The sequence below is a fragment of the Herbaspirillum robiniae genome (genome assembly GCF_002213415.1).
Taxonomy (GTDB): domain Bacteria; phylum Pseudomonadota; class Gammaproteobacteria; order Burkholderiales; family Burkholderiaceae_D; genus Herbaspirillum; species Herbaspirillum robiniae.
Map to the genome: position 1 here is coordinate 346,030 of NZ_NJGU01000006.1, position 54,578 is coordinate 400,607.

Annotated in this window: 56 protein-coding genes and 1 tRNA gene (2 of these 57 only partly in view); 28 read left to right on the forward strand and 29 right to left on the reverse strand. The window is 64.0% G+C overall.

Features of this window, described 5'->3' with window-relative positions:
* From argA to CEJ42_RS13010, 3 genes are all read left to right on the forward strand, one after another.
* A protein-coding gene (gene argA / locus CEJ42_RS13000) for an amino-acid N-acetyltransferase (protein WP_079219356.1) crosses the window boundary here: on the forward strand, nt 1-1,014 show its 3' portion. It extends 300 nt beyond the left edge of the window; the window shows 1,014 of its 1,314 coding nt (coding positions 301-1,314); its start codon lies beyond the left edge, outside the window; the stop codon is at nt 1,012-1,014.
* A gap of 101 nt (nt 1,015-1,115) precedes the next feature.
* A complete protein-coding gene (locus CEJ42_RS13005) occupies nt 1,116-1,388 on the forward strand; it encodes an oxidative damage protection protein (RefSeq protein WP_079218691.1) in 273 nt (90 codons plus the stop codon).
* A gap of 129 nt (nt 1,389-1,517) precedes the next feature.
* On the forward strand, nt 1,518-4,343 hold the full coding sequence (locus tag CEJ42_RS13010; protein WP_243397859.1) for a M16 family metallopeptidase: 2,826 nt from the start codon (nt 1,518-1,520) through the stop codon (nt 4,341-4,343).
* A gap of 997 nt (nt 4,344-5,340) precedes the next feature.
* Here CEJ42_RS13010 and rpiA read toward each other — a convergent pair.
* From rpiA to CEJ42_RS13030, 3 genes are all read right to left on the reverse strand, one after another.
* Nucleotides 5,341-6,021, reverse strand: a complete 681-nt coding sequence (gene rpiA / locus CEJ42_RS13020) for a ribose-5-phosphate isomerase RpiA (protein WP_088751350.1) — start codon at nt 6,019-6,021, stop codon at nt 5,341-5,343.
* Nucleotides 6,022-6,068: 47 nt separating this feature from the next.
* On the reverse strand, nt 6,069-7,832 hold the full coding sequence (locus CEJ42_RS13025; protein WP_079218688.1) for a cation:proton antiporter: 1,764 nt from the start codon (nt 7,830-7,832) through the stop codon (nt 6,069-6,071).
* 495 nt (nt 7,833-8,327) lie between these two features.
* On the reverse strand, nt 8,328-8,840 hold the full coding sequence (locus tag CEJ42_RS13030; RefSeq protein WP_079218687.1) for an Lrp/AsnC family transcriptional regulator: 513 nt from the start codon (nt 8,838-8,840) through the stop codon (nt 8,328-8,330).
* A gap of 206 nt (nt 8,841-9,046) precedes the next feature.
* Here CEJ42_RS13030 and CEJ42_RS13035 point away from each other — a divergent pair, with 206 nt between their 5' ends.
* Nucleotides 9,047-10,189 (forward strand): branched-chain amino acid ABC transporter substrate-binding protein, encoded by a 1,143-nt coding sequence (locus CEJ42_RS13035; protein WP_079218685.1) that lies wholly within the window; start codon nt 9,047-9,049, stop codon nt 10,187-10,189.
* 241 nt (nt 10,190-10,430) lie between these two features.
* Here the strand turns inward: CEJ42_RS13035 and CEJ42_RS13040 are convergent, their stop codons facing one another.
* The 3 genes from CEJ42_RS13040 to CEJ42_RS13050 form a co-directional block, all read right to left on the reverse strand.
* Nucleotides 10,431-10,763 (reverse strand): plasmid stabilization protein, encoded by a 333-nt coding sequence (locus CEJ42_RS13040; RefSeq protein WP_079218683.1) that lies wholly within the window; start codon nt 10,761-10,763, stop codon nt 10,431-10,433.
* A 141-nt stretch (nt 10,764-10,904) separates the two neighbouring features.
* Entirely contained in the window at nt 10,905-11,138 is a 234-nt protein-coding gene (locus CEJ42_RS13045; RefSeq protein ID WP_079218680.1) for a hypothetical protein, read from the reverse strand.
* Between the two features lie 22 nt (nt 11,139-11,160).
* Nucleotides 11,161-11,427 carry a hypothetical protein gene (locus tag CEJ42_RS13050; RefSeq protein WP_079218678.1) on the reverse strand — a complete coding sequence of 89 codons (267 nt, stop codon included), beginning with the start codon at nt 11,425-11,427 and terminating at the stop codon, nt 11,161-11,163.
* A 203-nt stretch (nt 11,428-11,630) separates the two neighbouring features.
* Here CEJ42_RS13050 and CEJ42_RS13055 point away from each other — a divergent pair, with 203 nt between their 5' ends.
* Nucleotides 11,631-12,137, forward strand: coding sequence for a hypothetical protein (locus CEJ42_RS13055; RefSeq protein WP_079218669.1), 507 nt, complete (start codon nt 11,631-11,633; stop codon nt 12,135-12,137).
* Between the two features lie 11 nt (nt 12,138-12,148).
* Here the strand turns inward: CEJ42_RS13055 and CEJ42_RS13060 are convergent, their stop codons facing one another.
* Nucleotides 12,149-13,600, reverse strand: coding sequence for a GAF domain-containing sensor histidine kinase (locus CEJ42_RS13060; RefSeq protein ID WP_129587726.1), 1,452 nt, complete (start codon nt 13,598-13,600; stop codon nt 12,149-12,151).
* Between CEJ42_RS13060 and CEJ42_RS13065 the strand changes: the two genes are divergently transcribed.
* Nucleotides 13,574-13,649: transfer RNA gene (locus CEJ42_RS13065), tRNA-Thr, on the forward strand. The genes CEJ42_RS13060 and CEJ42_RS13065 overlap by 27 nt on opposite strands.
* A 101-nt stretch (nt 13,650-13,750) precedes the next feature.
* Here the strand turns inward: CEJ42_RS13065 and CEJ42_RS13070 are convergent.
* From CEJ42_RS13070 to CEJ42_RS13090, 5 genes are read right to left on the reverse strand one after another with little or no spacing between them, the layout of a single operon-like run.
* The gene (locus CEJ42_RS13070) at nt 13,751-14,479 is read right to left on the reverse strand and encodes an Imm52 family immunity protein (protein ID WP_088751352.1); all 729 of its coding nucleotides are present in this window, start codon (nt 14,477-14,479) and stop codon (nt 13,751-13,753) included.
* Nucleotides 14,476-15,072 carry a Tox-REase-5 domain-containing protein gene (locus CEJ42_RS13075; protein ID WP_088751353.1) on the reverse strand — a complete coding sequence of 199 codons (597 nt, stop codon included), beginning with the start codon at nt 15,070-15,072 and terminating at the stop codon, nt 14,476-14,478. Before CEJ42_RS13075 ends, CEJ42_RS13070 begins: the two co-directional genes overlap by 4 nt.
* Nucleotides 15,072-15,416, reverse strand: a complete 345-nt coding sequence (locus CEJ42_RS13080; protein WP_088751354.1) for a hypothetical protein — start codon at nt 15,414-15,416, stop codon at nt 15,072-15,074. The genes CEJ42_RS13075 and CEJ42_RS13080 overlap by 1 nt, the downstream gene beginning before the upstream one ends.
* On the reverse strand, nt 15,400-15,903 hold the full coding sequence (locus CEJ42_RS13085) for a DUF4123 domain-containing protein (RefSeq protein WP_088751355.1): 504 nt from the start codon (nt 15,901-15,903) through the stop codon (nt 15,400-15,402). Before CEJ42_RS13085 ends, CEJ42_RS13080 begins: the two co-directional genes overlap by 17 nt.
* Complete coding sequence (locus CEJ42_RS13090) at nt 15,900-16,295, reverse strand: PAAR domain-containing protein (protein WP_088751356.1); 396 nt, start codon at nt 16,293-16,295, stop codon at nt 15,900-15,902. The genes CEJ42_RS13085 and CEJ42_RS13090 overlap by 4 nt, the downstream gene beginning before the upstream one ends.
* Before the next feature lie 406 nt (nt 16,296-16,701).
* Between CEJ42_RS13090 and CEJ42_RS13095 the strand changes: the two genes are divergently transcribed.
* A complete protein-coding gene (locus CEJ42_RS13095; protein WP_088751357.1) occupies nt 16,702-17,868 on the forward strand; it encodes an ATP-binding protein in 1,167 nt (388 codons plus the stop codon).
* A gap of 129 nt (nt 17,869-17,997) precedes the next feature.
* On the opposite strand, the gene CEJ42_RS13100 is transcribed toward CEJ42_RS13095, so the two are convergent.
* The 3 genes from CEJ42_RS13100 to CEJ42_RS24575 all read right to left on the reverse strand — a co-directional run bounded on the left by CEJ42_RS13100 (nt 17,998) and on the right by CEJ42_RS24575 (nt 19,637).
* Nucleotides 17,998-18,381: a hypothetical protein gene (locus CEJ42_RS13100; RefSeq protein ID WP_420840764.1), complete on the reverse strand. Its 384-nt coding sequence runs from the start codon at nt 18,379-18,381 to the stop codon at nt 17,998-18,000.
* A gap of 87 nt (nt 18,382-18,468) precedes the next feature.
* Nucleotides 18,469-18,846 (reverse strand): DUF7674 family protein, encoded by a 378-nt coding sequence (locus tag CEJ42_RS24570; protein ID WP_129587727.1) that lies wholly within the window; start codon nt 18,844-18,846, stop codon nt 18,469-18,471.
* 95 nt (nt 18,847-18,941) lie between these two features.
* Nucleotides 18,942-19,637 (reverse strand): hypothetical protein, encoded by a 696-nt coding sequence (locus CEJ42_RS24575; RefSeq protein ID WP_129587728.1) that lies wholly within the window; start codon nt 19,635-19,637, stop codon nt 18,942-18,944.
* Nucleotides 19,638-20,196: 559 nt separating this feature from the next.
* On the opposite strand from CEJ42_RS24575, the gene CEJ42_RS13105 reads away from it, so the two are divergent.
* The gene (locus CEJ42_RS13105) at nt 20,197-21,177 is read left to right on the forward strand and encodes an AraC family transcriptional regulator (protein WP_088751359.1); all 981 of its coding nucleotides are present in this window, start codon (nt 20,197-20,199) and stop codon (nt 21,175-21,177) included.
* Between the two features lie 179 nt (nt 21,178-21,356).
* Here CEJ42_RS13105 and CEJ42_RS13110 read toward each other — a convergent pair whose 3' ends face one another.
* The 3 genes from CEJ42_RS13110 to CEJ42_RS13120 form a co-directional block, all read right to left on the reverse strand.
* A complete protein-coding gene (locus tag CEJ42_RS13110; protein WP_079218663.1) occupies nt 21,357-21,806 on the reverse strand; it encodes a hypothetical protein in 450 nt (149 codons plus the stop codon).
* Between the two features lie 69 nt (nt 21,807-21,875).
* Nucleotides 21,876-22,304: a hypothetical protein gene (locus tag CEJ42_RS13115; protein ID WP_079218661.1), complete on the reverse strand. Its 429-nt coding sequence runs from the start codon at nt 22,302-22,304 to the stop codon at nt 21,876-21,878.
* Between the two features lie 205 nt (nt 22,305-22,509).
* Nucleotides 22,510-23,412 (reverse strand): LysR family transcriptional regulator, encoded by a 903-nt coding sequence (locus tag CEJ42_RS13120; protein ID WP_088751361.1) that lies wholly within the window; start codon nt 23,410-23,412, stop codon nt 22,510-22,512.
* A gap of 124 nt (nt 23,413-23,536) precedes the next feature.
* Between CEJ42_RS13120 and CEJ42_RS13125 the strand changes: the two genes are divergently transcribed.
* From CEJ42_RS13125 to CEJ42_RS13135, 3 genes are all read left to right on the forward strand, one after another.
* A complete protein-coding gene (locus tag CEJ42_RS13125; RefSeq protein WP_088751362.1) occupies nt 23,537-24,217 on the forward strand; it encodes a type 1 glutamine amidotransferase domain-containing protein in 681 nt (226 codons plus the stop codon).
* The gene (locus CEJ42_RS13130; protein WP_088751363.1) at nt 24,214-24,519 is read left to right on the forward strand and encodes a putative quinol monooxygenase; all 306 of its coding nucleotides are present in this window, start codon (nt 24,214-24,216) and stop codon (nt 24,517-24,519) included. Before CEJ42_RS13125 ends, CEJ42_RS13130 begins: the two co-directional genes overlap by 4 nt.
* Nucleotides 24,520-24,683: 164 nt before the next feature.
* Entirely contained in the window at nt 24,684-25,442 is a 759-nt protein-coding gene (locus CEJ42_RS13135) for a substrate-binding domain-containing protein (protein ID WP_088751453.1), read from the forward strand.
* Between the two features lie 19 nt (nt 25,443-25,461).
* Here the strand turns inward: CEJ42_RS13135 and CEJ42_RS13140 are convergent, their stop codons facing one another.
* Complete coding sequence (locus CEJ42_RS13140) at nt 25,462-26,253, reverse strand: substrate-binding periplasmic protein (protein ID WP_088751364.1); 792 nt, start codon at nt 26,251-26,253, stop codon at nt 25,462-25,464.
* Between the two features lie 251 nt (nt 26,254-26,504).
* Here CEJ42_RS13140 and CEJ42_RS13145 point away from each other — a divergent pair, with 251 nt between their 5' ends.
* Nucleotides 26,505-27,440, forward strand: a complete 936-nt coding sequence (locus tag CEJ42_RS13145) for a dihydrodipicolinate synthase family protein (protein WP_088751365.1) — start codon at nt 26,505-26,507, stop codon at nt 27,438-27,440.
* A 43-nt stretch (nt 27,441-27,483) separates the two neighbouring features.
* On the forward strand, nt 27,484-29,241 hold the full coding sequence (locus CEJ42_RS13150; protein ID WP_088751366.1) for an IlvD/Edd family dehydratase: 1,758 nt from the start codon (nt 27,484-27,486) through the stop codon (nt 29,239-29,241).
* Here the strand turns inward: CEJ42_RS13150 and CEJ42_RS13155 are convergent.
* Nucleotides 29,238-30,134, reverse strand: coding sequence for a LysR family transcriptional regulator (locus CEJ42_RS13155; RefSeq protein ID WP_088751367.1), 897 nt, complete (start codon nt 30,132-30,134; stop codon nt 29,238-29,240). The two genes, CEJ42_RS13150 and CEJ42_RS13155, sit on opposite strands and share 4 nt — an antisense overlap.
* 411 nt (nt 30,135-30,545) lie before the next feature.
* Between CEJ42_RS13155 and CEJ42_RS13160 the strand changes: the two genes are divergently transcribed.
* Together CEJ42_RS13160 and CEJ42_RS13165 are read left to right on the forward strand one after the other, a co-directional pair.
* Entirely contained in the window at nt 30,546-30,854 is a 309-nt protein-coding gene (locus CEJ42_RS13160; RefSeq protein ID WP_079218644.1) for a hypothetical protein, read from the forward strand.
* 167 nt (nt 30,855-31,021) lie between these two features.
* On the forward strand, nt 31,022-31,282 hold the full coding sequence (locus tag CEJ42_RS13165; protein WP_088751368.1) for a hypothetical protein: 261 nt from the start codon (nt 31,022-31,024) through the stop codon (nt 31,280-31,282).
* Nucleotides 31,283-31,349: 67 nt separating this feature from the next.
* Here the strand turns inward: CEJ42_RS13165 and CEJ42_RS13170 are convergent, their stop codons facing one another.
* Together CEJ42_RS13170 and CEJ42_RS13175 are read right to left on the reverse strand one after the other, a co-directional pair.
* A complete protein-coding gene (locus CEJ42_RS13170; protein ID WP_079218640.1) occupies nt 31,350-31,607 on the reverse strand; it encodes a hypothetical protein in 258 nt (85 codons plus the stop codon).
* A 115-nt stretch (nt 31,608-31,722) separates the two neighbouring features.
* On the reverse strand, nt 31,723-32,025 hold the full coding sequence (locus CEJ42_RS13175) for a hypothetical protein (protein WP_088751369.1): 303 nt from the start codon (nt 32,023-32,025) through the stop codon (nt 31,723-31,725).
* Between the two features lie 220 nt (nt 32,026-32,245).
* Here CEJ42_RS13175 and CEJ42_RS13180 point away from each other — a divergent pair, with 220 nt between their 5' ends.
* The 3 genes from CEJ42_RS13180 (at nt 32,246) to CEJ42_RS13190 (ending at nt 36,503) form a co-directional block, all read left to right on the forward strand.
* Entirely contained in the window at nt 32,246-33,835 is a 1,590-nt protein-coding gene (locus tag CEJ42_RS13180) for a sensor domain-containing diguanylate cyclase (RefSeq protein ID WP_088751370.1), read from the forward strand.
* Nucleotides 33,836-33,930: 95 nt separating this feature from the next.
* Nucleotides 33,931-34,824 (forward strand): EamA family transporter RarD, encoded by an 894-nt coding sequence (rarD, locus tag CEJ42_RS13185; RefSeq protein ID WP_088751371.1) that lies wholly within the window; start codon nt 33,931-33,933, stop codon nt 34,822-34,824.
* A 116-nt stretch (nt 34,825-34,940) separates the two neighbouring features.
* Nucleotides 34,941-36,503, forward strand: coding sequence for a sensor domain-containing diguanylate cyclase (locus CEJ42_RS13190; RefSeq protein ID WP_088751372.1), 1,563 nt, complete (start codon nt 34,941-34,943; stop codon nt 36,501-36,503).
* A 90-nt stretch (nt 36,504-36,593) separates the two neighbouring features.
* Here CEJ42_RS13190 and CEJ42_RS13195 read toward each other — a convergent pair whose 3' ends face one another.
* Nucleotides 36,594-37,595 carry a class 1 fructose-bisphosphatase gene (locus CEJ42_RS13195; RefSeq protein WP_079218630.1) on the reverse strand — a complete coding sequence of 334 codons (1,002 nt, stop codon included), beginning with the start codon at nt 37,593-37,595 and terminating at the stop codon, nt 36,594-36,596.
* Between the two features lie 41 nt (nt 37,596-37,636).
* A complete protein-coding gene (gene pepN, locus CEJ42_RS13200) occupies nt 37,637-40,330 on the reverse strand; it encodes an aminopeptidase N (protein WP_088751373.1) in 2,694 nt (897 codons plus the stop codon).
* Nucleotides 40,331-40,721: 391 nt separating this feature from the next.
* Between pepN and CEJ42_RS13205 the strand changes: the two genes are divergently transcribed.
* The gene (locus CEJ42_RS13205) at nt 40,722-41,408 is read left to right on the forward strand and encodes a DUF4136 domain-containing protein (RefSeq protein WP_088751374.1); all 687 of its coding nucleotides are present in this window, start codon (nt 40,722-40,724) and stop codon (nt 41,406-41,408) included.
* 17 nt (nt 41,409-41,425) lie between these two features.
* Here CEJ42_RS13205 and CEJ42_RS13210 read toward each other — a convergent pair whose 3' ends face one another.
* The 5 genes from CEJ42_RS13210 to CEJ42_RS13225 all read right to left on the reverse strand — a co-directional run bounded on the left by CEJ42_RS13210 (nt 41,426) and on the right by CEJ42_RS13225 (nt 46,590).
* The gene (locus tag CEJ42_RS13210; RefSeq protein ID WP_088751375.1) at nt 41,426-42,568 is read right to left on the reverse strand and encodes an ABC transporter substrate-binding protein; all 1,143 of its coding nucleotides are present in this window, start codon (nt 42,566-42,568) and stop codon (nt 41,426-41,428) included.
* A gap of 169 nt (nt 42,569-42,737) precedes the next feature.
* Nucleotides 42,738-42,911: a hypothetical protein gene (locus CEJ42_RS25035; protein WP_165774431.1), complete on the reverse strand. Its 174-nt coding sequence runs from the start codon at nt 42,909-42,911 to the stop codon at nt 42,738-42,740.
* A 23-nt stretch (nt 42,912-42,934) separates the two neighbouring features.
* Complete coding sequence (locus CEJ42_RS13215) at nt 42,935-43,909, reverse strand: quinone oxidoreductase family protein (RefSeq protein ID WP_088751376.1); 975 nt, start codon at nt 43,907-43,909, stop codon at nt 42,935-42,937.
* A gap of 57 nt (nt 43,910-43,966) precedes the next feature.
* Nucleotides 43,967-44,881: a DMT family transporter gene (locus CEJ42_RS13220; RefSeq protein WP_088751377.1), complete on the reverse strand. Its 915-nt coding sequence runs from the start codon at nt 44,879-44,881 to the stop codon at nt 43,967-43,969.
* A gap of 59 nt (nt 44,882-44,940) precedes the next feature.
* Complete coding sequence (locus tag CEJ42_RS13225) at nt 44,941-46,590, reverse strand: helicase HerA-like C-terminal domain-containing protein (RefSeq protein ID WP_088751378.1); 1,650 nt, start codon at nt 46,588-46,590, stop codon at nt 44,941-44,943.
* Nucleotides 46,591-46,741: 151 nt separating this feature from the next.
* Here CEJ42_RS13225 and CEJ42_RS13230 point away from each other — a divergent pair, with 151 nt between their 5' ends.
* From CEJ42_RS13230 to rng, 9 genes are all read left to right on the forward strand, one after another.
* Complete coding sequence (locus CEJ42_RS13230) at nt 46,742-47,467, forward strand: YebC/PmpR family DNA-binding transcriptional regulator (protein ID WP_079218617.1); 726 nt, start codon at nt 46,742-46,744, stop codon at nt 47,465-47,467.
* A 26-nt stretch (nt 47,468-47,493) separates the two neighbouring features.
* Complete coding sequence (gene purD, locus CEJ42_RS13235) at nt 47,494-48,762, forward strand: phosphoribosylamine--glycine ligase (protein ID WP_088751379.1); 1,269 nt, start codon at nt 47,494-47,496, stop codon at nt 48,760-48,762.
* Between the two features lie 258 nt (nt 48,763-49,020).
* On the forward strand, nt 49,021-49,851 hold the full coding sequence (locus tag CEJ42_RS13240) for a mechanosensitive ion channel family protein (RefSeq protein WP_079218611.1): 831 nt from the start codon (nt 49,021-49,023) through the stop codon (nt 49,849-49,851).
* A 123-nt stretch (nt 49,852-49,974) separates the two neighbouring features.
* A complete protein-coding gene (hemF, locus tag CEJ42_RS13245) occupies nt 49,975-50,895 on the forward strand; it encodes an oxygen-dependent coproporphyrinogen oxidase (protein WP_088751380.1) in 921 nt (306 codons plus the stop codon).
* The gene (locus CEJ42_RS13250; RefSeq protein WP_079218607.1) at nt 50,895-51,566 is read left to right on the forward strand and encodes a nicotinate-nucleotide adenylyltransferase; all 672 of its coding nucleotides are present in this window, start codon (nt 50,895-50,897) and stop codon (nt 51,564-51,566) included. Before hemF ends, CEJ42_RS13250 begins: the two co-directional genes overlap by 1 nt.
* The gene (gene rsfS, locus CEJ42_RS13255; protein ID WP_088751381.1) at nt 51,566-52,342 is read left to right on the forward strand and encodes a ribosome silencing factor; all 777 of its coding nucleotides are present in this window, start codon (nt 51,566-51,568) and stop codon (nt 52,340-52,342) included. The genes CEJ42_RS13250 and rsfS overlap by 1 nt, the downstream gene beginning before the upstream one ends.
* Entirely contained in the window at nt 52,342-52,812 is a 471-nt protein-coding gene (gene rlmH / locus CEJ42_RS13260; RefSeq protein ID WP_079218602.1) for a 23S rRNA (pseudouridine(1915)-N(3))-methyltransferase RlmH, read from the forward strand. Before rsfS ends, rlmH begins: the two co-directional genes overlap by 1 nt.
* Before the next feature lie 53 nt (nt 52,813-52,865).
* Nucleotides 52,866-53,480: a Maf family protein gene (locus tag CEJ42_RS13265; RefSeq protein WP_079218599.1), complete on the forward strand. Its 615-nt coding sequence runs from the start codon at nt 52,866-52,868 to the stop codon at nt 53,478-53,480.
* A protein-coding gene (rng, locus tag CEJ42_RS13270; RefSeq protein ID WP_079218597.1) for a ribonuclease G crosses the window boundary here: on the forward strand, nt 53,477-54,578 show its 5' portion. It continues 362 nt past the right edge of the window; 1,102 of the gene's 1,464 nt are visible here — the first part of the coding sequence; the start codon lies at nt 53,477-53,479; its stop codon lies off the right edge, out of view. The genes CEJ42_RS13265 and rng overlap by 4 nt, the downstream gene beginning before the upstream one ends.

Sequence of the window (54,578 nt, forward strand, 5' to 3'; positions counted from 1 at the left end):
GAGCTGCGCCTGGATATCGAGGCCGCGTTCAGCCAGGGCCTGCCCAATACGCCGATGGCGCATGCGGCGATCCGCGTCATCTCCGGCAACTTCGTCACCGCGCGCCCGATGGGCGTGATCGACGGCGTCGACCTGCAGCTGACCGGCGTGGTGCGCAAGATCGCAGCCGACGTCATCGCTCCCATCATGAACGCCGGCGGCATCGTGCTGCTCTCGCCGCTGGGCTTCTCGCCCACCGGCGAAGCCTTCAACCTGACCATGGAAGACGTGGCGGTCTCGGCGGCCATCGCGCTGCGCGCCGAAAAGCTGATCTTCCTGTCGGAAACGCCGATGATGAAGGACGCCGCCGGCGCCGAGATCCGCGAACTGTCCTCGCACCAGGCCGAGGCCGTGCTGTCGGCGGGCTTCCTGCCGGCCGACTCGGCCTTCTACCTCTCCAGCGTGGTCAAGGCCTGCAATGCCGGCGTCTCGCGCGCGCACATCGTGCCGTTCGCCACCGACGGCTCGGCGCTGCTGGAACTGTTCACCCACGACGGCGTGGGCACCATGGTCACCTACGAGAACCTGGAGAGCCTGCGCCAGGCCACCATCGAGGACGTGGGCGGCATCCTGAAGCTGATCGAGCCGCTGGAAGCCGACGGCACGCTGGTCAAGCGCGGCCGCGAACTGATCGAACGCGAGATCCATTACTTCTCGGTGATCGAGCACGACAATGTGATCTTCGGCTGCGCGGCGCTCTACCCTTTCCCCAAGGAAAGGATGGGCGAGATGGCCTGCCTGACCGTGAACCCGGAAGTCCAGGGCCAGGGCGACGGCGACCGTATCCTCAAGCACATCGAGACGCGCGCGCGCGAAGCCGGACTGACCAAGCTGTTCGTGCTCACCACGCGCACCTCGCACTGGTTCTTGAAGCGCGGCTTCGTGCTGGCGGGCGTCAACGACCTGCCGCAGGATCGCCAGCAGATCTACAACTGGCAGCGCAAGTCGCAGGTGCTGATCAAGAACCTGTATTGAATAATTGAATTTTTGCCGCAACGCGGGCCGGCTCGACGAAAAGAGACACACGCAGAGCCTCCGCTTGCGGCGCAACACCCCTAACCGAACAAGGAATCGACATGGCACGCATGGTCCACTGCATCAAACTGAACAAGGAAGCCGAAGGCCTGGACTTCCCTCCGTACCCGGGCGAACTGGGCAAGCGCATCTATGAGAGCGTCTCCAAGGAAGCCTGGGCCGCCTGGCTCAAGCACCAGACCATGCTGGTCAACGAGAACCGCCTGATGCTGGCCGACGCGCGCGCGCGCAAGTACCTGGCGGTGCAGATGGAAAAGCACTTCTTCGGCGAAGGCGCCGATGCCGCGGCCGGCTACGTGCCGCCCAGCGACTGATCTCGCTTGCCCCGAACAACGCCGCCGCGGACATCCCCGGCGGCGTTTTTGTTTGCGCGGCGTCCTGCGCGCCGTGCCGCGCCAGGTACTACAATGCCCGATCCAAGTTCATTCCCGCAGGAGAACAAGTTGCCCTTCCGTGCCCCGCGCATTTCCGTATTCGCCGTCAGCCTCTCCGTCACGCTGCTGAGCCTGCCCGCTCTGCCTGTTCTGTCCGCCCATGCGGCCGACACCGCCGAGACGGTCGCCCGCCCCGCGCGCGCCAAGCCGGCGCCCGCAACGGCCAAGGCCCAGCCCGCCGCCCTGCCCCCGGGCGTCACGCAAGGCCCCTCGGCCGAAGGCATCACGGAATACCGCTTCGCCAACGGCTTCAAGCTGCTGATGTTTCCGGACGACTCCAAGCCCACTGTCACCGTCAACATCACCTACCTGGTCGGCTCGCGCCACGAGAACTACGGCGAGACCGGCATGGCCCACCTGCTGGAACACCTGATGTTCAAGGGCTCGCCGAACTACCCGGCAATCCCCCAGGAATTCAGCAAGCGCGGCATGAACTTCAACGGCACCACCTGGCTGGACCGCACCAACTATTACGAGACCTTCCAGGCCGGCGAAGACAACCTGCGCTGGGCGATCTCGATGGAAGCCGACCGCATGCTGCGCTCGAAGATCGCGCGCAAGGATCTCGACAGCGAAATGACGGTGGTACGCAACGAATTCGAAAGCGGCGAGACCCAGCCCAACAGCGTGATGCTCAAGCGCATGCAGAGCGTGGCCTACGACTGGCACAGCTACGGCCGCGCCACCATCGGCAACCGCAGCGACATCGAGAACGTGAAGATCGAGAACCTGCAGGCCTTCTACCGCACCTACTACCAGCCCGACAACGCGGTGCTGCTCATCGCCGGCAAGTTCGACCCGGCGCAGACGCTGCAGTGGGTGAACCAGACCTTCGGCCGCATGCCCAAACCCACCCGCAAGCTGCCCGAGTTCTGGACGGTGGAGCCGGCCCAGGACGGCGAGCGCCAGTTCGTGATCCGCCGCAAGGGCGACATCCAGCTGGTCGCGGTGGCCTACAAGATGCCCTCCTCGCTGCATCCGGACGCCAATGCGCTGTCGTTCGCCGGCGCCATCCTGGCCGACACGCCCAACGGACGCCTGCACAAGTCGCTGGTGGAAACCGGCCGCGCCAGCGGCATCTACCAGATGCAACTGAACGGCTATGCGCCGGGGCTGCAGATGATCGTCGCGGTGGTCAAGCCGGGCGTGGATATCGAGCCGGTCAAGCAGGAGCTGGTCGCCTCCATCGAGTCCTTCGCGGCGACGCCGCCGACCGATGAAGAGATCGCCCGCCTGCGCCGCGAGAGCGCCAACATCTTCGAGAAGCTGCAGAACAATCCGCAGCAGTTGGCGGTGTCGATGTCATCGGCCATCGCCCTGGGCGACTGGCGCCTGCTGTTTGCCGATCGCGACGACGAGCAGCGCGTAAGCTCGGCGCAGGTGGCGGCCGCGGCGGCCAAGTATTTCCGCCGCGACAACCGCACCGTCGGCCTCTACCTGCCCGAGGACCAGCCGCAGCGCACCGACGTCCCCGCCGCACCCAGCGTCGAGTCGCTGGTGGCGCAGTACAAGCCGCGCCCGCCGGTGGCCGCCGGCGAAGCCTTCGAACCCGCGCCCGGCAACATCCAGCAGCGCAGCACGCTGGTGCCCGCCGGACAGGCCCCGCACACGATGCTGAAACTGGCGCTGCTGCCCAAGAAGTCGCGCGGCGAGACGGTGTCGGTGCGGCTGAACCTGGAGTTCGGCGACGAGCAGACCCTGTTCGGCCAGCGCGCCGTGGCCCAGCTGGCGGCGGCGATGCTCATGCGCGGCAACCAGCAGTTCAATCGCCAGCAGCTGGCCGATGAATTCGCGCGCCTGAAGATCAGCGGCAACGTCTACACCTTCCAGACCACGCGCGAGAACCTGGCGCCGGCCATCAGGCTGGTGGCTGATGTATTGCGCCGGCCGCGCTTCGACGCCTCCGAGTTCGAGCAGCTGAAGAACGAAACCCTGGTGTCGCTGGAAGCCTCGCGCAACGAGCCCGAGGCGCGCGCGGCAGAAGCCCTGTCGCTGCACTTCAACCACTACCCGGCCGGCGACTGGCGCGCCGCGCAGACGCTGGACGAGCGCGTCGCCGCCATCCGCGCCGTCACGCTGGAACAGGTGAAGGACTTCCACCGCCGCTTCTACGGCGCCTCCAACGGCGAGCTGGCGGTGGTCGGCGACTTCGACCCGGCCGTGGCGCGCAAGGCCATCGACGACGGCTTCGGCGGCTGGGCCAGCGCCGCGCCTTATGCGCGCGTGCTGCCGACCTGGGCCGACATCGCCGCCACGCGCCAGGTGATCAATACGCCGGACAAGGAGAACGGCGTCTACTACGCGCGCCAGAACGTACGCCTGCTGGACACCGCGCCGGACTACGCCGCGCTGGCCGTGGCCAACTACCTGCTCGGCGGCGCCAGCCTGAAGTCGCGCCTGGCCGACCGCGTGCGCCAGCAGGATGGCCTGTCCTACGGCATCGCCTCCGGGCTGAACGTGGGCGCCATCAGCGACGCCGGCAGCTTCGTGGTGCGCGCCATCGCGGCGCCGCAGAACCTGGACCGGGTCGACGCCGCCGTGCGCGAAGAGATCGCGCGCGTGCTCAAGGACGGCTTCACCCAGGACGAACTGCTGCGCGCCAAGTCGGGCATCCTGCAGCAGCGCAACCAGCAGCGCGCCACCGACGGCGGCATCGCCACCGGCTGGACCTCGCTGATGAACCTGGACCGCGACTTCCTGTGGCAGCAGCAGCTGGACCTGAAGATCGCCGACCTGACGCTGGAGCAGATCAACGCGGCGGCGCGCAAGTACTTCGATCCGGCCAGGATGAGCGTGGTGATTGCGCGCGATGAGGCGAAGGCAGCGCAGAAGTAAATCCGGGCGAACGAGGCGGAGCTCCTGTCCTCCCCACCCCGTCGTCCCCGCGAACGCGGGGACGCAGCGACTTTCAGCCCACTGTCGAGGCATAACCAACGTCACTGGATCGCCGCCTGCGCGGGGATGACGGATCAAGTGGAGATGCGCCTGGTGACACCGCGCGATGAGGCGAAGGCAGTGCAGAAGTAAGTGCGGGCGAACGAAGCGGAGCTCCTGTCCTCCCCACCCCGTCGTCCCCGCGAACGCGGGGACGCAGCGACTTTCAGCACACTGTCGAGGCATAACCAACGTCACCGGATCCCCGCCTTCGCGGGGATGACGGATCAAGTGGAGATGCGCCTGTTGACTACGCGCGATGAGGCGAAGGCAGTGCAGAAGTAAGTGCGGGCGAACGAAGCGGAGCTCCTGTCCTCCCCACCCCGTCGTCCCCGCGAACGCGGGGACCCAGCGGCTTTCAGTCCACCGTCGAGGCATAACCAACGTCACTGGATCCCCGCCTTCGCGGGGATGACGGATCAAGTGGAGATGCGCCTGGTGACACCGCGCGATGAGGCGAAGGCAGTGCAGAAGTAAGTGCGGGCGAACGAAGCGGAGCTCCTGTCCTCCCCACCCCGTCGTCCCCGCGAACGCGGGGACCCAGCGGCTTTCAGTCCACCGTCGAGGCATAACCAACGTCACTGGATCGCCGCCTGCGCGGGGATGACGGATCAAGTGGAGATGCGCCTGGTGACTACGCGCGATGAGGCGAAGGCGGTGCGGAAGTAAGTGCGGGCGAATGAGGCGGAGCTCCCGTCCTCCCCACCCCGTCGTCCCCGCGAACGCGGGGACCCAGCGGCTTTCAGTCCACCGTCGAGGCATAACCAACGCCACTGGATCCCCGCCTTCGCGGGGATGACGGTTCAAATGGATTTGACAGTCGACATGAAAAAGGCCGTGTCCATGGACACGGCCTTTTCCTTGCCGGAGCAATTCGCGCGAATCGCTTACCCGCGCATCAGAACTCCAGTTTCTTGACGCCTTCAGCCGTGCCCAGCAGGCACACGTTGGCGCCCTGGCGCGCGAACAGGCCGTTGGTGACCACGCCGACGATGTTGTTGATCTTGTCCTCGATCCCGGCCGGATCGGTGATCGACAAGCCGATCACATCGATGATGTAGCAGCCGTTGTCGGTCACCACGGGCTTGCCCTCCTCGCCCTTGCTCAGTCGCAGGCGCGGTTCGCCGCCCAGCGCGGCCAGCTTGCGCGCGACCACCGCGTGCGACATCGGGATCACTTCCACCGGCAGCGGGAACTTGCCCAGCACCTCGACCAGCTTGGAGCCGTCGGCGATGCAGACGAACTTCTGCGCCACCGAGGCGACGATCTTCTCGCGCGTCAGCGCGGCGCCGCCGCCCTTGATCATGGCGCCGGCGCCGTTGATCTCGTCGGCGCCGTCGATGTAGACGGGCATGGTCTCGACCTCGTTGAGGTCGAACACCTTGATGCCGTGCGAGCGCAGGCGCTCGGCGGTGGCTTCGGACGAGGCCACGGCGCCCTTGATGCGGTCCTTGATCTTGCCCAGTTCGTCGATGAAGAAATTGGCGGTGGAGCCGGTGCCCACGCCGATGATTTCGCCGTCAACCACGTATTGGATGGCGGCCTTGGCGACCGCCTGTTTCAGTTCGTCTTGAGTCATGATGTTTCAGTCCAACGTAAATAAATCTGTAAGGGCCGGAAATGCCGTCAGTGGACATCTTCCGGCTGTTCGTCCAGCGTCTCGAACAGCGCGATCTGCAGCCGCGAATGCAGCTTGACCAGCTTGCTCCACAGCAGCCACAGCAGCCCGGCCGCGCCCGCCAGCACGAAGGCCAGCAGGTTCAGCGGCGGCAGGATGCTGGCCGAGAGCACGAAGATCAGCAGCATGATGCCGACGATGGACATGATGGGCAGCACTTCGGAAATAACCTTGCGCACACCCGAAGTATACGCTCCCGCGAACTCCGGCTTGACGCCGACCTCCGCCAGCAGCATCGACAGGGCCTGCAGCTTGCGGTAGGTGGCGATCAGGAAAGGCAGCGAGATCACCAGCGCGCAGCCCCAGATGATGGCTTTCTGCACGTCCGGATCCGGGGTCCACTGGGCCAGCTGGCGCGACAGGCCGTCGACGAAGAAGGCGCCCGCCAGGAACAGGGCGATCACCAGCGCCAGGTTCACCAGCACCTGCATCAGGATGCGGCGGATGATCTTGGTCAACTCGGCGCGGTCGCCCTGGGGCTGCAGGCTCTCCAGCCAGCGCGAATACATGCCCAGCAAACCCGAGACCTTCGACGGCACCAGCGTCACCGCCTTGGCCGACAGCGGGTCGGCGGCCTTGATCAGGTAAGGCGTGAGCAAGGCGGTGATGGCCGAGACCGCCACCACGATCGGGTACAGGAACTCGCTGGTGACCTTCAGGCTCACGCCCAGCGCGGCGATGATGAAGGAGAACTCGCCGATCTGCGCCAGGCCCATGCCCACGCGCATCGGCGTGCGGCCGCTCTGGCCGGCCACGAAGGTGCCCAGCCCACAGCTGATCAGCTTGCCGAACACCACGGCCAGCGTGATGACGGTGATCGGCATCCAGTACTTGACCAGCACGTTGGGGTCGAACATCAGGCCGATGGCGACGAAGAAGATGGCGGAGAACATGTCGCGGATCGGCTCGACCAGGCGCTCGATGCGGTGCAGCTGGCGCGACTCGGCCATCACCGCGCCGACCAGGAAGGCGCCCAGCGCCACGCTGTATTGCAGCTTCATCACCAGCAGGCAGAAGCCGAACAGGATGCCCAACACCGCCACCAGCAGCATCTCATTGCTCTTGAAGCGCGAGATGAAACTCAGCAGGCGCGGCACGGCCAGGATGCCGATCACCAATGACACGATCATGAACAGCACCAGCTTGCCCACCGTGGTGAAGACGTCGCCCGAGTTGACCGAGCCGCTGGTGGCGATGCCCGAGAGCAGCGCGATCATGCCGATGGCCAGGATGTCTTCCACGATCAGGATGCCGAAGATGATCTGGGCGAACTTCTCGTTCTTCATGCCCAGCTCGTTCAGGGCCTTGACGATGATGGTGGTCGAGGACACGGCCAGCATGGCGCCCAGGAAGATGGCGTCCATCCGCTTCCAGCCGAAGTACAGGCCGATCTCGTAGCCTATCCAGATCATCAGCAGGATCTCGGCGGCGGCCGCGATGAAGGCGGTGGCGCCGACCTTGGCCAGCTTCTTCAGGCTGAACTCCAGGCCCAGCGAGAACAGCAGGAAGATCACCCCGAGCTCGGACAAGATGTGCACGGTCTTCTCATCCTGGATCAGGTCGTAAGGCGGGGTATGCGGGCCGATGATCACGCCCGCGACGATATAGCCCAGCACCACCGGCTGCTTCAGTTTGTTGAAGACGACGGTGACGATACCGGCGATCAGCATGATGATCGCCATATCCTGGATGAACAACTCGACTTCGTGCATCGTGGGTGGGTTCCTTTCTGGTCGGGACTGCGGATTGGTGTAATGCGATTGATGTAATGCAAACGTGCGCCATTTTGCAGCGCCGCTGCACCATCGGGTGCATGGAGCCGCATGCGGCTGCTGCGCCGCACAAGGTGGATGATCGGGATTGTCGCTGATGCCGGCAAGCCGGCGCTTATGCTGATCTGCGTCCGCTCTTGGTGCGTATGGCCTGAATGACAAGTTGGCGTTCGGTTGCGCCAATGTCATCGGATGGCTCCGAAAATAACACAGGAGGCGAACCGCCTGCAACGCGCAACATCGTCAGGCGGCGCGGCCGGCCGAAAAGCGCGGCGCGATTGGATCCATTTTCATGGCGCTGGCCGCACCACTGATGATGCCAGCCAATGGTCACACCAGTTGACCGCGAGCCGGTGGCGATGCTGCCCGCAGGCACGAAAACTGCTAAACAGAGTCCGCGCGCATCGGGCCTCCGGCCGCCGGCCACGACGGCGGTCAGCCCGGTACGCGCACCAGGACCTCGGCGGCCTTTTCGTCGAAGGAGATGCGCGTGGTGAACTTGGCGCGCTTCATCGGGAAGCGCGACTGGAAATGCCGCACGTTGCCCGAGCCGGAAATGACCCGCCGCACGAACTGGTAGTAGGCGTCCATATCGATGACGTGCACCGCCAGGAAGTAGTCGTATTCGCCGGAGACGAAGTAGCACTGCATCACTTCGGCCTCCTTGGCCATGCGCTGCTCGAAGTCCTGCATGTGCTGGTCGGACTGGTTGTTCAGCGAGATCTCCAGGAACGCCAGCATGCCGTAGCCGAGCGCAAAGGGATCGACCATCGCCACCTCGGCGGCGATGATGCCGGCCTCGCGCAGTTCGCGGATGCGACGCAGGCATGTGGGCTGGGAAATATGCAGTTTCTCGGCCAGCACGCGAGTCGAGATCTGATTGTCTTTCTGCAGCATGTTGAGCAGCTTGCGATCAACCTTGTCGAGCGTGTGATGTTTGGCGGGCATGGGGTTAAATGGTATGGAAATTTTTAGGCGAGCCGGTAAAAAAAACTTGGCGAAGCCGATTCTTATGTTGTACCGTCTGCATTATTCAGAAAGTCGGGGACGAAAGCAAAAGCGGGACGCCCGGTCCCTGCAAAACGGATCTGAATAAAGCTTGGGTAGTGAGACAAAACATCAAAAGTGGTCAATTCAATCTACAGAGGAATTTTATGAAACTCAAGAGCGCAATTATTCCATTAACCGCTGCTATCGGACTGGCTTTCGCAGGCTCCGCCTTCTCGCAGGAAGTCGTCAAGATCGCTCACGTCGGACCGCTCTCCGGCCCCAACGCCCACATGGGCAAGGACAACGAAAACGGCGCCCGCATGGCCGTGGACGAATTGAACGCCAAGGGTTTCACCATCGGCGGCAAGAAGGTCAAGTTCGAACTGGTTGGCGAAGATGACGCCTCCGATCCGAAGCAGGCCACCGCCGTCGCCACCAAGCTGGTCGACCAGAAAGTCGCCGCCGTGATCGGCCACCTGAACTCGGGCACCACCATCCCCGCTTCCAAGATCTACAGCGACGCCGGCATCCCGCAGGTTTCGCCGTCCGCCACCAACCCCAAGTACACCCAGCAAGGCTTCAAGACCGCCTTCCGCGTGGTGGCCAACGATGCGCAACTGGGCGCCGCCCTGGGCAAGTATGCCGTGCAGAAGCTGGGCACCAAGCAGATCGCCGTGATCGACGACCGCACCGCCTACGGCCAGGGCGTGGCTGAAGAATTCGCCAAGGGCGCGCAAGCCGCCGGCGGCACCATCGTCGGCAAGCAGTTCACCAACGACAAGGCGACCGACTTCAACGCCATCCTGACCTCGATCAAGTCGAAGAAGCCTGAAGTGGTCTTCTTCGGCGGCATGGACGCCGTCGGCGGCCCGATGCTGCGCCAGATGAAGCAGCTGGGCATCACCGCCAAGTTCATGGGCGGCGACGGCATCTGTACCGGTTCGCTGCCGGGCCTGGCCGGTGACGGCCTGGGCGACGACCAGGTGGTCTGCGCCGAAGCCGGCGGTGTTGACGACGCCGGCAAGAAGGGCATGGACGACTTCCGCGCCGCTTACAAGAAGAAGTTCGGCATCGACGTGGTCTATAACGCAGCCTACGCCTATGACGCCACCCTGACCGTGGCTGACGCCATGGCCAAGGCCGGCTCGGCCGATCCGAAGAAGTACCTGCCGGAACTGGCCAAGATCAGCCACAAGGGCGTGACCGGCGTGATCGCCTTCGACGCCAAGGGCGACATCAAGGACGGTTCGCTGACCTTGTACACCTACAAGAACGGCCAACGCACCCTGCTGGCTGTGACCAAGTAATCAGTCGTATCGGTCGCACCCGCAAAAAAACGCCCCCGGTTCGCGCCGGGGGCGTTTTTCTTTGGTGCGTGCTGCTGGCGGGTTTTCTTTCAGGTCTTTGCGATATGCGAAGCGCGGGCGTTGCGCCCTCGCCGCTTCGAGACGTCAAAGACGGTTTTGCCGCGCGCCTGAGGTTTGCCATTTTCTTGGGTCAACTCTTGCGCTCTGCTCCGGCGTCGACATCGGCATGCAAGGCTTGCCGTCAATGACGATGGTTCAGCACCTTCTCCAGCTCGGCCTTGTTCATGCTGGAGCGTCCCTTGATATTGCGGAAGGACGCTTCGGCGTATAGCTGCTGGTAGGTGCGTCCGCCCGATCCCTTGTGCGAACGCAGGCCGCCGCGGCGCGAGGCCTGCATGTCCTGGGTCAGGCTCTTGGTGGATTTGCGCGCCTCGCCGTGCTGGGCGCGCTCCTTGTTGACGGTGCGCGCGGCGATCTCTTCGGCGCGCTTCTCGCCGGCGCCGCGCTTGAGGACGCTTGACTTGATGTGCTCATACTGGCGCTCGCGCTTGTTGCTCCATGCTGCCTGCGGCATGACGGCCTCCCTGCTGTTCCGGTATCAGTGGGTCCATCATAGAAACGGCGCCGCGCCGGCGCCATCCTCCGCCCGCTGATCCTGCTGTAGGAAATGCGCCGGGGCAATGCAGGCAAATGCCTACAAGACCGGGCCGCCCGCTCAGAACCGGCGGCGGATATGCTCCAGCTCGAAATCGCGCTCCATCGACTCCAGCACCTCGCGGTACGCCTGATGAAACACGATCCCGGCCCAGGCGATGCCGAGGATGCTCTCCCCTGCCGCGCCCGGCGGATGCGGCAGGAATTCCATGCCGCCGACATAGTCGCGATGGTCGCGCAGGCGGCGGTTCATCTCGTGGATGTATTCGTCCTCGTTGATCTTCTTCTTGCTCACGGCCGTCCTCCTTGCGCGAGCATCACTCGTCGATGCCGTTGAGCGACTCGATCTCTTCCTCGATCAGCGCCTTCACCGCGCCGACCACCTCGGGCTCGTCGAAGCCGGCCCGGTCGAAGCTGCCCGACAGGTGCCCCTTGGGCAGGTCGTCACGGCTGACGTCGGCATTCCAGCTGATGGCGTCGCCGAAGGTGAACCTGGCGACATAGGAATAGCGCTCGCCGCCGACTTCGCGGGTGTAGTCGGCGGAGAAGCTCCTGAATTTTTCCGCCTTGTCCGTATGTGGCATGTCCGCTCCTGTTCCGCGCCTTGTGGGCGCCGCAATTGATAGACAGTCAACACTTTCGGTGACCAAGTTCGATAGACAGCGAATGCCGCGCGAAGATTCTGATTCCTTGCGGCAATGTTCATGATGCGCCCATCCGCGACCGGGCACAACCATTCGCCGCCGGCTCAGTCCAAGCGGCTACTCGCAAAAAAAAGGGGCGGCAGATGAAGAAGATGATGACCTTGTTCGGGCTCGTGCACAGCATGATCGCCATCCTGTTCGCATTGGGCGCCGTGGCCCTGATCGTGATCGCCGCGCGCATGGGCATCCTGGCCGTGGCCGACGGGCTGGATCTGCCGCAGGCGCAGGCGCTGATCGAAGCCATCGGCATCCTGGCCGCGGCCGTGGTGGCCTTCCAGATCGCCGAGACCATCACCGAAGAAGAAGTCGTGCGCGACGCCAACATCAGCGCCCCCACGCGCGTGCGCCGCTTCCTGTCGCGCTTCTTCGTGGTGGTGATCGTGGCGCTGGCCATCGAAGGCCTGGTGGCGACCTTCCGCGCCGTGCATGAGGAACCGGAACAGCTGCTCTACGCCGGCGCGCTGCTGGCCGGCACCGGCATCCTGCTGGCGGCGTGGGGCTTCTTCGTCTATTGCAACCGCGCCGCCGAAGAGCTGGAGCCCGACGCCATGGCCGAAGCCAAGCGGGAAGACAAGAAACTCGACAACTGAATCCCTGCGACCTAGGCCGTCGCCCCCAGCAGCGAGGCATCCGGCAGCGCCGAGGCCATCGAGAATTCGAAAACGGTTTCCTCCTCGTCGGAAACCACGCCGATCCGCCCGCCATGCGAGCGCGCGATCTCGGCCACGATGAAGAGCCCGAGGCCCAGGCCCTTGTGGCTGTCGCCAGGGTTGCCGCGCCAGAACGGCTTGAACAGCTTGCCCAGTTTTTCCGGGGCGATGCCGGGACCGCCGTTGACCACGCGCAGCCGGAACTCGCCCGCCTGGCTGTAAGCGGACACGCGCACCGGATGCGTCGCGTGGCCGTGCGCCAATGCATTCTTCAACAGGTTGGAGAGCACCTGCTCGATGCGGCGCGGCTCGCAGCGCAGCGATATGCCGGGCTGCATGTCGAAGCGGATCTCGCGCCCCGGATACGCCAGCAGCAGCTCACCGACGACCTGCTCGAACCGTGCGCCAAGATCGCCGCAATCCTCCATCGCCGCCGTCATGCCGCCGCCCATGCGCCCGCGCGTGAAGTCGGCCACATCCTCCATCAACCCCGCGATGCGCTGCGCGCTGCGCCGGATACGCTGCACCGTGATCTTCGCGCTGCCGCTCAAATCCTGGTGCTGCAGCATGTCGGTGCCCAGCATGATGGCATTAAGCGGATTGCGCACATCGTGGCCGAGGATGGCCACGAACTGCTCGCGCAGCTCCGCCGCCTCGCGCTCGCCGGTCAGCGCATCCTGCGCCTCCAGCAGGGCGGCCTCGCTCTGCAACTGGCGTGACACCAGCTCGGCAAACAGCTTGATGCTGGTCGTGGTGGCCGCGGCCGACAGGCTGACCGGGTTGGGGTCGAGCCCGCACAGCGTGCCGAAATATTCGCCGCCCGGACGAAACAGCGGCACCGAAATATAGCTCTGGAAACCGTAGATGCGCGGCGTGTGATGGTTGCAGTAAGTCGCGTCCTCGGCCACATGATCGATGATGATCGCCGCCCGCGTATCGCGCACCTGTTCGCACAGGGTGGTGGTCACATCCAGCCCGTCGCCGACCTTCAGGCCGAAGTCCAGCTTGTCCAGCACCGCGCAGGTCGTCCAGGAATCGGCCGTCACGCGTGCGATGCACACGAAGCGCAAGCCGGTGATCGCCGCCACGGCTTCAAGGATGGTCGGGACCGAACTGATCTGCTGGATGTTCCGGATGTCGGCGGCGATGTCGTGGCGCATGTCTTCTTGATCTGGCGGTGTGGCAATGAGGTAGGTCATCGTAGCACCGGGGGCCTTGAAGTGCCCGTTTGCGACCATAAAAGCCGTCGTGGCGGCCTGTTCCGGCGCGCCTAGCCGCATATTTGCGGGAAAAACGCCGCTTTGGCGCGCAGTTTGAGAAGATATGCGGCTGAGGTATTGGCGAAATCCAAGTTTTTGATAGAATACCGCCCTTGCGCTGATGTAGCTCAGTTGGTAGAGCAACTGATTCGTAATCAGTAGGTCGACGGTTCGATTCCGCCCATCAGCACCAGTACTTAAACGGCTCACAGCGATGTGGGCCGTTTTCTTTTGCTTCGCAATCTACATGAGAAGGAAATGCGCGCACGGCGGCGCGCCGGTATCTTCTCAATTTTATAGGTCGGCGAAACGTGGCAGCAGGTCCTGATCAACCAATCGCGTTTCGATGGCGTTCGCGGCTTTAATGTGCTCGGGATTCTCCAGTGAAAAAGGACCGTCGGCACATGAAACGATGATGGTGCCGGCCTGCTGACCATCACGGGATACTGGGATCAATTGCACGGCTTCGGGGACCTCTCTGGTGGTGAGCTTTTGGGGGAGATAACACAGCCATCCCACGCCGGGACGGTCCTCGAATACTTTATGTTGGTGATAATGGAATGGCTCGAAACCGGCGAAAGACGCCGTCGGCCAGATTGATATGGCGTGCTGGAGCCAAGCGGCCGGAAGGTGCCAGTCTGTGATCTCCGGATCGAATGGAGGACCGAAATAGAAATTATCAGGGCGTCCGATAGTAGCGCAGAGGGATTTCATTGACGCCATCTGCGACCGCTTCTCCGCGCCGTTCCATAAAGAGATCATGCGAAAGTCATCAATTCCTTTGTTCTCTGTTCCCAGCACTGCCAGCGCTTCGGTGGTAGGTCCGTGATCGTCGAAAGCAAGATGCCGGAAGGCGTCTTGCTTCGTGTCCCCCGTCAGCAACCACTCATGCATTAGAGGCGAATAGTCTTTCATGAACTGTTGAAAGACGAACATTTCCCTTAACTGCACTTCCAAAGTTGGCAATTTTTCTTCGCCCCTACGGAAATAGACGCTGAGTTCTGCAATAGTAGATTTACTCATGGCTGGTGGACAACGATGATATCGGGGAACAAGCTGCGGATTTTCCGCGAAAAATATAGGTAACTGACCTGTTCCATAAAAAACCATTTCAATTTTACTGGAGGGCGTGGAACCGCTGCACCGGCCTGCCGTGCAACTTCACCCATTAATGGTGGTTCTCCCTTCCACCAGACTTGCGGCACTCCGTATTCATCGAAGAAATTATCGTAGGCCGCTTTGGCCTCCTTCAATAAACACTGTCCGGGATCGAATCCGTCGAAGGCGACATCATTGAATGTCCACTCGGTCAGGTAGCCTGGCGAAGCGGCAGGCATGCCACCGATCCGCTGCTGATATTCGATAGTCGTTTCGCTCCAACCTGCGGTATTGCGCGGCGTGGGGAAACCTTTTTCAGCAGGGCATGGCGGGCATTTTTCTTTCGAACTTGACGCCGCATCGGATTGCGCGAGCACGCCGCTTTTCGCTGCCTCGGCACTTTCCTGTCTGGCCTTAATTATCTTGTCGGCTTGCACGCCTACGAGCACGCCCGCTAGCGCAGTAGCGACACGTGCCGCAGCGGCTTCTAGGATGGGCGGAATGAATGCGACGACCATCAATCGTCCCTCATCTTGTTTTTCAACACGGACATCAGCTCATCCAGGCGCTGCTCGGGCGTCGCTCCCGGTTTGCGGATGTATCGTTGGACTACTTCATCCTCGAAAATGCCCGGGGCATCTGCCGATAAGTACATCATGTAAACGAGGTGGCCTGTCGATGTAATGCCAAAATCGCGGCCACTGTCGTAGGCGTCGCGCATGCGCGCAATGACGACCGGTCGTTCCGGCACGTCGCCCGTCTCTTTTCTCTCAGCGATGAACTGATCTGCAACCGCCGCAACGAAATTCTCCACATCACGGGCTAGGAATTTTTGATATTGGGCTTCAGTGAGTGTCAGCATGATGGCGGCCGATGTGAACGCGACGACCGTCGAGCAGCAGATGCCACTCGACGATGTCGCCGAAGAATTGACGGCGCTGGTCGTCGTTCATGTCTTGCGCGATGGTCGCCAGCACGCGCGGGTCCCAGAAGCGCAGCATGGCCGTGCGACCATCGGGCAGTTGCACGTCGAGCCGCTGGCGCAGCATCGCGGCAAGCGCCTCGATATCCAGCGGCGCGATGAGCCAAGTGACCGCATGCGCAGCGAGTTCGAGCCGTTCGATCTGCGTGATCAGCGCGGCACCGGCCGTCTGCAGATCAATCAACCAAGGGCCGGCATCGGCCAGCGCACTGTCTGCCGTACCACGCAACAGCGCCAGTGCGTCGGGCTGCGCACCCAGCGGCTCGCCTGCGAAATGTTCCTGATATTGCAAACCGTCTACTAAGGCATGCAGATGCATCGATGGCGCGCCGAGTTGTGCCACGCGGGCAATGAGCTGGTCGATCATTCGCGTACGATCATCGAGGCGCCGGACTTCGCTGCGGCGACCATGCAGCTCAGGCAGATACCCGATTCCTTGGCGACATCGGCGTCCGTCGCGGCGGAAGTGGCGGCCAAATGACCCGAACTCGATTGTTCTGCGTGAGTACTCACCGCCTGGCTGGCAATGAGGATTGCACCGCAGGCCGTCTTGTCGCCCTCGCGCGCGGGTGCTTGGCCCAGCGACAGCATGTCGCCGGCGCCACTTGCAATCGGAAACGTGCCCTTGCAGCGCGGACAGGTAGTGAGATCACCAGTGCGGGCGACCGCCTTTCCGTGCAACATGAAACTCTGGTCGCCGCTAATAACAGTGCCGCCATGGCTAGTCTTGTCGCCGACGGTGATGAATGGACGGCTCACACTCCCTCCCCGATGTTGTCTTTAGCGCAATGCGCCGATGAGCTTTAATTGGCATATTGACGGGGTGTGGCGCCTATTGTTCCCATCATTCGAGAAATCCATGCGAGAGGCGTGGCGACCCAGTGTGGAGGTGCAGAAAGCCGAACGCGGGTCAGCGATTCAAACAAATAATTATCAAAATGACATCAAAATAAGGCGATTTCGGCCCGCGCGCGCGGTTGCCCCCACCCCGCGCCTGCCCGCTACATAGGTCGGTTTTGACTCAAATTTGCGTCAGGCGCAGAAGCCCGACCAGCCTGGCCCGGCGGCACGCCCGACGGACATCAAATCTGACGCATTTTGACGCGCGCTGGCAGGCTTTATCTCTGAGCTATACTGCAGCAACTGAATAACCTCGGATTCTTTCATGGACGAAATAAAAAATCCTTATCGCCCAGGCGCGGGGACTCCCCCGGTTTCGCTTGCCGGGCGTGATGACCAAATTAAAAAGGCCACGACACTTTTAAAGATCGTCCAAGCAGGGGGAAGCGACCGCTCACTGATGCTCTACGGCTTGCGCGGCGTTGGCAAAACGGTTCTGCTTAACCATGCCGAGGAAATAGCGGCCAGCCTTCATTTTCATGTTCAACATCTGGAGTTATCCGAGAAAGACGATTTTCGCCGTGAAATCGCCAAGACCGTACGTAAGGCATTGCTGGCAATTAGCCTCGTTGATAATTTGAAAGAAAAAGCAAAACGTGCGTTGGGAATTTTGAAGGCATTTACCTTGGCTATTCCCGATGGTCCGGAATTCAAACTCGATATCGATGCTGTTTTGGGTACAGGTGATTCTGGTGACCTCAATTCCGACATTGTTGATTTACTAACAGCTCTTGGAGATGCCGCTAAAGAGGCCGGACGCCCAGTCTGCCTTTTTATTGATGAGGTGCAATATCTTGAAGAAGCTGCCTTTGCTGGTCTGTTGGCATCGGTTCACCGCATTAATCAAAAGCAGTTCCCGGTCGTCTTTATCTGCGCTGGCCTACCTCAAATTGCCGCATTATCTGCAGATGCGAAGTCTTATGCTGAACGCCTCTTTGAATTCTTGCCGATTGGAAGATTGATTGATACAGAAGCGGAGACGGCGTTATTGGGTCCCGCAAAAACTCAAGGCGTAAATTTCACAGACGAAGCGAAGGACTTTCTACTCGCCGAAACTGAAGGCTATCCCTATTTCATTCAAGAATTCGGCAAGCACACTTGGAACGCTGCAAAGGCGTCACCAATCAGTTTGGAAGACGCAACAAATGCACGTGATGCAGCTATTGTGAGCTTGGACGATAGTTTTTTTAAGTCTCGTATTGATCGCTCAACCGACGCAGAAAAAGAGTTCATGAAGGCAATGGCACAAATTGGCACAGGCCCCTACAAAATGGGCGATGTTGCCAAGCAAAAGGGTGTGCTAGTGAATTCCCTGGGCCCTGTCCGCGCAACACTAATTGGAAAGGGTTTTGTCTATGCACCGTCACATGGACTTATTGAATTTACTGTCCCGCAATTTGACAAGTTTATCCGTCGCCACTTCAAGATATAGGCACCGACACACTTTCACTGACATTGCTCTGCACATTGGTTCCCTAGTGCGAAGGTAATTGAAAACGCCCGCATCAAGCGGGCGTTTTTTCTTGCGCTGTGGATGTCGGCTTCTGGCCGATAGTAGCCATCATATTCCCCGTGCAACTCGCCAATGCACATGCTCAGGTAGCGCATGCTTCAAGAGAAATGCTGCGAAAACATCGGCCACAATGGTGTTCGAAAACCATTCGTCAGAGAGCAACGCAACTTCACCAGTTCCGAATACCAGTAAGGTTCCATCTGGATAGTTAGTGTTCTTTTTTTCTTGATACGCCCGGTAGTGCACGCCTGTAAGGGCATCACGACGTTCAAGTAGGCATGTAATCCCTCCTCCAGCAACCTGAAGATAGCTTCCGTGGTCGTCAGTCAGAGATGCGAAAGATGAGGTGCCATAGCTTCTCAGGCTCAGAATCGCTCTTCGCAGTTGCTGCTCGGAAGGATCGTCTTTGGCAGCTTTATTCTGAATTTCCAAGCGCATAGTATTTTTTGAGAATTCAGGTTACATCCCCGAAGATGCAACCAAGGTAATAGGTCCACTTCTGGCCGTAATGAGACATATCTACCGATTGATGCCGTGGAACCGATCTACCGTTTCGCAGTATTTTCTTGCCAATGGCCCTAAGAGAGGGCGCCAGTTATCAGCAGGGAGGCTTCCTCGGTTTATCAATCCTTCCAGAAATCCCGTTGCGATCGCTGATTTGACGTCAGCACTTCCCTCAGTGAGTAATTTTTCCACCAATACAAACAAACTGTTTGCCTGTTCATAGTCGCCAGCCAAAAATCTGTCTTGTACCAAGATGCATAGCTGTCGGATCCATAGGTGCGGGATGAATTCGCCCTTGGCACCAATCCAGTCATCGGCAGCGGCCACAACTTTTTCTCTAAGGCCATCATATTCGCTGCAAAGCAGTTGACGCATCATTTCAAATTCGATCATGGCTTTTAATAGATGCGCAGTGACATAGGAACGGCCGCTCCTGGCCGATTGCGGACGTAATTCCCTTCGTTGCGGAGATCAGAAAGAGACGGTGATCAAGGGAGCTGGGCACCACCTGCAAGCAGCGCGCCAAGCGTCTTGACAAGCCATTCATGCAGCGCATCAAAATCGGTAGTTTCAGCTTCAATCGCCGGTGTGCTTGACGTGGCAGCAAAATGAATAGGTTTAATTGATGGCGGCGGGTCGCCTATCCATGCCGTTACAACATTCGGTAAATTTGAGCGATGGGACATTCGATTTCGAAGGTCCATCCATAAATCCCACTCATCACTCTTAAGCAACTTATCTAGTGCTGACGTCAGCTGGGCAGCCTTAGCGTAAGGCAATAGCCATTTGTAAAGTTTTGGCGGAGTGCATTGCCGCCGCTCCACCTCACCGAAGGGGAGACTCAGTACTGACGGGTGGCTCGCTAGAGCTGCAAGTGAGTAGCAGGCGCTCTCGATGCAACTAACGCCTGCGGTGAACATTCCGAAAAGTGCGCGCTCCCGTCGATATAAGTCTTCGTGAGTCGGGTTCTGGCACTCAACTACCGAGTTTTTGTAATACTGCCAGTCTTCAAATGATGCCCTATAGCGCCACGCAAGTAGATTTGAAGCACCAGCAAATTCGCTCCATGCCTGTGACACTTGCGGTTGGAGCAAGGTTTTTCTTGCAACAGCCATATACTGTACTAACTGTTGCTCAGGAAAGTCATCTGGAAGGTCGATGCAGTACTCGGTGGAGTGGCGCATAAAGATCTACTCAATTCGGGCTGAAATCGTCAATGGCCATTTCTGGCCGATAGCAAACGTAGTGCTCCGCACTTTATCATCGCCCGCGCCACGTGGCTATTTTTGGGGTTATTGGACGAAACCCGTTCCAATGAAATCAAGCACTTACCGATATCTACAGACAGTTTTTATAACCCACCTTCCCACCCCTAACCCACTGACTTTTATATTCTTTTCGCCCGTAGCACAGCTATTTCGTAATCAGTAGGTCGACGGTTCGATTCCGCCCATCAGCACCAGTACCAGAGCGGCTTGCAGCGATGCAGGCCGCTTTTTTTTGCTCCGCAAAGTACTATTTTTTTGCGGAGCAGCTAAATTCCTAGAGTATTTCTGAATTCGGTTCGTCTGCCTTCTTTTGAGCTCGCAAAAAAACAGCCCAATCTAGTTGGGCTATTTTTTTAACGAGATGTCCGCTTCTGCCAGATCGCGGACTTTAGCAAACATTTGCATCCGTCACCGACCAACACCGTATAGGTACAGCACACTTCCCCCGCCAAGGCGACGGTTATAATCCGCCCCCATGACCAGCAAAGCTTCCGCCCAGGCTTCTCGCGCCGAATACACGCGGCGCATGAACCGTGTGCTCAACTATATCGATGCTCACCTGGAGCAGCCGCTGGATGGCGCAGAGCTGGCTGACGTCGCCAATTTTTCCCGCTTTCATTTCCATCGGATCTTCGCGGCCTTGATGGACGAGACGCTGGGCAGTTACATCCGGCGTCGCCGGCTTGAAAAGGCGGCCTTTCGCTTGTCGTGCGGGCAAGATGAAACAGTCCTTGAGACTGCTCTGGCCACGGGTTTCGGTTCGGCGGAAGCCTTTGCGCGCGCCTTCAAACTCAGGTTCGGCTGCACACCATCGCAATGGCGTGCCGATACCCCGCGGCGCATGGCGCAACAAGCTGCCGCTCTCGATCTGCGACCAAGCGGGCAAAAGAGCAATCCTGATCAGGTCTTTGGCAATCTTGATCAGGCAAGCCAGGTCGCATCGGCCGAAGATGACGTCTCTTACCGAGCCACGAAAGGGACTGCCATGGAAGTGCGCATCATCGAATTGCCTGCGGCGCGCGTCGCCTACCAACGACTGATCGGTCCCTATGGGCCTGCCATCGGAGCGTTCTGGCGCAACCGGATTGCACCCTGGATGCAGTCGCACGGTTTGAGCGATGCGACGTGCTACGGGATCGCCTATCACGATCCCTCGGTGACGCCGGCCTCCAAGTGTCAATACGACGCTTGTGTTGAAGTGGCAGAGGATTTTCCTGGCAGCGAGAAGACCGACCACCAGGTCCTGCCAGGCGGGCGTTATGCGGTGGCGCATTTCAAAGGCAAGCCGGAGACGATCGCTGCGGCCTGGACCTGGCTGACGCGCGAATGGCTGCCGTCCAGCGGGCTGCAATGCGACGATCGGCCGTGCTTCGAGATGTTCTCCGCGGCGATGGCGCGAGATCCTGAAACGGGCGAGCCCAGCTGCGACATTTGCATTCCTGTACGGGCGCTGTGAATCGGGTTGTTGATGACCGGGCGGGCGACCGCAGTTGGCATGAGATTCGATGAATGGATGCTCTTGACTGGTTCAACGAGGCGATGGCGCAGTCCCTCCCCAGAGCCCCCATATCAAAGCGGCTTGCGTCACTGCAAGCCGCTTTTATTTTGTCTTCCGGTTGGCGACCGGGATCGCCATCAGCCTCCGAACTTCCCGCTGCGCATCTCGCCGACTTCCTTCACCGCGCGGCGGAAATCAAAATCCTTGACCAGGTCTTCGATGCTGAAATACACCAGCTCCTGCGCGCGGTTCATGCTGACGAGTTTCTTGTCCACATAGGTTTGCGACATGCTGTAGGTCGAGTGGTAACCGGTGTTGCGGTCCATCACGCGCAGCGAGGACCAGCCTACCGATACGCCCTGTATGACCGAGACGTCGCCGGTGAAGTCCAGCGCCAGCTTGTTGTCCTTGAGCAGCTTGCAGACCTTGTCGGGGATCTGGATGCCGCCGTATTCGCGCATCGCGCTGTTGATGCCGGCGTTGGCGTAGATGTTGCCGCAGTTGGTGTTGGCGGCCTGGGTTTCCTGGGTGGCCAGGCCGGTGATGGCGGCGAACATCAGGGCGGTGACGGCGGCGAGCTTTTTCATGGTGACTCCGTTCGGTGAAGGTGGCGGAAATACGGGGTTGGGCAAATGGGTGCGCCGGTTATCGACTGGTTACTGCGCAGGTATTTCCCGCTTGGCGCGCAGCGCCCGGATTTGCGCCATCGCTTCGGTGTAGGAGAAGTTCTGCAGGGCCATGTCGATGCTTTGCGCCATGGCGTGGGCGGCGTCCTCCTTGTTCATCGCGGTGGCGCCCACCAGGGTGGTGGTGCCGAAGCTCTGCGAGAAGATCGGCAGGCGCTCGTCGCGCAGCTTGATGATGGTCCACGCCACCGTCGCGTCCTGGCTGGTGTCGACGTTGGAGATCACCTCCAGCGCCATCCTGTTGCGGCGGATCTGCAGGCAGGCGTCGGCGGGAACGTTGTAGCCGCCGTGGGCGCTGACGACGGCATCGACTTCCTGGGTCGACGAAACCGGCGCCAGGCAGGCGGCCTGGGCGTGCATGGACAGCGACAGCGCGGCGGCAAGGACGATTGCTTTCATGGTGTTCCCCTTCATGTGATGTGGCGACGTTGTGTCTTCAGGTGAGGCCATGGTAGGGGGATGATCTTTCAACATCGTTGCAGAGCGGACCGCTTCTGTTTCAACTGAAACAGAAGCGGCGCTCAACCACGCCAACCAATAAAAAAGGCCGCTGCTGCGGCCTTGCGGACTCTCGGACAACGACCTCGGATCGGGTCGCGACGGCTCACCAGCCGTTCGCCTGCCCCGCCTCCAGCAGGAAATCCCGCAGCAGGCGCGCGCTGGGGCCCAGCTTTTGCGAGTGGACCAGGTAGATCTCCAGCGGGGCCGTCTCCACCTCCGGCAGCACCTGCACCAGTTCGCCGGATGCGATCAGGGCTGCCGCGTCATAGGCCGGCAGGCGTGCGATGCCCTCTCCCGCCAGCACGAAGGCCAGGCGCGAGGCGGCGCTGTCGGTGACCACGTCGCCGCGGATGGGCAACTGCATCTCCTGGCCGTCGCTGCGCACCGCGATCGTCTTCTGGCTGGGGGGATAGACCACCCAGCGGTGCTGCTCCAGCTCCGGCACGGTGGCCGGGGCGCGGTAGCGGCGCAGGTAGGACGGCGCGGCGCACAGCATGGTCTGCTCCTTCACCAGGCGGCGCGCCACCAGCGACGAATCGGCCAGCGGACCGGCACGCACCGCCAGTTCCACGCCTTGCTGCACCAGGTCGACGTTGGCGTCGTTCATCGCCACGTGCAGGCGGATGGCCGGGTAGCGCCGACGAAACTCCAGCAGCACGGGAAGAATGCGCTTGTTGCCGAAGTGGTGCGAACAGGTGATGCGGACCTCGCCGCGCGGCTCGGCGCGCAACAGCTCCATGCCGCGGATGCCGTCGTGCGCCTCGTCGAGCAGGCGCTCGCAATGCACGCGGAAGGCCTCGCCGGCCGGCGTGAGGCTGAAGCTGCGCGTGCTGCGCTGGGCCAGCGGCACGCCGAGCTTGGTTTCCAGCGCGCGCACATGGTGGCTGACCACGGCGCGCGTCAAACCCAGGGCGCGCGCCCCGGCGGCGAAGCTGCCGGCGCGCACCACCGTGGCGAAAACCGCCATGGCGCGCAGTTCGTCGAGGATGGGGGAGGCGTCGCTCATGGCTTATTGTATGTTTTTATTTGACATTCAGTCAGCATATCAGGATCTACCGCCGATGTGAGCGCTTCCTTATAGTTTGCCTTACCCGCACTTGGACGGGCTTTCAGACTAAAGGAGCTTCATCATGAGCATCAAGACTGTTCTGTTTATTTTGACAAACGCGGCCGAAATCGGCCCGAACAAGCGCGCCACCGGTTATTTCTTCCCGGAAGTGGCCCATCCCGTCGAAGTGTTCGAGCACGCCGGCATCGCCGTCGAATATGCCTCGCCCCTGGGCGGCACTCCGCCGGAAGACGGCTACGACGCCAACGATCCGGCCCAGCTGGCCTTCCGCAACAGCCTGGCGATCCGCCGCATGGCGCGCAGCCGCAAGTTGTCCGAGGTGGATGTGCTGGACTACGACGCGATCTTCTTCCCCGGCGGCCTGGGCCCGATGGTGGACATCGCCGCCGATCCCGAGGTGAAGCGCGCCATCGCCCGCGCATGGGACGCCGGCAAGCTGGTGGCGGCGGTGTGCCACGGCCCGGCTGCCTTCCTCGACGTCACCCTGGCCGACGGCAGTCCGCTGCTGCGCGGCCGCAAGGTGACTTCGTTCTCCAACGAGGAAGAAGCCGGCTATGCCCAGGCCGACGTGCCCTTCCTGCTGGAAGATGCGCTGCGCGCCGAAGGCGCCGAGTACGCCTCGACCGCAGTGTGGCAATCGAAGGTAGTGGTCGACGGCCGCCTGTTCACGGGCCAGAACCCGGCCTCGGGCGGTCCGCTGGCGCAGGCCATGGTCGCGGCACTGGCGGGAGAGTCGGCATGAGCGCCGCCGCCATCACCGTCGTGGCGCGCTGGCAGCCGGCCCCCGACGCGCTGGGTGAAGTGCTCGAGCTGTGCGCGCAGATGCGCCGCCAGTCGCTGGAAGAACCCGGCTGCCTGGGCTACGAGGCTTACCAGAGCCTCGATGAACCGCGCAGCGTGCTGCTGGTCGAGCGTTACCGCGACGAAGCCGCGCTCGAGGCCCACAAGCAGTCGGCGCACTACCGCGCGCTGGTGGTCGAGCGCGTGCTGCCGCTCCTGGCCGAGCGCAAGGTGGATATCCTGCGCGCCCATGCGCCGCTCTGAGGCGTCATCCGTGCGGCACGGGGCCACCAGCCCTGTCGCCGCGACGACTGTGGGCCCGAACGCCTTACCGGCGCCGGGCCCTTTTTCATGGCCGGATGCGGCGCCGGAGAACTGCGATAATGCTTCGCCGCATCATCGATCCCCACCGTCAGCCGGAGAACCCCATGCCCTCGCCACGCCTGCCCCTTCTGTTTCTGTTTTCAGCCAGCCTGCATGCCAGCGCCTTCGCCGATGAGCTCAAGGTGCTTGCCGCCGGCGCCATCGCACCGGTGGTGCGCAGCGTCGCCGCCGATTTCGAAAAGCGCAGCGGCGTGCGCGTGACGGTGGACAACGCCACCGCAGGCGTGATGGACAAACGCATCCGCGGCGGCGAAAGCTTTGACGTCGCCGTGGTGCCCGACGGCGTGCTCGACAAGCTGGGACGCGAGCGCTATGTGGATGCCAAGAGCGGCCGCGCCATCGCCCGCGTGGGCATCGGCGTGGCGGTGAAGGAAGGCGCGCCGGCGCCGGCCATCGCGACCGTGCCGCAGTTTCGTAAGGCGCTGCTGGATGCGCCGTCGGTGGCGCTGATCGATCCGCGGGCCGGCGGCTCCAGCGGGGTTTATCTGGAGCGGCTGTTCTACAAGCTGGGCATCGCGGCGCAGATGCGCGCCAAGCAGGTGCTGGTGCCGGGCGGACTGGTGGCGCAGAAACTGGTGGACGGCAGCGCCGCGCTGGCGCTGCACCAGGAAAGCGAGATCCTGCAGGTCAAGGGTGCGCGGCTGGTGGGGCCGCTGCCGGCGGCGATCCAGAACTACACGGTGTATGCCGGCGCCGCCTCCGCCCAGGCCGCCGCGCCGGCCCAGGCGCGCGCCTTCCTTTCACTCTTCGCGCAGGAGGCCGCGCGCGGCGAGATGCGCGCGCACGGCATGACGCCGCAATGAGCCGGGCAGGCCGTCGCGCCTACGGCGCGGTGGCCGCCACGTGCGAGTCGACCTTGAGCTCGGCCGCGTAGCGCTCCAGTATCGCGCGCAGTTCGCCGCGCTTCTGCATCACTTCCAGCTGGGCATTGATGCGCGCCAGATGCTTGACGCACGGATTGGCGCGGCTCATCGCGATGAAATTGTCGGTCTCGTTGATGTAGGGACGCAGCGCCATGAAGCGCTCGTTCTGCTTGCTCTGGTTCAGGTAGATCAGGCCGCTGTAGTAGCCGGTGATCAGGTAGTCGATCTTGCCCGAATCGAGCTTGGTGAAATTCATGTAGGCCTTCTGCGCCGTCTCGATCCTGAGGTTGTTGATCATGAAGTCGTCGAAGCCGCCGCCGAACTGGTTACCCTGGGTGATGGCGCCGCGCTTGCCGATCAGGTCCTTCCAGCCCGAATAGGCAAAGCCGCGGTCGCGCGCCACGAAGATCGCAATCGGATTGGAAAACAGCGGCACGGACGTGTAGGCCAGGTATTGCTGGCGCTCGGGCGTGCTCTTGAGGGAGGCCACCATCGCCACCTCGCCGGTTTCGGCTTCCTTCAGCACGCGATGAAAAGGACCGACGTAACGCACCTCGAACGGAATCTCCAGCGCCGTCAGCGCGCGCGAAGCGATCTCGACGCTGGCGCCGGTCAGGCGTTTGCCGTCGTACCAGTGCAGGGGAGCGTAGTCCGAGTCGGCCGACACCACCACCTTCACGCATTCGGCCGCCCGGGCCTGCGTGGCGACGGCCACGGTCGCCAGCAACAGGGCCGGCAGGAAAGTCTTCATGGCGTCTCCTTTTGTGCGGGACGGCAAAACGGCCGCGCCCCGCGTCCCACATTTTCTTGGTCTTGTGGAGCCAGCATAACAGCACCGGGCGGCGATGCAATCAGAACCGCCGCTTTCGCAGAAGCGGCGGCGCGGCGCTACAACAGCGCGCACCGGCGGAAGCAAAAAAACTTTTTGGTGTGAACATCACGACAGGCGCTTTTTCCTCGCAGCCGCGGTCCGGATACTTGCCGTATTTGAAAGGAAGCCGCATGAGCGCCACCACGCCGCCGCGCATCAAGGGCGTACTCGCGCCGGTACTCACGCCCTTCGGCGCGGACTTTGAACCCGACCTGCGCGCCTTTGTCGCCCACTGTCGCTGGCTGGTGCGCCAGGGCGCCGGGCTGGCGATCTTCGGCACCAATTCCGAGGCGGCTTCGCTGTCGGCCGACGAACGCGTGCGCCTGACCGAAGCGCTGCTGGAGTCCGGCATACCGCCCGCCCTGCTGATGCCCGGCACCGGCACCTGCGCGCTGCCGGACACGGTGCGCCTCACGCGCCACGCGGTGCAGGCCGGCGCGGCCGGGGTGCTGATGCTGCCGCCCTTCTATTACAAGAACGTCAGCGACGACGGGCTGTTCGCCTACTTCTCGGAAGTGATCGAGCGGGTGGGCGACCGCCGGCTGGCGGTCTACCTCTATCACTTCCCGGCGATGTCGGCCACGCCGCTCTCACTGGAACTGATCGAACGTCTCCTCAAGCGCTATCCCGGCACGATCGCCGGCGTAAAGGACTCCTCGGGCGACTGGTCCAACATGGAGGCAATGATCCGGCGCTTTGGCGGCGACGGCTTCGACGTCTTCCCCGGCGCGGAGACCTTCCTCAACCGCGCCATCGAAGCTGGCGGCGCCGGCTGCATCAGCGCCACGGTCAACGTCAATCCGGCCTCCATCGTCGCCATCTGGCGCAGCCGCGATCCCGCAGAGCGCAGCGCGCTGCAGGCGCGCGCCGATAGCGTGCGCAAGATCTTCCAGACCCAGCCCATGATCCCGGCGATGAAGCACGCCATCGCCCACTGGTCGGGCCGCCGCGACTGGCGCCGCGTGCGCCCGCCGCTGACGGCGCTGGACGAGGACGCCGGCGCCGCGCTGGTGCAGCAGTTGCAGGAAGGGGGCTTCGGTATCCCCGATGCCCACGCGCTGGCATGATGCCGATGCAGGACACAAAAAATAACGCAACAGGAGACCAGCAATGAGCAAGAAACCGGAAACAGACGGCCACGGCCAGGCAGCGGCCGCCGCGGGCATGCGCCGCGGCCTCACTTCGTATGGCGACCAGGGATTCTCGCTGTTCCTGCGCAAGGCCTTCATCAAGGGCGCGGGCTACACCGACGACGCGCTGGCGCGCCCGGTGATCGGCATCGTCAACACCGGCAGCGCCTACAATCCCTGCCACGGCAACATGCCGCAGCTGATCGAGGCGGTCAAGCGCGGCGTGATGCTGGCCGGCGGCCTGCCGATGGACTTCCCCACCATCTCCATCCACGAGAGTTTCGCCGCGCCGACCTCGATGTACCTGCGCAACCTCATGTCCATGGACACCGAAGAGATGATCCGCGCCCAGCCGATGGACGCGGTGGTGCTCATCGGCGGCTGCGACAAGACGGTGCCGGCGCAGCTGATGGGCGCCGCCTCGGCCGGCATCCCGGCGGTGCAGCTGATCACCGGCTCCATGCTGACCGGCTCGCACCGCTCCGAACGGGTGGGCGCCTGCACCGACTGCCGCCGCTATTGGGCCAAATATCGCGCCGAGGAAATCGACGACGAAGAGATCGCCGACGTCAACAACCAACTGGTGGCCAGCGTGGGAACCTGCTCGGTGATGGGCACCGCCAGCACCATGGCCTGCATCGCCGAGACGCTGGGCATGACCGTGCCCGGCGGCGCCTCGCCGCCGGCGGTGACGGCCGACCGCATCCGGGTCGCGGAAGAAAGCGGCGCGCGCGCCGTGGCGCTGGCCGGCAGCGGCCTGACGGTGGACAAGATCCTGACCGAAAAAGCCTTCGACAACGCGCTGCGCATGCTGCTGGCCATCGGCGGCTCGACCAACGCCATCGTGCACCTGGCGGCCATCGCCGGCCGCGTCGGCCTGGAGATCGACCTCGCGAAACTGGACCGCATGGGGCGCGAGACGCCAGTGCTGCTGGACCTCAAACCCACCGGTTCGCACTACATGGAAGACCTGCACAAGGCCGGCGGCGTGGCGGCGCTGCTGCGTGAGTTGAAGCCACTGCTGCACCTGGACGCGATGACCGTCAATGGCGTCACGCTGGGCGAGCAGCTCGACGCGCAAGGCCCGGGCTTCGCCCAGGATGTGGTGCGCAGCTTCGCCAATCCTGTCTATCCGCAGGGCGGCCTGGCGGTGTTGCGCGGCAACCTGGCGCCGGGCGGCGCCATCATCAAGCAGTCGGCGGCGGATCCGAAACTGATGGAGCATGAAGGCCGCGCCGTGGTGTTCGACAACCTGCAGGACCTGGCCGAACGCATCGACGACGAGGCGCTGGACGTGCGCGCCGACGACATCCTGGTACTCAAGAACATCGGCCCGCTGGGCGCGCCCGGCATGCCCGAGGCCGGCTACATCCCGATCCCGCGCAAGCTGGCGCGCCAGGGCGTGAAGGACATGGTGCGCATTTCGGACGGCCGCATGAGCGGCACCGCGTTCGGCTCCATCGTGCTGCACGTCACGCCCGAAGCCGCCATCGGCGGTCCGCTGGCGTGGGTGTACAGCGGCGACCGCATTCGCCTCTCGGTGTCGAAACGGGAGATCACGCTGCTGGTGCCGGAGCAGGAACTCGAGCGCCGCCGGCAGCAGCAGCCGGTGCGCAAACCCGTCGCCGGACGCGGCTATCGCAAGCTGTTCCTGGAGAACGTGACGCAGGCCGACAAGGGCGTGGACTTTGAATTCCTGCGCGCGGAAGAACTGCAGCGCAAGCAGTCCGGCAGCTAGGCCGCGGCCTGGGCCGGTCCTCCGCCCAGGGCCTGCAGCGCATGGTCGGCGAACACGCGCGCCAGCGCCACATGCGGCGAATGGCGCGCCACGAGCAGGCCAACGCGGCGCACCGGCGGGCGGTCCGGCAGCTCTATCCTGACCAGCGCCTGGCCACCCTCCCAGCGCGCCGACCAGTCCGGCAGCAGCGACACGCCCAGGCCCTTGCCGACCAGCGCGGCGATGGCCAGCAGGCTGTCGATCTCCAGCCGCTGGCGCGGCACGATGCCGTGGTCGCGCAGGTAGCGGTCGGCCAGCTGTCCGCCCAGCACGTTGCGGTTGTAGCGGATGAAGGGTTCGTTGCGCAGCAGCGTGTGCGCATCCTTTTCTGCGGTGCCGGCCGGTGCGATCACTACCAGCGGCTCGTCCATCAGCGCGATCCATTCGCAGGTCTTGGGCACCGCGAACTGCGGCTCGACCACTACCGCCGCATCCAGCTCGCCGGCGGCGACCTTGCGGCACAGCTCCACCGACGCCCCCGGTTCGACGAACAGGCTGGCATGCGGATAGCTGCGATAGAAGCCCTGCAGCAACGAAGGCAGCACGCTGGTCATGGCCGACACGAATACGCCCAGCCTCAGCTCCCCCACCTCGGCCGCGCCATCGCGCGCCAGCGCCTGCATGTCGCGCGCGGAGCGCAGCAGCGCATGGGCGCTCTCCAGCACCTTCAGGCCTTGCGCGGTGGGCCGCACCGAGCGGCCCGAACGCTGGATCAGCTGCGCGCCCAGGTCCTCTTCCAGCGAGCGCACGCGCGCGGCCACGGCGGCGGCGGTCAGGTCGAGCCGGCGCGCGGCCTCGGCCAGCGATCCGCTTTCCACCACCGCAACGAAACTCTGCACGTATCGGATATCCATGGCGACTGTCTCTTCCTGGTTCTTGTCTGCGCAGTGTAGCGCTTCGGGCGCGCACGCGCCGCGCGGGTGCGCGGTAATGCTCGGTAATGTTTTGTAACGAAACCTGGGATCGTTGTCAGCTTCGCTTCGCCGCAAAATCGCGACGCCGGCCACGGCTGAGTTCGCATTGGCATATGCCCCGCAAGCCTTGCGCAGGAAGGGATTGCGCCCTGCGGTCCGAAAACTGCTCGGGGCAAGGCACGGTCGCCCTGCGCCGCGCAACCGACGCCGCAGCCCTGCATTGCTGTCAGACGCGAGGGAATAGTCCGACACGAAGAAGCTTGGCTTTCCGACTGCCGCAGGCTCTGCGCTTTCCTATCATGACCTTACGTTTCCGCAGACAGCGGAACGACCAACCCAAGGAGAACAGCCATGACCAAGAAGATCATCATCAGCGCCGCCTTGTTGGCCGCCGCCGCTTTCGGCAGCGCCGCGTACGCGCAATCGTACGATCAGGGCGGCTACGGCTACCAGACCACGCCGCAGCAGCAATACGACTCGTCTGCGCCGCAGTACTACAACTACCAGGGCGACCAGACCACCTCGCCGGCCTATTCTCAGGATCAGGGCCAGAACGGCCAGTATGTGGACCATTCCTCCACCGAGATGCGCGCCGGCCAGCCCAACAACTATGCGCGTGACATGAAGGACGGCCCGATGGGCACCTCGCCGGGCTCCTGATCACGCGTGACGGCGACCCGCAGTGAACCGCCGCAGCAACACCGCGGCGGGCAGCGCGCCGGAACGGCCGCCTCAGCAGAGGCGCTGATCCGGCCGCATCGAAACCCCGGGCAAGATGACGATACACGCAACACAGACGGGACCGGACCGGTCCCGAGGAGACTGACATGAACAAGACATGGAAGATGCTGGGCGCCCTGGCGGCGACCGGCGCGCTGACGCTGGGCAGCGGCGCATTCGCCCAGAGCGCGGCCACGCCGTCGACCGACGGCACGCAGCAGATGAGCGGCGACTCGGCCAAGCAGGCCAAGAAGCAGCAAAAGAAGGAACGCAAGCAGATGAAGCGGGAGCGCAACCAGAACGGCGCCAACGGCCCGGCGGAAACCTCCAGCAAACCGCAACCGGCGGCCGGCACCGGCAGCCAGTAGCGCAGGACGACGTCCGAACCTCACGCGCCCCGCCCCACCCGGCGGGGCTTTTTCATGGGCGCAGGGTTCAGCCGGCGAACATGGTTCCGATGGTCGCCAGCACTTGCGCGCGCACGGCGTCTTCCAGCGTTGCGCCGCTGCGGGTGTTGTGGGGGATGGTGCCGCTGGACCAGGAAAAACGACTGCCGCGGCGGATGGTGGCATGCCAGTCTACCGAGCGGCCGCCTTCATAGGTCGCCAGGTATTCATAGCTTTCACCTTCGATGGAACACTGGAAACTGCCTTCGATCTGCCCCTGCTGGAGCATGTACTGCGGTTGCTGCATTGCCTCTCCGAAACCGCGCCGTCGGGCGCGCATCCTTGCATCCCTTTTCGCGCCCTCCGGCGAAAAGTGGAAAAAGTGTATTCCCCGACAACACTCGACGGTATCGGGCGATTCCCTATGCCGCCTTCTCTCCCGGCGCCTGAAGCGCCTGTGGCCGGGGCTCCGCGCCGCATTCGACCTTGAGCTTATGGCCTTCGGCGCCCGGGCAGCCGCCGGGGACGTTGATGACGCTCATCTCGATGACCGCGCCGTCGTGATGCGCCGACTCGCTGCCGATGCCCAGGTCGAAGCGCCTGATGTCGACCTGGTATTTCTCGGCGGTGATCTTGTACAGCGCGGCCGAGATCGCGGTTTCCAGTTGCTGCACCGACACGGTCTTCAGTGCGCGCTTTCCTGCCTTCTTGTCTGCGATATTCATTGCGTTTCCTTTCGGCGTGGCAGCCGTCTATCTCGTCAGGTTAATCAAACGGCCACAAAAAACGCATCAGGAAATACCCGAGCGCCTTTTGCCCACATCAGGTAAACCCCGATGTGAAAAGTCCGAACCTTCCCCTACCCTGCATGCATGACCGGTGGCAAGGCCGCAAGCCTCGTCCGCCGCCTACGTTTGCCAGATCAATCTTCGTGAAGGCGCCGCCATGCTGTTCAACAAGAAGGCTTCACCCGTCTGCCTCGCCACGCTGTTCGTGGTGATGGCCTGCCTCGCCCTGATCGGGCTGGACGGCTGGCGCACCTGGCAAACGCGCGAGGACCTGCTGAGGGAGGCCGGCGTCGATACGTCCAATATGGCGCAGGCGCTGGCGCAGCACGCCGACCAGACCTACAAGGAAGCCGACCTGGTGCTGCAGGTGCTGCAGGAACACCTGGCCGAGGACGGCCTGGGCGAACGCTCGCTGCAGCGCATCGGCCGCCAGCTGATGTCGCAGGTCAACGAGCTGCCGCAGCTGCACGGCATCTTCGTCTATGACGAGAACGGCCGCTGGCTGGTCAGCTCGCAGCGCACGCTAATGACCCAGTACAACAATTCCGACCGCGAATACTTCATCTATCACAAGCAGCATGACGATTCCGCGGCACATGTCGGCCCGCCGGTACAGAGCCGCTCGACCGGCCAGTGGATCTTCACCCTGAGCCGCCGCGTGAACAAACCCGACGGCAGCTTCGGCGGCGTGGTGCTGGCCACCATCTCCTTCGATTACTTCAAGCACTACTACGAGAACTTCGATGTCGGCCGCCGCGGCGCCATCCTGTTCGCGCTCAACGACGGCATCACGCTGATCCGCCGTACGCGCGAGACCGCCACCACCGGCAAGGACCTGCGCAACGCGGCGATCTTCCGCGACTACGCCTCCAAGATGGAAAAGGGCACCGCCGAACTGGTGGCGCCGTCGGACGGTGAATTGCGGATCAACAGTTTCGTGCGGCTGCGCCGCTTCCCGATGTTCGTGACGGTCGCCGTGTCCAAGGACGAGGTGCTGGGCAACTGGCGCCACGACGCCTACATGCGCACCATCGGCGTGCTGTTCCTGGCCGGCGTGTTCGCGGCGCTGGGCCGGCGCATGGTGCGCCAGGTCAAGCATCAGGTGCGCTCCGAATACGACGCCGTCAACGCCCGCGCCAAGAGCGACCAGCTCAACGCGACCCTGGTGCAGCTGGCCATGCACGACGGTCTGACCGGCCTGCCCAACCGCCGCCATTTCGACCGCACCGTGGCCGCCGAGATGGCGCGCATGGGCAAGGAAAAAGGACCGATGTCGCTGATCATGATCGACGTCGACCAGTTCAAGCTGTACAACGACATCTATGGCCATGCCAAGGGCGACGAATGCTTAAGGGCGGTGGCCAAGGCCATCGGCGCCTCGCGCAAGCGCTCGCGCGACCTGGCGGCGCGCTACGGCGGCGAGGAATTCGCGCTGGTGCTGCCGGATTGCGACATCCACGGCGCCATGTCGCTGGCCTACAGCCTGCGCCAGTCGGTCACCGACCTGCGCCTGTCGCACTCGGGCGCCAAGGGCGGACATGTCACCATCAGCCTGGGCGTGGCCTCGCTGGATCCGGTGCGCGAGGGCGACAACGTGCTCACCCTCATCGAACGCGCCGACCAGGCGCTGTACCAGGCCAAGCAGACCGGCCGCGACCGCATCGTGACCTATCCGGGCAGCCTCAAGTCGGCGGTACGCGAAGAGTCGCGCAAGCCAAGCCAGCCGCGCAGCCGGCAGGATGGCTGACGCCGCTTTCAGGCCGCGCGGCGCGCATGTCGTAGAATCGAGCCTTTGCCCCTTTGCCCGCGCGCGCCGTGCGCCGGGCGCATCGATCAGTCTCCATGAGTCACCAAGAAATCGGCCGCGGCATCGGCTTGTCCGTGTTCGCCTCCGCCCTGTTCGCCTTCCTCTCCGGCTACACCCGCCTGCTCGCCCCGCTGGACGGACTGGACATCTTCGCCTGGCGCATCGTCTGCACCACCGCCGCGGTGCTGGCGCTGATCGCCTGGCGCCGCCACTGCGCCGAACTGCGCGCGGCCTGCGCCGCGGTCTTCGGCGATCCCGCAAAACTGATCTCGCTGGTGGCCATGGCCGCCATGCTGGGCGTGCAGCAATGGCTGTTCCTGTGGGCGCCGGTCAACGGGCGCGCGCTGGAGGTCTCGCTGGGCTACTTCCTGCTGCCGCTGACGATGGTGCTGGTGGGACGTTTCTACTACGGCGAACGGCTCGATCTGCTGCAGCGCATCGCCGTACTGTGCGCGCTGGCCGGCGTGGCGCACGAGCTGTGGATGACGCGCGCGTTCTCCTGGCCGACGCTGGTCGTCGCGCTGGGCTATCCGCCGTACTTCATCCTGCGCCGCCGCATCCGGCTCGACTCGCTGATGCTGTTCGCCATCGAGCTGCTGTTGCTGGTGCCGCCAGCGGCCGCGGCGCTGGCCTTGAACGGTTCGTTCGCCGCCACCGTGCGCGAGCCGTCGATGTACCTGCTGCTGCCCGGCCTGGGCGTGGTCAGCATGGTGGCGCTGGCCTGCTACTTGCGCGCCGGCAAACTGTTGCCCATGGGATTGTTCGGCATCCTGGGCTATGTCGAACCGGTGCTGCTGGTGCTGGTGGCCATGGCGGTGCTGGGCGAATCGCTGGCGCCGGCGCAGCTGGGCACCTATGTGCCGATCTGGCTGTCGGTGGCGCTGACCGCGCTGCACAGCGTGCGGCTGATGCGGCGCCCTGCGAATTGAACTGATTTTCCCCCTCACTTTCCCGGCTGCCGCGCCGGCGCACTGTCTATACTGGATTTCGACGGGCGCCGAACCGGGGGAGGAAAGCGCGGCCGTCTCCACAGCGGGGGAAACGCATGCAGCCGGTACTTGCAAACGACGAGGAAAAGGCGAGCCAATCCGTATCGCGACGCGCCAAGCTGTTCGTGGTTCTTGTGTGCGTGGCCATTGCGGCCTCGCATGTGTGGCAAAGCTGGGCCGCCCGGCAAAGCGACCTCGTCAATACCCGCACCTACACCGACAACATGGCGCGCGCGCTGGCCCAGCATGCCAGCGACGCCTTCCAGTCGGCCGACGGCCTGCTGCTCGATGTCGGCGACCGCATCAACACCCTGGGCATGGGCAGCCCGCTGATCGCCGAGATGGCGCCGCTGCTGCACCGCCTGGCGGAGGAAATACCGCAGCTCGACGGCCTGCTGGTCTATGACGAACTGGGCGGCTGGGTGGTCAACTCCAGCGGCAAGACGCCGGAAGACGCCAACAACAGCGACCGCCCCTACTTCATCTACCATCGCGACCACCTGGACATGGCGCCGCTGATCGGCCCGGCGCTGCGCAGCCGCACCACCGGCAACTGGATCATCCCCATGTCGCGCCGCCTCAACCACCGCGACGGCAGCTTTGCCGGCGTGGTGCTGGCGACCATGGACCTGAAGTATTTCACCAGCCTCTACAGCACCTTCAACGTCGGCCCGAGCGGATCGATCGGCCTGCTGCTGACCAAAGGCACGCTGCTCACGCGCCAGCCTTTCGAAGAGAAATACATCAACCGCGACTTCAGCGACAGCCCGCTGTTCAGGGAGCTGCTCCCGGTGAAGCCGGTGGGCAACATCGACACGGTCTCGCGCCTGGACGGCGTGCAGCGCCTGATCAGCTATCACCGGCTGCAGAAGTATCCGCTGCTGGTCTCGGTGGCGATGTCGCAGGAAGACGCGCTGGCCGACTGGCGCCAGGAGACGCTGGTCTACAGCGCCGGCGTGCTGCTGCTGTTGCTGATGATCTCGGCGTTCGGCTGGCGCCTGATCGGCCAGATCGAGCTGCGCCTGCGCGCCGAGATGAAGGCGGTGCGCGCCATGAACGAATTGCAGGAAGTCAACCGCACACTGGAAATGCTGGCCCACCAGGACGGCCTGACCGGGCTGTCCAACCGGCGCCATTTCGACGAAGTGCTGGAAAAGGAATACCGGCGTTCCACGCGCGGCGGCGGTCCGCTGTCGCTGGTGCTGATCGATGTCGATTTCTTCAAGCAGTACAACGACATCTACGGCCACCAGGCCGGCGACGAATGCCTGCGCCAGGTCGGGCGCGTGCTCAAGGACCTGCAGCGGCGCCCGGCGGATCTGGCGGTGCGCTACGGCGGCGAGGAAATGCTGATGCTGCTGCCCAGCACCGACGCGGTCGGCGCGGCGCAGATGGCCGAGAAGATACGCGCCGGCATCCAGGCGCTGGGGATCGCACACAAGGCCAGCGCCACCGGCGTGGTGACGGTGAGCGCGGGCGTCAACAGCATCCTGCCCGACCAGAAGCATGTGCCGCCGATCGAGGAGCTGGTGGGCCAGGCCGATGCCGCCTTGTACGAGGCCAAGCGCGGCGGCCGCAACCAGGTGCGCATCGCGGAACCGGTGCGCAGCGCGGCGTGAATGACGGCGCGCGCGATGGCATGAAAAAACGGCGCCCGGAAGGCGCCGTTTTTTCATCGTGCCGGCATGCGCCGGCAGGCCGCGGACGGCTTATTGCTTGTGGTAGGAGGTGACGCGTTCCACTTCGTTCTTCGAACCCAGGAACACCGCCACGCGCTGGTGCAGCTTCTCGGGCTGGATGTCGAGGATGCGCTGGTTGCCGTCGGTGGCGGCGCCGCCGGCCTGCTCGACGATGAAGGCCATCGGGTTGGCTTCGTACATCAGGCGCAGCTTGCCCGGCTTACCCGGTTCGCGGGCGTCGGCCGGATACATGAACACGCCGCCGCGGTTGAGGATGCGGTGCACGTCGGCCACCATCGAGGCGATCCAGCGCATGTTGAAGTCCTTGCCGCGCGGGCCGGTGGAACCGGCCAGCATTTCATCCACGTAGCGCTTGACCGGCGGGAACCAGTGACGCTGGTTGGAGGCGTTGATGGCGAACTCCTTGGTATCGGCCGGGATCTGGATGTCCTTTTGCGTGAGCACCCAGGCGCCCATCTCGCGGTCCAGCGTGAAGCAGTGCACGCCGTCGCCGGTGGTCAGCACCAGCACGGTCTGCGGGCCGTACACGGCGTAGCCGGCGGCGACCTGCTTGGTGCCGGGCTGCATGAAGTCGGCTTCGGTGGGTTCGGTCATGCCGTCCGGCGCCTTCAGCACCGAGAAGATGGTGCCGATGGAGACGTTGACGTCGATGTTGGAGGAGCCGTCCAGCGGGTCGAACATCAGCAGGTATTCGCCCTTCGGGTAACGGTTGGGGATGCGGTGGATGGTCTCCATTTCCTCGGAGGCCATGGCCGCCAGGTGGCCGCCCCATTCGTTGGCTTCCAGCAGGATCTCGTTGGAGATCACGTCCAGCTTCTTCTGTACTTCGCCCTGCACGTTCTCGCTGCCGGCGGTGCCCAGCACCTCGCCCAGCGCGCCCTTGCCGACGGCGTGCGAGATCGACTTGCAGGCGCGGCCGACGACTTCGATCAACAGGCGCAGTTCGGACGGGATCTTGTTGTGCAGTCGCTGCTGCTCGATCAGGTGTTGCGTGAGGCTGATGCGTTTCATGGTGGTGTTCCCTTTGAGGTCAATGTCTGAGTAGGTTTTTTTTAATTGGAGAGTGCCTTGGTGATCACCTCGGACACGTCGCGCGACAGCTTGGGCGAGGACGCCACCTGCTGCAGCGCCAGGCGCATCTTTTCCTGCAGCGCCGGCGTGTACTTGCGCCAGCGGTCCAGGCTGCGCGCCAGGCGCGCGGCGACCTGCGGGTTGCTGGCGTTGAGCGCGATCACCTGCTCGGCCCAGAAGCTGTAGCCGTTGCCGTCGGCCACGTGGAAGGCCGACGGGTTGCCGTTGCAGAAGCCGAAGATCAGGCTGCGTGCGCGGTTCGGGTTCTTCAGCGTGAACGCCGGATGCTCGGCCAGCGTGCGCACGGTGTTGACGTCGGCGCCGCGGGCGGTGGCCTGCAGGGTGAACCACTTGTCGATCACCAGCGCCTCGGCCTCGAACTCCTCGTAGAAGCGCTGCAGGGCCTCGCCCTTGCCGGCGGCGGCGCTGTTGACCAGCGCCGAGAGCGCGGCCAGGCGGTCGGTCATGTTGTTGGCGGCGACGTCCTGCTGCGCGGCCAGTTCCAGCACTTCCGGGTCGTCCAGCTCGGCCAGGTAGGACAGCGCCACGTTCTTCAGCGCGCGGCGGCCGGCGGAACCGGCGTCGGGGCTGTAGTCGCCCGGCGTGCGGTTGGCGCGATAGGCGGCCAGCAGGTCCTCGCGCAGTTCGCGCGCCAGCGAGCGGCGCAGGAACTGGCGCGCCACGTGGATGGCGTGCGGGTCGATGACTTCCATCTGCTCGGCGATCATGGTTTCCGAGGGCAGCGTCAGCGCCAGTTCGCGGAAGGCGGGATCGAGCGACTGGTCGTTGAGCGTGGCGCGCAGGGCGGCTGTGAGGGCGCCGTCGTGCTCGATGTTGTTGAGCACCGTGTCGACCGCCACCACATGGCCGGACTGGCGCGCGGCCTGCACCGCCACGGTCAGGTTCAGCAGGCGGCGGGTGGCCAGGCGCTGGCCGGCTTCCCAGCGGTTGAACGGGTCGCTGTCGTGCGCCATCAGGAAGGCCAGCTCGGCGTCGCTGTAGTCGTACTTGAGCACCACCGGCGCGGAGAAACCGCGCAGGATGGAGAGTACCGGCTTCTCGGACACGCCGGTGAAACGGAAGGTCTGCCTGGCCTTGGTCAGCTCCAGCACCAGCGTGGTGTCCTTGGCCGCGCCCTTGGCGCCGCCGAGGCGCAGCGGCATGTCGCGGCCGCGGGCGTCGAGCAGGCCGACGGCCACGGGGATGTGGAACGGCTGCTTTTTCTTCTGGCCGGGCGTGGCCGGGCAGCTTTGCTCCAGCGTCAGCTCCAGGGTCTGGCTCTTGGCGTCGTAGCGCGCGCTGGCGTCGACCTGCGGCGTGCCGGACTGGCTGTACCAGCGCTCGAACTGGCCGAGGTCGCGCTTGTTGGCGTCGGCCATGGCGGCGCGGAAATCATCGCAGGTCACGGCCTGGCCGTCATGGCGCGCGAAATACAGGTCCATGCCCTTGCGGAAGCCCTCGCGGCCCAGCAGGGTCTGGTACATGCGCACCACTTCGGCGCCCTTCTCATACACGGTGACGGTGTAGAAGTTGTTGATCTCGACGTAGGAGTCGGGGCGCACCGGGTGCGCCATCGGGCCGGCGTCCTCGGGGAACTGCGCCTGGCGCAGCACGCGCACGTCGTCGATGCGCTTGACCGCGCGGCCGCTGTCGGTGCCGATCATGTCGGCCGAGAACTCCTGGTCGCGGAACACCGTCAGGCCTTCCTTCAGCGACAGCTGGAACCAGTCGCGGCAGGTGACGCGGTTGCCGGTCCAGTTGTGGAAGTACTCGTGGCCGACCACGGCTTCGATGTTGGCGAAGTCGACGTCGGTGGCGATGCGCGGGTTGGCCAGCACATACTTGGTGTTGAAGATGTTGAGGCCCTTGTTCTCCATCGCGCCCATGTTGAAGTCACCCACGGCGACGATCATGAAGCGGTCGAGGTCCAGATCAAGGCCGAAGCGTTTCACGTCCCAATCGATGCTGTTCTTCAGCGAATCCATGGCGTGCTGGGTCTTGTCGAGGTTGCCCTCTTCGACCCAGACCTGCAACAGCGCGTCGCGGCCGGACTTCAGGCGCACGGTTTCTTCCTGGCAGACCAGGTTGCCGGCGACCAGCGCGAACAGGTAGGACGGTTTCTTGAACGGGTCTTCCCATTTGGCATAGTGGCGGCCGTCGGGCAGCTCGCCCTCTTCGACCAGGTTGCCGTTGGACAGCAGCACCGGGTACTTGGCGCGGTCGGCGCGCAGCATGACGGTGTATTTCGCCATCACGTCCGGGCGGTCGGGGAAGTAGGTGATCTTGCGGAAGCCCTCGGCTTCGCACTGGGTGAAGAAGTTGCCGTTGGAGACGTACAGCCCCATCAGCGAGGTGTTCTTGTCGGGGTGGGTAAGGGTCTCGATCTCCAGCTCGGCCTTGGCCGGGGCGCCGGGAATGGTCAACACGCCGCCGGCCAGGCGGTAGTCGCCGCGGCCCAGCGCCTTGCCGTTCACGCGCAGGGCGACCAGTTCCAGCTCTTCGCCGAACAGGACGATGTCGCGGCCGGCTGCGGCGGGATTGCGGCGCATGGCAATGCGGGTGGCCACGCGGGTGGCGGAGGGATCGAGGTCGAACCCCATCTCGACGGTGTCGATCAGGTAGTTGGGAGCGGCGTAGTCTTTACGGTAGATCGTCTGTGGCGTATCGGTGCGCATGGAAACCTGTCCGGTGAAAGAAAGGGATGGGAAAGGGGTAAACCGCGAGGCATTGCGGGCATTGACGACGCAGCGGTGCGAAAAAGCCGGCAAGTACAGCCAAAGCCAGATTTTACCAATCACAGACCCACTGCGGCGACTATCGTTCGCGGCAACGCCCTGTCCTCGCCTGCTTTTTTACCGGGATTGACGCCGCTTCACGCGCTGCGACGAGCCGCGCCGCGGCCGGCGCACTACAATAGATCCCGACGCCGGTCGGCTGCGCAAGAATGGGGCAAGGGATAGAAAGGCCCCGGCGCGGGTCGAACCGGCATGGGGCCACCACGGCCATTCCCGCCCAGCCTTTCGCCCGGCCTGCAGCCTGTCTCGCATCTTGTACTGGAGAATTCCCATGAAACGCCGGTTTTATTCCCTCATCGCGGCCGCCAGCCTGCTGCTGTCCGGCTGCGCCTCGGTGGTCGAAAGCAACGTCACCGCCTTCCACGCCTGGCCGGCCGACGCCAACGGGAAATCGTATGCCTTCGCCCCGGCCAAGGAACAGGAAAACAACCTGGAATACGGCAGCTACGCCCAGTTGATCCGCCAGCAGCTCAATACGCTGGGCTTTACCGAGGCGCCGGACAAAAAATCGGCGCAGCTGGCGGTGAGCTTTCGCTACGGCATGAATACCGAACAGGTGGTGGTGACGCGCCCGGCCTACGATCCTTTCTTCTATGGCCCGCCTCCGGGCTGGGGCCGCTTCGGCCCGCATCCCTACGGCTTCTATGGCCCGTACGGCCCGTTCTACGATCCGTTCTGGTACGGCGGCCCGATGCAGACCACCAGCTATCCGGTTTTCCTGCGCCGGCTGCAGATCGGCATCGCCAATGCCGACGGCAAGCAGCTCTATGACGTCGTGGTTGACAGCGACGGCAGCCGCGCCGGCCTTTCCGCCGTCATGCCGTACATGGTGCGCGCCGCCTTCAGCGACTTCCCGGGGCCCAGCGGCGTGACCCGGCATATCAAGATCCAGGTCGACAAGGAGAACGACAAGGACAGCAGCAAGGACGGCGACAAGAGCCGCAAGCCGCCCGGCTGACATGCGGCTGCGGGCGCTCAGTTGATGAAGCGCGAGCCGCTGCCGATCGCGGTCAGGTCGACGAAGTCCGAGCCGTTGTGATTGCCCGGCCCGAAGCGCAGCAGGAATCCGCCGCCGTCGTAGTTGGAATGATCGATGCTCTCCAGCGCGCGGATGAAGCCCTCGCGGGTCAGCCTGCGGCCGGCGCGGCGCAGGCCCTCGCAGAGCGCGCGGGCAGCGATGAAGCCCTCCAGCCCGATGAAGCTGTACTGCGCGCCCTCGGCCGCATTGCTGGCTTTCTGGTATTCGTAGACGATCGGCAGGCGCGGCTTCCACGGAAACGGCACGACCTGGGCGATGACGATGCCCACGCCGCCGTTCTTGAGCCGGTTGGCCAGCGACTGGCTGCCGACGAAGGAATAGTTGGAAAAGCCGCCGCGATAACCGGCGCCCCGCATCTGTGAAATCAGCGCCGCCGCCGAGGAATACGGCACGATCAAGATCACCACGTCGGGATTGACCTGCAGAAAGGAACGCGCCGCGTCCGTGACGGCGTCGCTGTTGCGTATGATCGAAGCGGTCGCAACCAGCTTCAGGCCGTAGTTGTTGACCCGGCTGCGCAGGTGCTCCAGCGTCGATTTTCCGAATTCATCGTCCTGGTACAGCACCGCGATGTTGCGCCGGCCGTTGCCTTGCAGCTGGCGCAGCAGGAAATCGGTTTCGCGGGCATAGCTGGCGCGGACATTGAAGACCAGCCGGTTGAAGGGCTCGCGCAAGAGGCGCGCGCCGGACACGGGCGCAAACATCGGGATCCCGGCCTCCTCCAGCATCGGCAACACCGCCGCGGTGGTAGGCGTGCCCACATAGCCGAACAGCGCGAAGACCTTGTCTTGGTGGATCAGTCTGCTGGTGTTGGAGACGGTCTTGTCCGGCTCATATTGGTCGTCCAGGCTGACCAGCCTGATCCGGCGCCCGTGGATGCCGCCGCCGGCGTTGACCTTGTCGAAGTAGGACTGGGCGCCGTCCAGGAACAGCCGGCCCAGCTCTCCCGAAGGGCCGGAGAAAGGCGCGGACTGTCCCAGCAGGACTTCGTGGTCCGATACCCCGTCCTCGGCATGAAGGCCTGCGGCCGACAGCGCAGACAGCGCCGCCGCCGCGCAAAATCGCGCGATCCATCCCATGATCGTCTCCCAAAATGCTCGCAAGGAATTTGTTGCCACAATGAATACATTCTGTGGCGAATACGTCCTCGACAAATCACGAGTCAGTCAGGAGAAAATGGGCCAATCGCCGTCAACGGCGCACAAAACCTTTTAAATTCAATCTATTTCCAGAATTTCTTCTAGATACTCACGAAAAGTACGCTTCGCTGCCGAAGGTAATCGCCACGATCAGCATCACGGCGAGAATCAGCACCACCAGCAGCCGCCCGAAGCGGGGCGAACCGTCGCCCCCGGCGGCCGGTTCGGGAGGATGGCCCATGGGATTGCTGCGGGCGGGATCCTGTTGATCGAGTTTGTCCATGGCGCTCACCGGTATCCGCGGGCTCAGGGAATCAGGATGGTGGAGCCGGTGGTCTTGCGGCCCTCGAGGTCGGCGTGCGCCTGGCCCACGTCCTTCAAGGCGTAGCGCTGGTTGATCTCGATGCTGATCTGCTTGCTGTCGACCATGGCGAACAGGTCGGCGGCGGTGGCGTCCAGGTCTTCGCGGGTGGCGGTGTAGTTGCCCAGCGAAGGACGAGTCAGGTACAGCGAGCCGCGCGAGGCCAGCTCCCCGGTGCTGAATGGCGTCACCGGGCCGGAGGCGTTGCCGAAGCTGACCATCATGCCGCGCGGGCGCAGGCAGTCCAGCGAGCCGATGAAGGTATCCTTGCCGATCGAGTCGTACACTACCGGCACGCCTTTCCCGCCGGTGATCTCCTTGACGCGCTCGACGAAATTCTCGGTCTTGTAGTTGATCACGTGGGCTGCGCCATGCTGTTTGGCCAGCGCCGCCTTCTCGTCGCTGCTGACGGTGCCGATCAGGTTCACGCCCAGGGCGCGCGCCCACTGGCAGGCGATCAGGCCGATGCCGCCGGCCGCGGCGTGGAACAGGATGGTGTCGCCGGCCTTGACCTGATAGGTCTGGCGCAACAGGTATTGCACGGTCATGCCCTGCAGCATCATGGCCGCGGCGGTGTCGAAGCTGATCGAGTCCGGCAGCTTGACCAGGATGTCGGCCGGCATCACGCGCTCTTCCGAGTAGGCGCCGTTGGGACGACCGGCATAGGCCACGCGGTCGCCGACCTGGAAGCCGGCAACGCCCGGACCGACCGCCTCGATGGTGCCGGCGGCTTCCTGGCCCAGGCCGCCGGGCAGCGGCTGCGGGTAGAGACCGGAGCGGAAATAGCAGTCGATGAAGTTCAGGCCGACCGCCGCGTGGCGGATGCGCACCTCGCCCGGGCCCGGTTGGCCGACTTCGACGTCGACGTATTCCATCACCTCGGGGCCGCCGGTCTTGCTGATGCGGATTGCTTTTGCCATCTCAGTCTCCTTGTTCGGGTTCGGTTATCGGTTTGATGCGTGTTCGGGGGCGGATGTTCAGACCTTCTTGCGCGACAGCAGCCACATGCCGGCCAGCACCAGCGCGGTGCCGGTCAGCTGGATGCTGGTGATCGGCTCGTCCAGCAGGGCCGCGCCCATGAAGAGCGTCGACACTGGGCCGACCAGCCCGGCCTGGGCCGCGGTGGGCGCGCCGATGCGCTCGACCGCGACCATGGTCAGGAACACCGGCAGCACGGTGCAGAATACGGAGTTGAACAGCGACAGCTGGTAGACGCCGGCGACCTGGGTGAACAGCTCGCCCGGGCTGCGCAGGATGAAGAACTGGATCACGCAGGCGACGCTGGAGACGCACATCGCGTAGGCCACCAGGCGCACCGCGCCGACGCGCCGCACCAGTTCGCCCGAGGAAATCAGGTAGATCGAATACGTGAAGGCCGAACCCAGCACCAGCGCGCTGCCCAGCATGACGTTGCTGCCGCCGGTGTTGAGGTCATGCATCAGCACCAGCACGGTGCCGAAGTACGAGACCAGCAGCGCCGCCCATTCGATCCAGCCGACGCGGCGCTTGAAGAACAGGAAGGCGATCAGCATCACGAAGGACGGCGTGAGGAACAGGATCAGCCGCTCCAGCCCGGCCGAGATGTATTGCAGGCCGAGGAAATCGAGGAAGCTCGACAGGTAATAGCCCATCAGCCCCAGCACGGTGATGCGCAGGTAGTCGGCGCGCGCCAGCGGCGGGTTGGTGCGGGATTTCCAGATCGCCACGGCGAAGAACATGGGGAAGGCGAACACCATGCGCAGCGTGATCACCATCACCGCGTCGACCTGATAGCGGTACATCAGCTTGGCCACGATGGCCTTGGCGGAAAAGAAGACGGCGCCGACGATGGCGAGCAGGAGGCCGCCGAGGAAGGCCTGGCGATGAGCGGGGTGCTGGACGGTGGAAGTCATGGCCGCGATTGTAAACCGTCCGTCGCCGGCGCGTCGGACGGTCCCGCGCATGCCGCGGCTCAGCGCTTCTTCATCAGCGAGCCCAGCACGCCGCGGATGATCTCGCGCCCGACCTGGGAGCCGATGCTGCGCGCGGCCGACTTGACCATGGCCTGCAGCGGCGAATCGCTGCGGCGGCGGCTGCCGCCGTTGCCGAAGATGCCGCCGGCGGCATCCTTGAGCAGGTCGCCCAGACCGCCGCCCTGGTCCTGCGGCTGGGGCTGGGGCTGGGATTGCGGTGGCTGCGGCGCCGGACGCGCCATGCCGCCGGACGGGCGCGCGCCCTGCGCCGGCGGCGTCTGCGCACGGCCGGCCGAGGCGCCCCAGGCGTTGTCGTCGGCCGGCGTCTGCGACGTGCCCTGGGTCTGCGCGGGCGCCGGCGGCTGCTGCTGGACGGTGCGGCCCTTCAGGCGCTCATAGGCCGATTCGCGGTCGATGGCCTGCTCGTAGATGCCGGCCACCAGCGAAGCGGCCATCAGCGCGCGCCGCTCGTCCTCGCTGACCGGGCCGATCTGGGACGGCGGCGTGAGCACATAGCCGCGCTCTACCACATTGGGCCGCCCCTTCTCGTCCAGGAAGGACACCAGCGCCTCGCCCACGCCCAGCTCGGTGATGGCCTGCGCCGTGTTCAGCCTGGGATTGGCGCGGAAGGTCTCGGCCGCGGCGGTGACGGCCTTCTGGTCGCGCGGCGTGTAGGCGCGCAGCGCATGCTGCACACGGTTGCCGAGCTGGCCCAGCACGGTGTCGGGGATGTCCAGCGGATTCTGCGTGACGAAATACACGCCCACGCCCTTGGAGCGGATCAGGCGCACCACCTGCTCGATCTTCTGCAGCAGCGGCTTGGGCGCCTCGTCGAACAGCAGGTGGGCCTCGTCGAAGAAGAAAGCCATCTTGGGCTTGTCCAGGTCGCCCACTTCCGGCAGGTGCTCGAAGAGCTCCGAGAGCATCCACAGCAGGAAGGTCGAATACAGGCGCGGCGCGTTCATCAGCTTGTCGGCCGAGAGGATGTTGATGACGCCTTTTCCGCGGGCGTCGGTCTGCATCCAGTCCTCGATGTTGAGCATGGGCTCGCCGAAGAACTTGTCGCCGCCCTGCTCGTCGATGGCGATCAGGCCGCGCTGGATGGCGCCGATGCTGGCCGCGGAGATGTTGCCGTATTCGGTCTTGAACTCGGCCGCATGCTCGCCCACGTGCTGCAGCATGGCGCGCAGGTCCTTGGTGTCCAGCAGCAAGAGGCCGTTGTCGTCGGCGATCTTGAACACCAGCTGCAGCACGCCCTGCTGGGTGTCATTCAGGTTCAGCATGCGCGCCAGCATCAGCGGCCCCATGTCGGAAATGGTGGCGCGCACCGGATGCCCCTTTTCGCCGTAGACATCCCAGAACGCCACGGGCGCGGCGGCCCAGGCCGGCTCGGCCAGGCCCAGGTGGGCCAGGCGTTCCTTGACCTTGGGCGAAGCGGCTCCCGCCTTGCCCAGGCCGGACAGGTCGCCCTTGACGTCGGCCATGAACACCGGCACGCCGATGTCGGACAGCGCCTGCGCCAGCACCTGCAGCGTCACCGTCTTGCCGGTGCCGGTGGCGCCGGTGATGCAGCCGTGGCGATTGGCCAGCTGCGGCAGAAGGCAGAGTTGCCCGTCGGAATTGCTGGCGATGGGGAGCGGATTTGTCATGTCTACAAGCCAATCATGGGAGAAATCGGAGGGAGGCGGTATGGTAAAATGCCCGCCCGATTATAGTCAGAACATGGCCATATGATCTTCGAAATTGGCCTCTGATCCGTTCTGTTCTGGCGTCACCCCCATCTCGCAGGAAAGATTCAACATGGCTGGACACAGCAAATGGGCCAATATTCAGCATCGCAAAGGCCGTCAGGATGAAAAGCGCGGCCGCGTCTGGACCCGCCTGATCAAGGAAATCACCGTGGCCGCCCGCATGGGCGGCGGCGACGCCGACGCCAACCCGCGCCTGCGCCTGGCCGTGGACCGCGCGTCCGACGCCAACATGCCCAAGGACAACGTCACCCGTGCCATCCAGCGCGGCACCGGCGCCCTGGACGGCGTGAACTACGAGGAAGTGCGCTACGAGGGCTACGGCATCAACGGCGCGGCCATCATCGTCGACTGCATGACCGACAACCGTGTGCGCACCGTGGCCGAAGTGCGCCACGCCTTCTCCAAGTTCGGCGGCAACATGGGCACCGAAGGCTCGGTGGCCTTCCTGTTCAAGCACTGCGGCCAGCTGATGTACGCCCCCGGCACCGACGAGAACGCCGTCATGGAAGCGGCGCTGGAAGCCGGCGCCGAAGACGTGCTCACCGACGAGGAAGGCGGCATCGAAGTGCTGACCGGACCGAACGACTTCTCCGCCGTGAAGGCCGCCATGGAAGCGGCCGGCTTCAAGGCCGAGCTCGCCGAGATCACCATGAAGCCGTCGACCGAGACCGTGTTCTCCGGCGAAGACGGTGTAAAGATGCAGAAACTGCTGGACGCGCTGGAGAACCTGGACGACACCCAGGAGCTCTATACCAATGCCGTCATTGAAGAATAATCCGCCCCACTAACAAGCGAATCCACATGAAAATCCTAGTCGTCGGCTCCGGTGGCCGTGAACACGCCCTGGCCTGGTCCATCGCCAAGTCGCCGCGCATCCAGAAGGTCTACGTCGCGCCCGGCAACGGCGGCACCGCACTGGACGAGCGCCTGCAGAACATCGCCATCACCGACCCCAGCGCCCTGGCCGACTTCGTCGAGCAGGAGCACATCGCGCTGACCGTGGTCGGCCCGGAAGCGCCGCTGGCGGCCGGCATCGTCAACGTGTTCCGCGCGCGCGGCCTGAAGATCTTCGGCCCCACCCGGGAAGCGGCCCAGCTGGAAAGCTCCAAGGACTTCGCCAAGGCCTTCATGCATCGCCACGCGATCCCGACCGCCGAATACCAGACCTTCTCGGACGTGGCCGCCGCGCATGACTACATCGCCAGGAAGGGCGCGCCCATCGTGATCAAGGCCGACGGCCTGGCCGCCGGCAAGGGCGTGGTGGTCGCCATGACACTGGAAGAGGCGCATCAGGCCGTCGACATGATGCTCTCCGACAACAAGCTGGGCGACGCCGGCGCGCGCGTGGTGATCGAGGAATTCCTGGCCGGCGAAGAAGCCTCCTTCATCGTCATGGTGGACGGCAAGAACATCCTGCCGCTGGCCACCAGCCAGGACCACAAGCGTCTGCAGGACAACGACCAGGGCCCCAACACCGGCGGCATGGGCGCCTATTCGCCCGCCCCGATCGTGACCCCGGCGCTGCATGCGCGCGTGATGCGCGAGATCATCGTCCCCACCGTGCAGGGCATGGCCAAGGACGGCATCCCGTTCTCCGGCTTCCTCTACGCCGGCCTGATGATCGACGCCGAAGGCAACCCCAAGACGCTGGAATTCAACTGCCGCATGGGCGACCCGGAAACCCAGCCCATCATGGCGCGCCTGAAGACCGACCTGCTGACCGTGTTCGAGCACGCCGTGACCGGCACGCTGGACAAGGTCGAGCTGGAATGGGACCGCCGCACCGCGCTGGGCGTGGTGATGGCCGCCTACAACTATCCGGATACCCCGCGCAACGGCGACCTGATCACCGACATCCCGGCCGAAACGCCGGACTGCGTCACCTTCCACGCCGGCACCACCCTGACCGGCGACCGGCTGACCACCTCGGGCGGCCGCGTGCTGTGCGTGGTGGGCCTGGGCGACAGCGTCAAGGTCGCGCAAAAGCACGCCTACGACGCCGCCGACCTGATCCATTTCGAAGGCTCGCAGATGCGCCGCGACATCGGCTGGCGCGCACTGAAGCGCTAAGCCGGCGGGCGCGACCGGCGCCTCAGGCGCCGGCTCGACATGCAATGAACGATCCCTCGCAAAGCCGCGTGTTTTGCGGGGGATTTGTTCTTTTGCCCTCGCCCCTTTCGCATAAAATCGCAGGCGCACTGCAACAAAAGCGCCATGCGGCGAACTAAACAGCTCACGCGGGCGGCCGCCGGATTGCCTTCCTGACAATCCGGCACCACAGCCGGCCCGCTGCAACCCTGGACACAAGAAGCAGAAAAGGAACCACGCATGCAACAACACCTCCTCAACCTCGACACCCTGATCAACCTCTACCTGGTGCCGTTCGGCCTCAAGGTGCTCGCCGCCATCGCCATCTGGATCATCGGCGGCATGTTCATCAACACCTTCGCCAAGGTGGTGCGCCGCGTGCTGAGCGCGCGCCAGTTCGAGACCACGCTGATCAACTACGCGATCTCGGCCATCCACGTGATCCTGCGCATCATGCTGGTGATGGGCATCCTGGAAGTGTGCGGCATCCCCACCACCTCGTTCGCGGCCATGATCGGCGCGGTCGGCGTGGCGCTGGGCGTGGCCTGGTCGGGCCTCTTGGCCAACTTCGCGGCCGGCATCTTCCTGGTGGTGCTGCGCCCGTTCAAGGTGGGCGACTACATCACCGCCGCCGGCCAGACCGGCAGCGTCTCCGACATCGGCCTGGTGACCACCATCATCACCACCGACAACAACCTGCGCGTGATCATCGGCAACAACAAGCTGTTCTCGGACAACATCATCAACTACAACGTCAACCCGACGCGCCGCACCGACCTGCGTTGCCAGATCGCCTACAGCGTCGATCCGCAGGAAGCCATGGCCAAGCTGATGGCGCGCATCAAGCAGATCCCCAACGTGCTGGAAACCCCGGCGCCGGGTATCGCCATCCAGGAATTCAACGCCACCGGCACCCTGATCGCGCTGCGCATCCACGCGCCCACGCCCAACTTCGGCCAGGTCTACAACGACGTGCAGAACGCCGTCGCCGAGGTCTGCCTGAAGGAAGGCTGGCCGGCCCCTGCGACCTACCAGGTTGCGGTGCCGTTGGCGCAACCGCCACAGGCCTGACCCGAAATGCGGCAAAACAAGCCCGGCTCAGGCCGGGCTTTTGTTTTGGAGCGCCCGGAGAAGGCCCCGGCAAGGTACAATCCCGGGGTTAAGAACTCATTACGTGCCCCAGAGCGACACGCCGTGACCACCTCCTCCAACGCACAAAGCGCTACCTCTTCCGTCAAGGCCTACCTGCAGGATTTGCAACACCGCATCGTCTCCGCCCTCGAACAGGCGGACGGCAAGTCCTTCCTGTCCGATTCCTGGGAACGCCCGGAAGGCGGCGGCGGGACCTCGCGCCTGCTGGAAGAAGGCAACGTGATCGAGCGCGGCGGCGTGGGCTTCTCGCACGTGATGGGCAAGAACCTGCCGCCTTCGGCCGCGGCCAACCGCCCGCATATCGCCGGGCGCGAGTGGGAAGCGATGGGCGTGTCGCTGGTGCTGCACCCGCGCAACCCGCACATCCCGACGGTGCACATGAACGTGCGCTTCTTCACCACCCACGCCGAAGGCGAAGAGCCGGTATGGTGGTTCGGCGGCGGCATGGACCTGACGCCCTATTACGGCGTCGAGGAAGACGCGCGACACTTCCACCGCACCTGCCGCGATGCGCTGGCGCCGTACGGCGAGGACCTGTATCCGCGCTTCAAGCAGTGGTGCGACGAATACTTCTACCTGAAGCATCGCAAGGAGCCGCGCGGCGTGGGCGGCATCTTCTTCGACGATTTCAACGCCCTGCCCTTCGAGCAGGCCTTCGCCATGCAGCGCAGCGTGGGCGACGCCTTCCTGGACGCCTACCTGCCGATCCTGGCGGCGCGCCGCGACACGCCTTTCGGCGAGCGCGAACGCGACTTCCAGGCCTATCGCCGCGGGCGCTATGTGGAATTCAACCTGGTGTTCGACCGCGGCACGCTGTTCGGCCTGCAGTCGGGCGGCCGCACCGAGTCGATCCTGATGTCGATGCCGCCGCTGGTGAAATGGCGCTACGACTGGCACCCCGAACCCGGCAGCGCCGAAGCGCGGCTGTATTCCGATTTCCTGGCGCACAAGGAATGGCTGTAATGGCGCCGCAGGCGCAAACGGCATCGCGCTGTATTGCCGTGCTGGGCGGCAGCTTCGACCCGGTGCACAATGGGCATGTGCTGCTGGCCGAGCATTTCGTGCAATTGCTGCGACCCGACGAGCTGCGCGTGATTCCCGCCGGCAACCCCTGGCAGAAGCACGGCCTGCAGGCCTCGCCCGCGGACCGGGTGGAAATGGTGCGGCGCGCCTTCGATGCCCGGCAGGTGCCGGTGGTGATCGATGAGCAGGAGATTCGCCGCACCAGCGCGACCTACACCATCGACACCCTGCGCGCGCTGCGCGCGGAACTCGGTCCGGCGGTGTCCATCGTATTTCTGATGGGCGCCGACCAGCTGCTGCACCTGGATACCTGGCAACATTGGCAGGAATTATTTGATTACGCACATTTGTGCGCCGCTTCGCGCCCAGGTTTCACCCTGGCCGAGGCACATGTGCCGCCGGCGGTGATGGAAGAATTCAAACGCCGCAGCGGCAGCCCGCAAGACATACGCAGCACCACGCACGGATACGGCTACCTGGCCTCCGGGCTGGCGGTCGACATCTCGTCGACCGAAATCCGTGCCCAGCTGCAACGTGGCGCCCGTCCTGATTCGCTGATTCCGGGCGGGGTGCTAGACTATATCGAACAACAACATCTGTACCGAAACTAATGGACATCAAAAAACTGCAAACCCTGGTCGTGGACGCCCTGGAAGACGTGAAGGCCCAGGAAATCCGCATCTTCGACACCACCCACCTGACCAGCCTGTTCGACCGCGTGGCGATCGCCTCCGGTACCTCCAACCGTCAGACCAAGGCGCTGGCCGCCTCGGTGCGCGACAAGGTCAAGTCCAAGGGCGGCAATGTCGTCAGCATGGAAGGCGAAGACACCGGTGAATGGGTGCTGGTCGACTTGGGCGACATGATCGTCCACATCATGCAGCCGGCCATCCGCGCCTACTACCGCCTGGAAGAAATCTGGGGCGACAAGGAAGTGAAACTGGGCGCCGCCAAGCGCACCGGCACCTCCGCCGCCGCCAAGCGCGCCGCAGCCGAAGATGGCCCGGCCCCGAAGATGCGCCGCACCAAGGCTCAAGCTGAAGCCGTCGAAGCCAGCCAGGCGCTGGACGATGAAGACGAGCCGAAGAAGCCGGCCCGCAAGCCGCGCACCACGGCGGCCACCGGCACGACTACCCGTACCCCGCGCGCCGGCACCACTACGCGCACCACCGGCACCAAGGCTACGGCTGCCAAGACCACCACCACCACCCGCTCGACCTCGGCCAAGGCCGGTACTGCGGCGAAACCCGCCGCGAAAACGGCGGCCAAACCCGCAGCCAAGAAGACCGCGGCACCCAAGACCCCGACCGGCAAGACCGTGCGCGTGGCAGCAGCCAAGAGCAACTCTGCCAAGAAGCCAGCGTCCAAACGCGTCTCCAAGGCTTGATGCAGCTGGTCATTGCGGCCGTCGGCCACAAGATGCCGGCGTGGATCGAAACCGGCTTTCAGGAATATGCCAAGCGCATGCCGCCTGAATGCCGGATCCTGCTCAAGGAAATCAAACCCGTTGAACGCTCCGGCAGCCGCACGGCCGAAACCGTGATGGCGCAGGAGCGCGAGAAGATCGAGGCGGCGCTGCCCAAGGGCGCGCGCGTGATCGCCCTCGACGAGCGCGGCCGCGACTGGACCTCGGTGCAGCTGTCGCAAAACCTGGTCCAGTGGCAGCAGGACGGCCGCGACGTCGCCTTCGTCATCGGCGGCGCCGACGGGCTTGATCCCGGTTTCAAGGCCGGCGCCGACACGCTGATACGTATTTCCAGCATGACCTTGCCGCACGGCATGGTGCGCGTCATGCTGGCAGAACAACTGTACCGGGCGTGGTCGATCACCCAGAATCATCCGTATCACCGCGCCTGACATTGGATACCACTACTGCGGCGCCACGTGCCGCGGAGATGAAATGAGTGCCCATGAAACAAGCGGAACAGAAGATCTACCTGGCTTCCAAGAGCCCGCGCCGGCGTGAACTGCTGCGCCAGATCGGCATCGATTTCGAACTGCTGCTGTCGGAAAAGGAAGTCGACGAAAGCGTGCTGCCCAATGAAGGCCCGCTGGACTATGTCGCCCGCGTCACCCGCGACAAGCTCGAGAGCGCGCAGCAGACCATGATCCTGCGCCAGCTGCCGCACCGCCCCCTGCTGTCGGCCGACACCACCGTGGTGATCGACCACCTGATCCTGGGCAAGCCGGCCAGCCACGAAGAAGCGGTGCAGATGATCACCCGCCTGTCCGGCCGCACCCACCAGGTGCTCACCAGCGTCGCGGTGGGCCTGACCATGGGCGTGGAGACCGAGATCTGGCAGATCACCCAGCAGTCGGACGTGAGCTTCGCGGCGCTGACCACGGATGCCATCGAAGCCTATTGCAGCACCATCGAACCTTACGACAAGGCTGGCGCCTACGGCATCCAGGGCCTGGCCTCCATGTTCATCAGCAATATCGTCGGCAGCCATTCCGGTATCATGGGACTGCCGCTGTTCGAGACGGCTCAACTATTACAAAAAGCGGGCGTCCGTATCCTATGAGCGAAGACATTCTGATCAACATCACCCCGCAGGAGACGCGCGTGGCGCTGATCCTGCAGGGCGCCGTGCAGGAGCTGCACATCGAGCGCACGCTCTCGCGCGGCCTGGCCGGCAACATTTACCTGGGCAAGGTGGTGCGCGTGCTGCCGGGCATGCAGTCGGCCTTCATCGACATCGGCCTGGAGCGCGCGGCCTTCCTGCACGTGGCCGACATCTGGGAAGCGCGGCCGCACGACGGCCAGAACGCCCCCGCCATCCCCATCGAGAAACTGCTGCACGACGGCCAGACCGTGACGGTGCAGGTGATCAAGGACCCGATCGGCACCAAGGGTGCACGGTTGTCGACGCAGATTTCGATCGCCGGCCGCATGCTGGTCTACCTGCCGCAGGACAAGCACATCGGCATCTCCCAGCGCATCGAGAACGAAGCCGAGCGCGAACTGCTGCGCAGCAAGGTGCAGGCGCTGCTGCCGCCCGAGGAAAAGGGCGGCTTCATCATCCGCACCATGGCCGAGGACGCGTCCGACTCCGACCTGCAGATGGACGTCGAATACCTGCGCAAGACCTGGGCCACCATCGTCAAGCAGAGCAAGACCAATCCCGCGCCCACCCTGCTGCACCAGGATCTCTCCCTGGCCCAGCGCGTGCTGCGCGACTTCGTCAGCGACGACACCTCGACCATACAGGTCGACTCGCGCGAGAATTTCCACATGCTGCAGGAATTCGGCGCCGTCTACACGCCCTCGGTGCTGACCAAGCTCACGCACTACCGCGGCGAGCGCCCGCTGTTCGACCTGTACGGCGTGGAAGAGGAAATCGAGCGCGCGCTGGGACGCCGGGTGGACCTGAAATCGGGCGGCTACCTGATCGTCGACCAGACCGAAGCGATGACCACCATCGACGTCAACACCGGCAGCTTCGTCAACGGCCGCAACTTCGACGACACCATCTTCAAGACCAACCTCGAGGCGGCCCACGCCATCGCGCGCCAGCTGCGCCTGCGCAACCTGGGCGGCATCATCATCCTCGACTTCATCGACATGGAGAGCGCCGAGCACCGCAGCGCGGTGCTGGCGGAACTGGGCCGGGCCCTCAATC

Excerpts from the sequence above, each read along its gene's own strand:
- CEJ42_RS13005 (WP_079218691.1), top strand. The coding sequence starts at position 1,116 with ATGGCACGCATGGTCCACTGCATCAAACTGAACAAGGAAGCCGAAGGC.
- rpiA (WP_088751350.1), bottom strand. The coding sequence starts at position 6,021 with ATGACTCAAGACGAACTGAAACAGGCGGTCGCCAAGGCCGCCATCCAA.
- CEJ42_RS13025 (WP_079218688.1), bottom strand. The coding sequence starts at position 7,832 with ATGCACGAAGTCGAGTTGTTCATCCAGGATATGGCGATCATCATGCTG.
- CEJ42_RS13030 (WP_079218687.1), bottom strand. The coding sequence starts at position 8,840 with ATGCCCGCCAAACATCACACGCTCGACAAGGTTGATCGCAAGCTGCTC.
- CEJ42_RS13035 (WP_079218685.1), top strand. The coding sequence starts at position 9,047 with ATGAAACTCAAGAGCGCAATTATTCCATTAACCGCTGCTATCGGACTG.
- CEJ42_RS13040 (WP_079218683.1), bottom strand. The coding sequence starts at position 10,763 with ATGCCGCAGGCAGCATGGAGCAACAAGCGCGAGCGCCAGTATGAGCAC.
- CEJ42_RS13050 (WP_079218678.1), bottom strand. The coding sequence starts at position 11,427 with ATGCCACATACGGACAAGGCGGAAAAATTCAGGAGCTTCTCCGCCGAC.
- CEJ42_RS13055 (WP_079218669.1), top strand. The coding sequence starts at position 11,631 with ATGAAGAAGATGATGACCTTGTTCGGGCTCGTGCACAGCATGATCGCC.
- CEJ42_RS13070 (WP_088751352.1), bottom strand. The coding sequence starts at position 14,479 with ATGAGTAAATCTACTATTGCAGAACTCAGCGTCTATTTCCGTAGGGGC.
- CEJ42_RS13075 (WP_088751353.1), bottom strand. The coding sequence starts at position 15,072 with ATGGTCGTCGCATTCATTCCGCCCATCCTAGAAGCCGCTGCGGCACGT.
- CEJ42_RS13080 (WP_088751354.1), bottom strand. The coding sequence starts at position 15,416 with ATGCTGACACTCACTGAAGCCCAATATCAAAAATTCCTAGCCCGTGAT.
- CEJ42_RS13085 (WP_088751355.1), bottom strand. The coding sequence starts at position 15,903 with ATGATCGACCAGCTCATTGCCCGCGTGGCACAACTCGGCGCGCCATCG.
- CEJ42_RS13095 (WP_088751357.1), top strand. The coding sequence starts at position 16,702 with ATGGACGAAATAAAAAATCCTTATCGCCCAGGCGCGGGGACTCCCCCG.
- CEJ42_RS24570 (WP_129587727.1), bottom strand. The coding sequence starts at position 18,846 with ATGATCGAATTTGAAATGATGCGTCAACTGCTTTGCAGCGAATATGAT.
- CEJ42_RS24575 (WP_129587728.1), bottom strand. The coding sequence starts at position 19,637 with ATGCGCCACTCCACCGAGTACTGCATCGACCTTCCAGATGACTTTCCT.
- CEJ42_RS13105 (WP_088751359.1), top strand. The coding sequence starts at position 20,197 with ATGACCAGCAAAGCTTCCGCCCAGGCTTCTCGCGCCGAATACACGCGG.
- CEJ42_RS13110 (WP_079218663.1), bottom strand. The coding sequence starts at position 21,806 with ATGAAAAAGCTCGCCGCCGTCACCGCCCTGATGTTCGCCGCCATCACC.
- CEJ42_RS13115 (WP_079218661.1), bottom strand. The coding sequence starts at position 22,304 with ATGAAAGCAATCGTCCTTGCCGCCGCGCTGTCGCTGTCCATGCACGCC.
- CEJ42_RS13120 (WP_088751361.1), bottom strand. The coding sequence starts at position 23,412 with ATGAGCGACGCCTCCCCCATCCTCGACGAACTGCGCGCCATGGCGGTT.
- CEJ42_RS13125 (WP_088751362.1), top strand. The coding sequence starts at position 23,537 with ATGAGCATCAAGACTGTTCTGTTTATTTTGACAAACGCGGCCGAAATC.
- CEJ42_RS13130 (WP_088751363.1), top strand. The coding sequence starts at position 24,214 with ATGAGCGCCGCCGCCATCACCGTCGTGGCGCGCTGGCAGCCGGCCCCC.
- CEJ42_RS13135 (WP_088751453.1), top strand. The coding sequence starts at position 24,684 with ATGCCCTCGCCACGCCTGCCCCTTCTGTTTCTGTTTTCAGCCAGCCTG.
- CEJ42_RS13140 (WP_088751364.1), bottom strand. The coding sequence starts at position 26,253 with ATGAAGACTTTCCTGCCGGCCCTGTTGCTGGCGACCGTGGCCGTCGCC.
- CEJ42_RS13145 (WP_088751365.1), top strand. The coding sequence starts at position 26,505 with ATGAGCGCCACCACGCCGCCGCGCATCAAGGGCGTACTCGCGCCGGTA.
- CEJ42_RS13150 (WP_088751366.1), top strand. The coding sequence starts at position 27,484 with ATGAGCAAGAAACCGGAAACAGACGGCCACGGCCAGGCAGCGGCCGCC.
- CEJ42_RS13155 (WP_088751367.1), bottom strand. The coding sequence starts at position 30,134 with ATGGATATCCGATACGTGCAGAGTTTCGTTGCGGTGGTGGAAAGCGGA.
- CEJ42_RS13160 (WP_079218644.1), top strand. The coding sequence starts at position 30,546 with ATGACCAAGAAGATCATCATCAGCGCCGCCTTGTTGGCCGCCGCCGCT.
- CEJ42_RS13165 (WP_088751368.1), top strand. The coding sequence starts at position 31,022 with ATGAACAAGACATGGAAGATGCTGGGCGCCCTGGCGGCGACCGGCGCG.
- CEJ42_RS13170 (WP_079218640.1), bottom strand. The coding sequence starts at position 31,607 with ATGCAGCAACCGCAGTACATGCTCCAGCAGGGGCAGATCGAAGGCAGT.
- CEJ42_RS13175 (WP_088751369.1), bottom strand. The coding sequence starts at position 32,025 with ATGAATATCGCAGACAAGAAGGCAGGAAAGCGCGCACTGAAGACCGTG.
- CEJ42_RS13180 (WP_088751370.1), top strand. The coding sequence starts at position 32,246 with ATGCTGTTCAACAAGAAGGCTTCACCCGTCTGCCTCGCCACGCTGTTC.
- rarD (WP_088751371.1), top strand. The coding sequence starts at position 33,931 with ATGAGTCACCAAGAAATCGGCCGCGGCATCGGCTTGTCCGTGTTCGCC.
- CEJ42_RS13190 (WP_088751372.1), top strand. The coding sequence starts at position 34,941 with ATGCAGCCGGTACTTGCAAACGACGAGGAAAAGGCGAGCCAATCCGTA.
- CEJ42_RS13195 (WP_079218630.1), bottom strand. The coding sequence starts at position 37,595 with ATGAAACGCATCAGCCTCACGCAACACCTGATCGAGCAGCAGCGACTG.
- pepN (WP_088751373.1), bottom strand. The coding sequence starts at position 40,330 with ATGCGCACCGATACGCCACAGACGATCTACCGTAAAGACTACGCCGCT.
- CEJ42_RS13205 (WP_088751374.1), top strand. The coding sequence starts at position 40,722 with ATGAAACGCCGGTTTTATTCCCTCATCGCGGCCGCCAGCCTGCTGCTG.
- CEJ42_RS13210 (WP_088751375.1), bottom strand. The coding sequence starts at position 42,568 with ATGGGATGGATCGCGCGATTTTGCGCGGCGGCGGCGCTGTCTGCGCTG.
- CEJ42_RS25035 (WP_165774431.1), bottom strand. The coding sequence starts at position 42,911 with ATGGACAAACTCGATCAACAGGATCCCGCCCGCAGCAATCCCATGGGC.
- CEJ42_RS13215 (WP_088751376.1), bottom strand. The coding sequence starts at position 43,909 with ATGGCAAAAGCAATCCGCATCAGCAAGACCGGCGGCCCCGAGGTGATG.
- CEJ42_RS13220 (WP_088751377.1), bottom strand. The coding sequence starts at position 44,881 with ATGACTTCCACCGTCCAGCACCCCGCTCATCGCCAGGCCTTCCTCGGC.
- CEJ42_RS13225 (WP_088751378.1), bottom strand. The coding sequence starts at position 46,590 with ATGACAAATCCGCTCCCCATCGCCAGCAATTCCGACGGGCAACTCTGC.
- CEJ42_RS13230 (WP_079218617.1), top strand. The coding sequence starts at position 46,742 with ATGGCTGGACACAGCAAATGGGCCAATATTCAGCATCGCAAAGGCCGT.
- purD (WP_088751379.1), top strand. The coding sequence starts at position 47,494 with ATGAAAATCCTAGTCGTCGGCTCCGGTGGCCGTGAACACGCCCTGGCC.
- CEJ42_RS13240 (WP_079218611.1), top strand. The coding sequence starts at position 49,021 with ATGCAACAACACCTCCTCAACCTCGACACCCTGATCAACCTCTACCTG.
- CEJ42_RS13250 (WP_079218607.1), top strand. The coding sequence starts at position 50,895 with ATGGCGCCGCAGGCGCAAACGGCATCGCGCTGTATTGCCGTGCTGGGC.
- rsfS (WP_088751381.1), top strand. The coding sequence starts at position 51,566 with ATGGACATCAAAAAACTGCAAACCCTGGTCGTGGACGCCCTGGAAGAC.
- rlmH (WP_079218602.1), top strand. The coding sequence starts at position 52,342 with ATGCAGCTGGTCATTGCGGCCGTCGGCCACAAGATGCCGGCGTGGATC.
- CEJ42_RS13265 (WP_079218599.1), top strand. The coding sequence starts at position 52,866 with ATGAAACAAGCGGAACAGAAGATCTACCTGGCTTCCAAGAGCCCGCGC.